Origin of the sequence: Amycolatopsis bullii (assembly GCF_014654205.1) — a bacterium.
Classification (GTDB): Bacteria; Actinomycetota; Actinomycetes; order Mycobacteriales; family Pseudonocardiaceae; genus Amycolatopsis; species Amycolatopsis plumensis.
Genome location: NZ_BNAW01000012.1, coordinates 1 through 53507 on the forward strand (window position 1 = coordinate 1; position 53507 = coordinate 53507).

Consider the following 53507-nt stretch of genomic DNA (forward strand, 5'->3'; position numbering starts at 1 on the left):
GATCTGCCGTCGCCGGCCAGGCCGGAGTGCGCCGCCGGGACTTCACCGGGACCGCTCAGGCCGCCGCCGACCGGGACGCCCCCGCCCCCGCCGCCGAGCGAAGGCGCGTCCCCGCCGCCGATCGGGATGCCGCCACCGGAGCCACCCGCGACGCCGGCCCCACCGCCGCCGAGCTTCGTGCCCGGCGGTTGTTCCTTGTCTTCCTTGGGATCCTTGCCGGTCGCCCACGACGGCACCTTCGGCATGATCGAGCCGAAGCGGCCGAACGCGGCGGCCGAAGCCGCGGCGAGCCCGGCGGTGAACATGTCGCCGAACAGCGGGTTCGACGTCGGCACGGTCGTCCCGGGCTGCGTCGTCGTCGTGCCGCCGCCGGGCAGCGGGTGCCCGTCGGCCGGGGTGACGACGACACCGCCACCACCGGTCAGGCCGTTGCCGACGAGCCCCGGCGAACCGGCGCTCCCGGCGCCCCCACCGGCGGGCGGGGTCGAAGGGGTCTGGACGGCGTTCGGCGACGCCGGGATCGACTCCTCCGCGGCGGTGTACTCCCCGGCGAGCTGGGTCATGACCACGATCGCCAGCTCGCGCGCCGACCCGGCGGCGTTCGCGGCGGCCTGCTGCGCTTCGACGTTCGCGATGGCCTGCTGACGCTGCTGCGCCGCGGCCTGCACGACGGCGGGCGAGGCGTCCGGCGGCAGCAGCGGCGGGTTCACCGCGAGCGCGACGTCGGCCGGGGCGACGTCCGGCACCGGGACCGGCGGCGGCATCTCCTTCTTGGCCTTCACCAGCGCGTCGGCGGCGTCGCCGAGCGTCACGTTCATCGCCTCCGCGGTCTGCGCCACCTTCGAGATGCCGTTCGCGAGGTCGGTGATCATCCGCTGGTACTGGTCGGCCGCGCCCCCGGTCCACTGGCCGGAGAACTCGGTCAGTTCGGCGTTCAGGTTGTGGGCCTGCTCGTGCAGGTGCAGCGCGGCGGACTTCCACTTGTCGGCGGCGTGCCGCGCGCTGTTCGGGTCGCCGGCCTGCAGCATCGCGTAGAGCTGCTGGTGGCTGTACGCGGCGAAGTTCGTGTGCGCGGTGTTCGTCATCCCTTGCCGCTCCCGTTCGTGTTCCCGCCGCCCAGCAGGCCCAGCACCGGGTCGAGCAGGCCGGTGACGGCGCCCGAAGCGTGCAGGTCCCCGGCCACCGACTGGTCGGCGTGCTGGTAACCGTCGGCCACCGTCGTGGTGACGTCCTGGGCGAACCCGATCGCGCTGCGGACCTGGTCGAGCAGGCCCTGCATCTCCGAGACGGCGGCGCGGTGGGCCTCGGCCAGCGACCCGGCCTCGCCGAACTCGCCGAACAGCAGCGGCTCCTCGCCGAGGGTGAGCAGGAAGTCGTTCGGTTTCGACATCGCGTGGATCTGGGTTTCCAGCTCCCGCACGAAGTCCTTCAGCGATTCCAGGTGGACGTAGTACGACTGGTCTGGCATCGGTCCCGGCTCTCTGGGCGCGACTTGCGGACAGGGGGAAAGCCGGTCGGCCGGTGCGAGCGGGGGGTTTCCCGCACCGGCCGACCGACGTCTGGGGCGCGGATCAGCCCGCGAACAGTCCCTGGTTGCGGTTCTCCAGCGACTGCTGGAGGTCGTGCGCCTCGCCGACCTTCCCGCCGAACTGCGCGATGATCGCGACGATGTCCGCGGTGGCCTGGCGCAGGCGCGTCTCCGCCTGGCGGGCGGCGTCACCGGCGGAGCTGCCGGAGGCGTACCAGGTCGCGGTGATCGGCTGCAGGTTCTGGTGCAGCTGCTCCAGCTGCGAGGTGAGTGCCTTGGCCTTGGCGGCCAGGGATGCCGAGCTGTGCTGCAGCGCGGCGAAGTTGATTTCGACGACGTCGGCCATGGTGGGCGTCCTCTCGGTCAGGGGTTGAGGCGGGGGAGCACGCCCGAGCCCTCGAGGGTGTTGCCGACCCCCTGGAAGCTCTGGTGGACGTCGGCGTCGCCGCGGCCGTAGTTCGCGTGGCTGGTGTGCACGAGCTGCGACATCGTGTCGAGCTCCTTCACCGCCGCGGACATCTTTTCCTGCAGCCGCCGCTGGAGGTCCCAGAAGGCCACGGCCTGGTCACCCTTGTAGTTGCGCAGCGCCTCGGTCAGCTCGGACTCCAAGCTGGCCATCGTGGACTTGGCGTTCGTCGCGGTTTCCTCGAAACCCTGGACGGCGCGCGTCATGGCAGCGGAATCTGCCTGGAATCCCGGACTGGACATCGACGGGCCACCTCCTTCCTGAAGCGAATTCCCCTGGCGCGGTGGTCCGCGCGGTGTGAAAGTCACGCTAGAAAAGAGGCCAGTGTGGTCAAACGGCACAACTGCCGGTCGCGGTGACGGCACTATTACCCACGTGGACCGGGGTAGGGCGTTCCCCACCCCGGGACGGTGGTGCGCTCCAGTGCCTCCGCGGTGTCCCCGAGCCAGGCTCGAGCCATGGCAGACAAGGGAAATCCGCTGGTCACGCTCCGCGCGTGGCACCGCCCGCTGGTGGTGCTCGCCGGGGCGATGGGGGTGCTGTGCGCGGCCTCGCTGCTCGGGCTCCTGGTCGATGATCGCACGCTGGTCAACGCGCCGATCTGGCTCAAGCCGTTCAAGTTCTCCGTGTCGATCGGACTGTACGCGCTGACGCTGGCGTGGCTGCTGACGCACGTGCGCCGCGGCCGCCGGGCCGGCTGGTGGTTCGGGACGCTGTTCGCCGCCGGCATCGGCCTGGACTTCGTGCTGCTGGTGTGGCAGATCGTCGTCCGCGGCCGCACGCTGCACTTCAACCAGTCGACGCCCATCGACGCCGCGATCAACAACGTCGTCGCCGGCGGCGCGTACACGGCGTGGCTGATGACCGCGGCCGTCGCCGTCCTGCTGCTGTTCCAGCGCATCCCGGACCGGGCCCTGAGGTCGGCCTTGCGCTGGGGCGCCGCTCTCGCCGTGGCGGGGATGTACGTCGCGACGCTGATGTTCTCGCCGACGCCGGCGCAGCAGGCGGTGCTCGAGGCGAACGGCAAGTACTCGACGTTCGGCGCGCACTCGGTCGGCGTCGACGACGGCGGCCCCGGCCTGCCGGTGCTCGGCTGGAGCACGACCGGCGGGGACCTGCGGATCCCGCACTTCATCGGCATCCACGCCCTGCAGGTGCTGCCGCTGGTCGCGTTCGGGCTGCTCCTGACGGCCCGCCGCCACCGGGTGCTCGAATCCGACGTCGTCCGCCGCCGGCTGGTCCGGACCACGGGCGCGGGCTACGCGGGCCTGCTCGCGCTGCTCACCTGGCAGGCCGAGCGCGGCCAGTCCGTCGTGCACCCGGACTTCTGGACGCTCGCGGCCGCCACCGGCCTGATCGCGGCGCTCGCCGTCGCGGTCAAGCTGTCCCTGCGGGTGCGGCCCCCGGTCGGCTCTGCCGAAATTCTGAGATCCGCCCGGTAGACCGGGATCCCCCGGGCGAGAGGTGAGTCGCGATGGTCCACCCGCAGGCACTGCTGGACGAGCTGGAGCGCGCTCCGGAGGTCCCCGCGTTCGAACACGGCGCGCGGGTGACCACCCGCGGTGAGCTGCGGGAGCTGATCGGCCGGTTCACCGCGGGCCTGCGGACGGCGGGGCTCGGCCCGGGTGACGGCGTCGGCCTCGCCACCGCCGTCACCCCGGAGGGGTTCGCCGCGCTGATCGCGGTGCACGTGCTCGGCGCCCGCGCGGTCGCGGTGCGGCCCGGGCTGCCGGAGGCGCAGCTGCGGCACGTCCTCGGCGACGTCGCGGCGGTGGTCGCCGACGAGCCGTGGGAAGCCGGGGTGCCGGTGCTGCCGGTGGACTCCCTGGTGGCCCGCTTCACCGAGCCGGTGCCGCAGGGACGCCTCGACGACATCGCGACGGTCGTGTTCACCAGCGGCAGCACGGGTGTCCCGAAGGGGGTGGCCTACAGCTATCGCGCGCTGACCGAGGGCCGGGTCTGGCGGCCGCCGGTGCCGGGCTCGGCGCACGAGCGGCTGGGGGCGGGGTTCGGGCGGTACCTGCTGTTCGGGTCACTGGCCAGCGCGGTGATGGTCGAGCAGCTGGGCGTGTGCCTGCTCGCGGGCGGCACGGCGGTGATCCCGCAAGCGCCGCCGGACTTCCCGGCGGTGCTGCCGCGGCTGGGCATCACGGCGGCGCTGACGACCGTGCCCCGGCTGCACCGGATCCTCGACGTGCTCCGCTCCGAAGACGTCGACCTGAGCGCCTTGCGGACGCTGATCGTGGCCGGGTCGCCGGTGCCGCCGCACACGCTCGCCGAGGCGACCGAGCGGATCGGGCCCGCGATGCACCACGCGTACGGCCAGACCGAGACCGGGATGCTGACCGTCTGCCGGGCCGACGAGGGCCTCGGCTCGGTCGGGAAGCCCTGCGACACAGTGGAAATCTCGGTGCGCGAAGGCGAGGTGTGGGTGCGGACGCCGTCGGCCTTCTCGGGCTACTGGCGCGACGCGGCGGCCACGGCCGAGGTGCTGCGCGACGGCTGGGTGCGCACGCAGGACCTCGGGTTCCTGGACGCCGAGGGCTACCTGCACCTGTCCGGCCGCGCGCGGGACGTGGTGATCGTGAACGCGATCATCCACTACACCGGCCCGATCGAGCGGGCGATCGCCGCGTGCCCGGACATCGACCAGGCGTACGTCGTGGCGGTGCCGGACTCCCTGACGGGCGAAGCGGCGCACGCGTTCGTGGTCCCGGTGCCGGGCCGGTCGCCGGACCTGGACGAGGTACGCAAGGCGGTGGCGGCCGAGCTGGGGGAGGCGGCGGTGCCGGCGCGGTTCAGCTTCGTGGGCGCGGTTCCGGTGGCGCCGTCCGGGAAACCGGACAAGGCCGCGCTGCGGGCGTCCATTGTGGACTGATCCGGTCGTGGGTGGTAAGGCTGGTTGGAACCCGCCTTACCACTCACGACAAGCCGCGGCAGGCTTCAGACGCCGGCGGTGGTGCGGATCCAGCTGCGGCTGAAGGCGATGCTGGCGTAGTTCTGCGTGCCCTGCGGGTTCGAACCGGAGTTGTTGCCCGTCGAGCACACCCCGACCTGGACGCCGTTGGAGAGCTGCGGGCCGCCCGAGTCGCCGTGCCAGGCCGAGCCGTTGATGCCCTGGCTGGCGATCGCCGTGCCGCCGTAGGCGTCCGAGCTCAGGCCCGTCACGCGAACGTTGGCCGTCTTGAGGGTGCTCGACGGCGGGCTGCTGCCCTGCGTGCGGCCCCAGCCGTAGATCTGGTTGGTCGACCCGGTCGGCGGGTTGCCGGTGCCGAGCTTCATGTACGTCGTATTGACCGCCGTCGACAGGTGCAGCAGGGCGATGTCCCCGTTCGGGGACGCCTTCTGCTGGTCGACGTTCGCGTTCGTGCCCTGCTGGAGGGTCACGCTGCCGACCTTGACGTGCATGCCCGGCGAGTTCAGGCAGTGCCGGGCGGTGAGCACCCACTGCGGGGCGATGATCGTGCCCGAGCACTCGAAGCCGCCGTAGGTCGTCACGTTGTTCCAGTAGATCTGGGCGCCCCAGGGCGCGGAGGAGACCGTGGTCCCGCCGATGATGTCCTGCTGGGCGTCCGCCACCCCCGCTGAGACCAGGCTCAGCGCCGCGGCGGCCGCGCCCACCGCGGCTACAGCCCTCGACATTCGCATGAAAATGCCCTTCGGCCAAGGTGATCCGGGTACCCGTCCCGAACGGGACGTCCAGCTCAACGTAAGAGCCGTGAAGGATTTTCGGAACCTACCGAAGTCGGTTACCCGTGGGGGTTCGATGTCCGGCGGTGCGGAAGTTCGCCGTCGAGCTCGAAAAGGTGGCGAAGTCCTGGGCCGGCCCCCGCTAGGCTCCCGGCGCGGGAGGGGAAGACATGACAGCACCACAGCACGATCCCGAGCTCTTCGACGAGCTCATGCGCACCGAGCTCCGCAACCAGCCGGTGAGCCGCTACGCGGTCGCCACGCTCGTGTCGGGGTTGCTGGGCGGCCTGCTCGCGCCGGTGTTCGGCGCCATCGCGATCGCCCGGATCAGGAAGCAGCGGCAGCGGGGGCTGGTGCTGGTGATCTGCGGGCTGGTGGCCTTCACGGCGTGGATGGGCGTGCTCGGGTACAAGATCGCCCACGGGACGGCGTGGTGGCAGCAGATCGGCCGGGACCGGCTGCCCGAGAGCGTGGTGCACGGGCTCGACCTGGCCGCGGGCGAATGTTTCTGGTCCCCGTCCACCTCGGGCGAGGCCGACGTGCTCCGGACGTCGTGCACCGAGCGGCACACCGGCGAGGCGTTCGGGGTCATCCCGCTGGGCGAGGGCCCGATGCCCGACATCCTGGAGCTCTACCGGACCACCCTGGCCCGGTGCGAGGCCGGCGCGGGCCCGGTGCCCGGCGTCCGCGTCCAGGTCGTGACGCCGACGTCGTCGAGCTGGGCGCAGGGCAAGCACCGGGTGGTCTGCTACTACCACTTCGACGCCGAGAAGACCGGGCCGGTGCGATGACCACGGCTTCCGTCGTGGCACTGTCCGATGTGGACGGCTCCGGAGATCTTGACGCCGGGCGGATGTCCTCGAACGGCTCGTGCCGCGCCGGAGACTAGGATTCCGCCGGTTTCGTCCACGCCACCTGCACGAGCCCCGTCCCGTGCCGCCGCGACACGAGCGTTCCGCGGCCCGGCGGCTGCGGTGACGGCTTCACGTCCGCCAGCAGCGCGCCTTCGTCCTTCGCCCCCGACATGATCAACCCCGGCGAGCCCAGCTCCCGCAGCCGCTGCAGCACCGGCTCGAACAACGCCCGCCCGGCACCACCGGCCCCGCGGACGATCACCAGGTGCAACCCGATGTCCCGGGCCTGCGGCAGGAACTCCAGCAGCGGCTGCAGCGGGTTGCGGCCCACCGTGGCCACCAGCTCGTAGTCGTCCACCAGCACGAACAGCTCCGGCCCGCGCCACCAGGACCGGTTCCGCAGCTGCTCGGGCGTCACCGACGGGCCGGGCAGGCGGTTGCGCATCGCCTGCGCGCACTCCGCGATCAGGTCGGTCAGCTTGCCCTCCGCACCCGCGTACCCCAGCAGGTGCGGCTCGGACACCGCACCCAGCAGACCCCGCCGGTAGTCCGCGACGATGATCGCCGCTTCCTCCGGCGGGTACGCCGAAGTGATCCCGGACGCGATCGCGCGCAGCAGCGACGACTTGCCGGACTCCACGTCGCCGAACGCGACGAAGTGCGGGTCCGCCGCGAAGTCCAGGTACACCGGGCGCAACGTCGACTCCGCGATACCCAAGGTGATCTGCCGCGAAGGCGCGGGCGGCAAGGTGTCCAGCGGCACTTCCGGCGGCAGCAGCCGGACCTGCGGGGCGCGCGGCCCCTGCCACGCCTCGGAAATCCGCCGCACCAGGTCGACGCCGCCCGCGCCGATCGTCTCCGGGCGCTGGTCGGAGTCGATGCGGGGCAACGCCGCCAGGAAGTGGAGCTTCTCCGCCGTGATGCCGCGGCCCGGGCGGTCGGCGGGGACGTTGGCCGCCACCTTGCGGTCGATCGAGGAGTCCATCGGGTCGCCCAGGCGCAGCTCGAAGCGCGTCCCGATGGCGTCGCGCAGCTGGGCGCGGACGCCGATCCACTGGTTGAGCGAGACGATGACGTGGATGCCGAAGCCGAGCCCGCGCGCGGCCAGGCCGGTGATCTGCTCCTCCAGCTGCTCGTACTCCTGGCGGATCGTGGTCCAGTTGTCCACGAACAGGAACACGTCGCCGAACTCGCGCTCGTCCGTGCTCTCCACGTACTCCGCACGGCGGGCGCGGAACGCGGCCATCGACTCGATGCCCTGCGCGGCGAAGAACTCCTCGCGCTGCTCCAGCAACGTCGTCAGCTCGGCGACGACCCGGCGGCAGCGCTGCGCGTCCCGGCGCGTGGCGTACCCGGACACGTGCGGCAGCCCGGCGATCGGGGCCAGCGCGCCACCGCCCATGTCGAGCACGAAGATCTGCACCTCGGCCGGCGTGTGCGTCAGCGCGAGCACGCCCGCGATGTCCTTCATCAGCGTCGACTTCCCGCTCTGCGGCGCGCCGACGATCAACGCGTGCCCGGCCGCGCCGGAGAAGTCGGCCCACAGCAGGTCGCGGCGCTGCTCGAACGGCTTGTCCACCAGCGCCACCGGGATCGTCAGCTTCCCGTTGCCGCCCCAGCCGAGCGGGCAGAGGCCGCGCGCGGCGTCCTCGCCGAGCGGGGGCAGCAGCTGGTCCAGCGTCGGTGGTTCGGCCAGCGGCGGCAGCCAGATCTGGTGCGCGGCCGGGCCGCGGCCCTCCAGGCGGGACAGCATCGCGCCGATGATCGTCTCGCCGGTGCCCTCGGCTTCCGAAACGGAAGACACCTCGGTCGTCACCGGGATCTCCACCGGCGCCAGGGAAAACGGCAGCACGCCCAGTTCCCGCCCGTCCTCGCGCACGACCGTGCTGCGCGGCGGCAGCTCTCCGGAGACGTAGGCCGCCTTGAGCCGGATCAGCGTCTCGGTGTCGGACTTGAGGTACGCCGAGCCCGGCACCGGCGGCAGGTGGTAGGCGTCCGCGACCCCCAGCACCGCCCGGCTTTCCGCGGCGGAGAACGTCCGGAGCCCGATCCGGTACGACAGGTGGGAGTCGAGCCCGCGCAGCCGGCCCTCTTCCAGCCGTTGCGAGGCCAGCAGCAGGTGGATCCCGAGCGACCGCCCGAGCCTGCCGATCGCGACGAACAGGTCGATGAACTCCGGGCGCGAGGACAGCAGCTCGCTGAACTCGTCGATGATGACCAGCAGCGACGGCAGCGGGTCCAGCGGCGCGCCGTCCGCGCGGGCCTTCTCGTAGTCGCGCACCGACGCGTAGTTCCCGGCCGCGTGCAGCAGTTCCTGCCGCCGCAGCAGCTCGCCGTTGAGTGCGTCCGCCATGCGGTCGACCAGCGCGAGGTCGTCGGAGAGATTGGTGATGACGGCGCACGTGTGCGGCAGCCCGGTCATCCCGGCGAAGGTCGCGCCGCCCTTGAAGTCGATGAGCGCCAGGTTGAGCGTCTCCGAGCTGTGCATCACGGCCAGCGCCGTCACCAGCGTCCGCAGCAGCTCGCTCTTGCCCGACCCGGTCGCGCCGATGACCAGGCCGTGCGGGCCCATCCCGCCCTCGGCCGACTCCTTGAGGTCCAGCTCGACCGGCCGCCCTTCCGGGTTGACGCCCAGCGGGATCCGCAGCCGGTCGCGGGCCGGCCGGGGCGCCCAGGTGACGGCGGTGTCGGTGTCGCGCGGGTCGCCGATGCCGAGCAGCCCGGCCAGCCCGAACGTCGACGACATCGGCTTCTCGCCGACGACCGCGGCCGGGGTGTGCAACGGCGTCAGCATCCTGGCCAGTGCTTCCGCGGCCCCGCGGTCGAGGACGTCCGGGCGGCCGAGGAAGCCGAGCCGCTGCTCGCCGCCTTCGCCGACGACCATGCCGAGGGACTCCGGTGCGGTGTGCAGGCTCAGCAGCTTTTCGGACGACGACGCCCGCGGGTGCTCCTGCCCGACTTCGAGGACCGTGACGCCGAGCCTGCCGTCCGGGCCGACCAGCCGGGGCTCGCCGTGGGCGTTGCCGCCATCGACCAGGACCACCAGGTGGGGCAGGTCGAGTTCGGCGGCCGCGCGCCGGCTGAACGCCGGGCGTTCGCCGAGGTCGGCACCCAGGAGCTCGGCCAGCCCGGCCGCGGTCTCGGCGGCCAGCCGCCGCGAGCCGACGGCGTCGGCCGCGCCGGCCGCGGTCGCGTGCGGCAGCCACTTCGCCCATTCCCAGTCGTGCTGCCGGTCCGGCGACACGCAGAGCGCGATCCGCAGGTCCGCGGGGGAGTGGAAGGTGACGAGCTGGCACAGCAGCGCCCGCACCAGGCCGAGCACGGCCGGCCGCCGCCCGGCCACGGTGACCGCGGCGAACGACCGCAGCGACAGCGCGACCGGCAGGCCGTCCACCGTCGAGTAGGTGCGGATGAAGTGCTTGAGGCTGGTGGAGGACACCGGGTCCAGGTCCTCCAGCGGTACGGTCTGCGGTGCCTTCAGCGGGGTCGCGAGCCGCTGCGGCCCGGTGCCCGCGCGCACCTGCGCGAACTGCGGCTCGCCGCGGCGGCGGTCCCACAGCTTCCCGGTCTCGACGTAGGCCCACAGGTCGGCCGGGTCGGGCTGGACGGCGACCATGGCCGCGCGCTGGCCGTCGGCGATGTCGCGGACCTGGGTGCGCAGCCCGGAGAGGTAGCGCTGGTAGTCCCGGCGTTCGTCGTTGATCTGCGCCTTCTTCGCCATCCCGCCGCGGCCCAGCGACATCACCACCATGCCGCCCATGGCGCAGAGGAACAGGGCGCCGAAGATCCACGTCATCACGCCGCCGTCGCGTCCGATGTAGACGAACGACATCGCGCCCATGCCGAGCATCATCGGCAGGAACATCATCAGCTGCACCATGCCGCCGGAGGAGCTCTTCGGGAGCATCGGCGGCGACTGCAGCACGATCTCGGACGGGCGCTCGGGGATGAGGCTCATGCGGCAATGCTCCAGCGGATCGGGGCGGCTCTGACCGGTATTTTGGCCACTTGCCGCCCGGGCACGGTGGGTACTTTTGCCGTCCGCCCGCTTCCGGGGCCGAACTTACGCTCGGGCCGTGCAAGCCACCCGGAAGGAGAGCCATGGCCGGCGAGTACCGGGCTGAGCCCGAGGCGATGCGCTCCGCCGTGGGCAACGTCGGGGGCATCATCGCGCACGGCATCAACGCCGTGGCCGACCTCGAACGGCTCGTCGTGCCGCCGATGTCGTTCGCGACGTTCGGCAGCGCGGTCGCCGCCGCGAACGCGGCCCTGCACTCCGGCCAGATCACCGCCGTCCGGACGCTGCTGCAGCTGCTGCAGCAGATCAACGGGCTGGTCAAGGCCAGCGCCGATGCCTACCAGGCGGCCGACCGGGACGTGGCCTCCGGCTACGGCGGCGGGCACGCGCCGAGCGGCACCGCGTCGTCGATCTGGGGCAGCTCGCACGCGTCCGAGCTGGCCACCCTGGCCATCAACGACAGCGCGGGCGCCCACGGCGAGCCGTCGTCGGTCGGGAACGTGCTGCGCTACCTGGGGGACGCGCGGCTGGGCCGGCTCGGCGACCACCCGATCACCGACACGCGCTTCCACGGCGTCGCCGACTTCAACGACTGGCTCGCCGGTGACGCCGACAACCAGGCGCGGGTCGGGCTGATCGAGGTCTACGCGGGCACCGCGCGGACGTTCTCCGACGTGCCCGGCGGCGTGCACAGCGGCGACGTCGTGGTCGTGGAGCCGCTGCTGTTCTCCGACCGCCAGCCGGTCATCGGCGTCGCCGGCGACGGCGGCCGCCTCTACAACCACGGGCTGCTCGACGCCCGCACCGGCGGGCTGGCGAAGGTCAGCGTCTACCGGCCCGCCTCCGTCGTCTGATCGTCCGCCCCTCGAACTTCATGTGAGGACCGATGCTGACTTTCCCGAACTCCAGCGCGATGGACGCGACCGCGTCCTCGGGCGGGCCGATCACCATCCTCCCGCAGATCGTCACGGGCCAGCCGGAGCAGATCGCGAAGCACGTGGCGGACCTGGTCCGCAAGGCCGAGCAGTTCCTCTCGATGTACCAAGAGCTGACCAAGGCGGCCGACCAGCTGGGCAAGATCTGGTCCGGGGCGGCGAGCGAGTCGGCGCTGAAGAAGATCAGCGACTCGCTCGACCAGCTGACGAAGATCATCACCGTCGTCCAGAAGGGCGCCGAGCTGCTCGGTGTCTCCGGGACGCTGATCAAGACCGCGCAGGAGGCCTACCGCGCGGTCGTCTCCGCGGTGAACCCCACGGTCGCCGCGCTGATGTCGAACTGGTGGACCTACGGCGCCGCGGTCGCTTTGTCGACCGCGACGAGTGCGTCGCTGCGGGCGTTCATCACCGCGATCGGCGCGTTGCTCAAGGCGCTCGGTGCGGTCGACCTCGCCCAGCAGGTGACCACGCTCGCGCAGGTCATCGGCGAGATCGAGAAGCTCTTCCACCACGGCTCCGGCAGTTCGGGTGCGACATCGCAGTCGTCGATCGGGACCACCCCGGTCACCGCGCCGCAGACCCCGCCGCCGGTGGCGAGCCCGTCGGGGCAGCAGGCGGTGGCAGGCGGGAGCGGCGGGGGGATCCCGCAGCAACCCTCGTTCACCGACTACACCCCGCCCGCGCTCGCCGCCGGCGGCGGTTCCAGCGGCGGCGCCGCGGTGACCGGCAACGGCTCCCCGCTGAACCCGGCCGACAGCTGGATCGCCGTCGACCACCCAGGGACGACGCCGTCGATCCCCGCACCCGCACCCGCGCCGGTGCCCGCGGCCGGGCACGCCGACGAGGTCGTCATCCACACCAACCTCACCACCGGTGAGTCCACTGTGGAGGCTCCGGGCGGGCAGGACTTCGACCTCGACATCGACCTGGACTACAACGGCAAGCACTTCAGCCAGCACGTCGGCTACGACGCGGCCGGGAACTGACCGGTGGCGGGCTCGGGGGTGGTCGACGCGTCCGGGGTGGTCAGCTCCGTGCTGTCCGGGTACCGGCGGGTGCTCGTCGAGTGCCGCCGCCGCGTCACCGGCGATCCCGGGGCGCTGAGCGCCGCTTCGCACCGCGTCGCCACCCGGGCGTCGGCGGTTTCGGGGCGGGCGCGGGAAATCGACGAGTCCGCGAAGACGCTGCACGCGGACTGGGACGGTGACGCCTACACCGCGTTCGCGACGGCCGCGGGCGAACTCGGCAAGGACCTCGCCGAAACGGCCGCGAAACTCGGCGACCAGGCGAACCGGCTCGCCACCGCGGCCCGGCTCGTGCAGTCCGCGGAAGCAGCCGTCGACTCGGTGCTCGCGCAGTTCGACTCCTACGCCGCCCAGCTGACCGCCCAGGCCCGCGCGGTGAACTCCGCTTCGGTCGGCGCGTTCATCCAGGCCGCGCGGCAGCTCGGGGAACAGAGCGTCGCCGCGGCCCGCCAGGTCGTCGACGAGTTCGCCGACGCGCTCGCCGAGCTGTTCCCGCCCGAAGGCGTCGGCCGCCTGGAACACGAGCTCGGCAAGTGGGCCCGCGGGCCGCTGCACTGGCTCAACGGCGAGCCACTGGACGGCCGGAAGCGGCCGCGGACCGTGCCGTCGTGGTTCGGCAACTCCGGCTGGAAGAAACTCACCTGGGACGGCCTCGAAGGCACCCGCGCGCCGAAGAAGGCCGACACGCCGTTCGGGCAGCCGGAAGCCGAAGGCCTGAAGAACAAGATCGGCCGCAACACCGAGATCACCTACTACAAGTTCCAGCACGAGCAGGACGGCTGGTCCCCGGAGTACGACGGGAAGATCACCTCGAAGGGCTGGGACGCGTCGGCCTCCGGGCACGCGGAACTCGCGGCACTGCACGGCGAAGCCGAAGCCAAGAAGGCGTGGGGCGTGGCCGAAGCCCACGCCAAGGGCACGGTGTTGGCCGGCGGCGAGGCGAGCGCGTCCGGCACGATCGGCGCCCACGGCGTCGGCGCGCACGCGAACGCCTTCGTGGGCGGGAAGGTCGAGGGCGAGGTCGCCGCGGACGTCGCGGGCATCGGCGTCGGCGCGAACGGCACGCTGCAGTACGGCCTCGGCGCGCAGCTCGACGCCCAAGCCGTCTACGACGCCGGGCACCTCAAGGTCAACTTCAAGGCGGGCGCGGCGCTCGGCCTCGGCCTGGGCGTCGGCGCGAAGATCGACATCGACCTGCCGAAACTCGGCCACACGATCGGCGAGTACGGCGGTGCGGCGGTCGACGCGGTCAGCCACGCGGCAACGGAGGCGGCCGACGCCGCCGGCGCCGCTTGGGACGACGCCGTGGCGTACGTGGGGCTGTGATGACCCTTCCCCTCGACTTCGTCATCCCGGATGGCTGGACCGCCGTCGACCCGGGCGACTCCGGCGCGGTGTTCGTCGCCGTGCACGACGCCGCACCGGGCGAGTTCGTCCCGAACATCACCGTGAGCGTCCAGCAGCGACCCGACGACACGACGATCGATGCGATCGCGGCGGAAGCGGTCGAACGTCTCTCGCGGACGCTGGCCGGGCTCGACGTGCTGAGCCGCCGCGACGTCGGCGACGCGGCCGCCCCCGCCGTGATGCAGCTGCTGCGCCTGCGCACCGGCGAAGGCACCGAGCTGATCCAGACCCAGGTGCACCTGACGGTCCCCGGCGCCACGCCGGCGGAGCGCCTGGTGCTCGAGCTCGCCTGCACGGCCGCACCCGCGACCGCCCGGCGGCTCTCGCCCGGTTTCCAGCGGTTCGTGGCCAGTGTCCACGTCCGGCAGCAAGAAGGGAAAGCACAGTGACCGATCCGTACGCGGTGCCCGACATGGACGAGCTGCTGGCGCAGGTGCGCAAGCAGACCGAAGAGGTCCAGCGGATCCAGCGCACGGTCGAGGCGATGGAGGTCAAGGCGCACTCGCGGCAGAACGAGGTCACCGTCACCCTCCGCGGCGACGGCCGCTTCACCTCGATCGACATCGACCCCCGCGCGATCCGCGAGTACGACGCCCGCAACCTCTCGGAGATCGTGCTGGAGGCGGTGAACGCCGGGCTGCAGAAGCTCGCCGAGGCGTCTTCCGCCAAGTTCGCCCCGATGATCGCGGCCGCGAAAGACGTGTGATGACGGCTTCTCTTACCGGCACCACCCGGCGGGTCACGGTGGTCACGCCGCGGGCCCGCGTCGACGTCGCTCTCCCGCAGCAGTCGACGTTCGCCGAACTGGTGCCCCAGCTGGTGCGGCTGGCCGGAGCGTCCGGGCAGGCGTCGGCGGAGCACCCGGGCTGGGTGCTGTCGAGGCTCGGCGGCGCGCCACTGGCACTGGGCCTGAGCGTCGCCGCGGCCCAGATCCGGGACGGCGAAGTGCTGCACCTGACCCCGCGGGAGCGCCCGCGGGGTCCGCTGCTGTTCGACGACGTCGTCGACTCGATCGCCAGCGTCGCCGACACGTCCGGCGGCTGGGGCCCCTCGGTGGCCCGGCGGTCCGGCCTGGTCGCCGCGGTGGTCCTGCTGCTGGCGGGCGGCCTGCTGGTCCAGGCGGCGGCCTCGGGCAGTGTCCTGGCCCCGATCGGGACCGGGCTGCTCGCCCTCGTACTCCTGCTCGGCGGCGGCGCGCTGAGCCGCGCGTACGGCGACGCAGAGGCGGGTGCGGCGGGCTCGCTGGCCGGCGTCGGCGTGGCGTTGCTGGCCGGGATGTCGGTGCTCCCACCGCATCCGCTGTTCTCGCTATCGGCGGGCCCGCTCGCCGCGGGCCTGGCGGCGGTGACGGTGTACGGCGTCCTGGCGGCGGTTTCGGTGGCCGACCGCCTGCCGTGGTTCGTGGCGATCACCGGCGCGGCGGGTTTCGGCGCGCTGACCTGCGGGGTCGTCCTGCTGGCGGGGGTGTCCCCGCTCTCGGCGGCGGCGGTGGCCGCGGTGCTGTGCACGGCACTGGCCGCGGTGGCGCCGATGCTGGCGTTGCGCCTCGCCCGCCTGCCGCTGCCGCGCGTCCCGGACGACATGGAGGCGTTCCGCGCGGACGAACAGCCGTCGCTGGGCACGGAGATGATCGGCCGGACGTCCCGGGCGCAGGCGGTGCTGACCGGGTTGCTGGTGGCACTGGGGTCGGTGGTGCTGGCCGGTTCCGTCGTGCTGGCCTCGGGCGGGCCGTGGGAAGCCGGGCTCGCGGGTTTGCTGGGGCTGGCGTGGACCCTGCGGTCGCGGTCGTACGCGGGCCGGGCGCAGCGGCTGGTGCTGATCGGCTTCGGCGTCGCCACGCTGGTGTCCGCCGGCGTGTGGCTGGTCGCGTCGGGCCAGCGCACGGCGGTGTTCGCGGTGGGCTGCGCGGTCGTGTGCGCGGCGGTGCTCTGCCTGGTGTACGCCACGCGGGTGGCGCGCGGGCTGCGGTCGCCGTACTGGTCGCGGCTGCTGGACGTGACGGAGTTTCTCGTGCTGCTGTCGCTGGTGCCGGTGGTGGCGATGATCGCCGGGGTGTACGAAGCCGTCCGCGGCTGAGTGGGATTGCCCGGTCATGTCCGGAAGCGCGGGGCAGGGCGCCGCAGCGGCAGGGCGATGAGCTTGTCCGTCGGGCGGATGTCGGCTTCGCGGAGAGGACGATCGTCGCCGTGCTGGACACGCCGATCGCGGTCGGCGACCTGGACCAGCTGCTGCACCGTGGTCGTGTCGTCGACGAGCAGCTCCGCGACCGCGTCGGTGTCCCGGACGATCTCGTCGAGCTTGACGTGGACGACGTTGTTCCGGATCGCGTTGGCGATGCAGTGACTCCAACGTCGATCGGATGCCCGATTCGGCAGCCTTCTTGCACCACAGCAGGATGAAGAAACGATCGCGGTCACGAGCGGGAATCCGGTGGCGAACACAGCGAGCAGACCCTGGATCCACCCCGGCGCCTGAAGCTGGACAACGGTGACGATCGTCTCCGAGAGGCCGAGGAAGAGCGAGCCCAGGAGTGCGCCGCGGTTTCCGGCGGTCGATATATTCGACTGAACGTTTCATTGACCGTGTCGCACGGGCACTGTTAGGACTGTTTCGGGAGCGCTCCCAGGCTGTTCGTCCAGACGACTCCAGGGAGATGCCATGACCGCACGTCCACAGCAGTCCGAAATCGAGGGTTCGCCGCTCCTGCGCCGGCGGACCGTGCTGGCGGCCGGTGCCGCCCTGCCGGTGGTGCTGGCGGCGACCGCGTCCCCGGCCGCGGCGGCCGCCGCGGTGGTCGTCGAGCCGTCGAACGTGCAGCAGACGATCCAGGGCTTCGGCGGGATGAACCACACCGTCTGGATCGGCGATCTCACCGCCGCCCAGCGCGAGACGGCGTTCGGCAACGGCACGAACCAGCTGGGGTTCAGCGTGCTGCGCATCCCAGTCCACGAGGACCGCAACAACTGGAGCCGCGAGGTCGCCACGGCCAAGCGGGCGAGTGACCTCGGGGCCAAGGTCTTCGCCTCGCCGTGGAACCCGCCCGCCTCGATGACCGAGAGCTTCTCCGGCGGCAAGCGGCTGAAGTACGGCTCCTACGGCGCCTATGCCCAGCACCTGAACGACTTCACCGCGTTCATGAAGAACAACGGCGTGAACCTGTACGGGATCTCGGTCCAGAACGAGCCGGACTACGCGCACGACTGGACGGCGTGGACCGCCGCCGAGATCGTCAAGTTCCTGCGCGAAAACGCCGGCTCGCTCACCACCCGGGTGATCGCTCCCGAGTCGTTCCAGTACCGCAAGAACATGTCCGACCCGATCCTCAACGATCCTGCCGCACTGGCCAATGTGGACATCATCGGCGCGCACCTCTACGGCACCTCGTTCGCGGACCTGCCCTACCCGCTCTTCCAGCAAAAGGGTGCCGGCAAGGAACTGTGGATGACCGAGGTCTACTACCCCAACAGCACCGATTCGGCCGACCTGTGGCCGCAGGCGCTCGACGTCGGTGAGCACATGCACCGCGCCTTGGTGGACGGCCGGTTCCAGACCTACGTGTGGTGGTACATCCGCCGCTCGTACGGCCCGATGCGCGAAGACGGCCAGATCAGCAAGCGCGGCGCCTGCATGGCGCACTTCGCGAAGTGGGTCCGCCCCGACTACCAGCGGATCACCGCGACCGCGAACCCGCAGGCGAACGTCTACATCTCGGCGTACAAGAGCGGGGCCAGGATCGTCATCGTCGCCATCAACAAGAACACCGCGGCGGCCGACCTCGCGTTCACCCTCCGGGACACCGGTTCCGCGACCGCGCAGACCTGGTTGACCAACCAGAGCGCGAACCTCGCGCCCTCCACCGGCATCACCATCTCGAACGGAGCTTTCAACGCCCAGCTGCCGGCCCGCAGCATCCGGACGTTCGTCGTGAACTGAGTCAGGAATCCAGGGCGAGGGGCAGCGTCCGGCGCACCCCGGCCCCGTGCCGCCCGTGCAGCGGGACCACCGCGGGCGGCACGGGGACGTCGGCGCCCGCCCGCGCGCCCACCCGGATCGTCACCACCGCTTTCTCCTGGCCGCCGGCCGTCCGCGTCAGCGTGTACGACGTCGCCGTGAACGCCGCCCCGGGCACCGCCACGTCCAGCACCCGGGCGGACCGCGGCGTGAAGCACATCTGCGTGGACTCACCCCACACCCACGACTTCCACCGGTCCGGCGGCCCGGCCGCCGTCCCCTGGACGCCCAACGCCACCCGGAGCTCCTTCGCCAGCTCGCCGGCCTCCAGCACCGTGCTCTGGTACCCGGCTTCCGCCACCGCGCCCATCAGGCTCAACGCCGCCGACGCCGTGCTCCGCAGCGCGCCGAGCTCACCCCCGCCGCGGGCCAGCGCCGCGACCGGCGCGAGGTCCGGGCGGTAGCGCACCGCCAGCCACCGCACCCGCAGCACCTGGTCGCCGTGCGGGATCGCCCAGGTCAGCAGCTGGGCCGAGGCCAGCGGGATGTCCGCCCGCATGTAGGCCGAGCGCAGGGCGTCGACCAGCGGCCCCGGCGCACCCGGGCCGGGTGTCAGGCGGATCAGCGCGCTCCACCCGCCGTCGATCTCCGCGACGCCGAAGCGGTTGCCCGCGCGGTCGACGTGCTGGCGGACCTTCACCGGCCCGGCCACGTGCAGCAGCGGGTCCGGGCCGTCGCGGCGGGTGTCGTGGCGGCGCAACCGGAACGCCGTCCACGTCAGCGCCCAGCCGGCCGGGTGCCGCCCGGCGAAGCGCACCGACGTCAGCAGCACCACCAGCCCCGCGACGGCGCTCACGGCGATCTTCACCGGCTGCGTGACGCCGTCGACCAGCCACGCGAGCAGCACGGCGATCGCGGCGAGCTCCCACACCGCGGCCTGCAGGGGGCGGATCGGCAGCAGCCACGGCAGCGGCGTGAGCGCCGGCCGGGACGGTGGCGGGTGGACGGCGGTATCGACGGACACGGGCTCCCCTTTCCCCGGCCTCCGACGCTACTGCCTGCCCGGATAGGGCGTGGGCGTAAAAATTACCCTCGCCGCACCCTCCTCCGGTGCCTAGCATCGGCTGCTCGGGAGGATGACGCACACATCCGGGGGCACAGCAGCGTGTGGACGCAGCGGGACCAGATCCAGGCGTACCAGTTCCTCCGCCGCAGGCTCGTCTCCGCGCTCGTCGCCGCCGACGCCAACCACCCCGTCTCGCCCAGCCGCCGTCTCGTGCTCGGCACGGTGCTCGGGGTCGTGGCCGCCCTCCTGGTCACCGCCGTCTTCGGCATCATCGGCCTGCTGAACCCCTCCGGCGGCAAGGACTGGCTGGCCGGCGGCAAGGTGATCGTCGAGGAGGGCACCGGCGCCCGGTTCGTGCTCGGCGCCGACGGCGTCCTGCACCCGGTGCTCAACTACGCCTCCGCGCGGCTGCTGGCCGGCGGCAACGGCAGCGCGACGGTGTCCGTGTCGCCGGAGAACCTCGGCAAGGCCGGCCGCGGCACCCAGATCGGCATCCCCGGCGCGCCCGACTCGCTGCCTTCGCCGAACGCGCTCGTGACCGTTCCCTGGACGAGCTGCAGCCGGACCACCCAGGACGCGCCCGCGTCGGCCGAGCCGCGCACCGCGGTCCTGCTGGCCGCGCCCGCGTCCGGCGTCGAACTGCCGCGCGACCAGGGCGTGATCGTGCGGCTGCCGCAGGGGGAGCGTTTCCTGCTCGCCGGCGGACGGCGGCACAAGCTGAGCGACGAAGCCGCGACCGCCCTGCAGTTCGACAGCTACCCGACGATCGCGGTGGCCTCGCGGTGGCTCGACACCGTCCCGGCCGGCCGCGACCTGACCGCACTGCCGGTCGCCGGTGCCGGGAACCCGGGACCGGCCGTGGGCGGCCGCGGCACCCGCGTCGGCGAAGTCCTCGCGGTCGTCGACGCGATGGCCGCGCCCGGCACCGCGACGTCGTACTACCTGGTCCGCCGCGAGGGTCTCGAACCGGTCGGGCAGACCGAGGCGAGCCTGCTGGTGACGACGGAGGCCAACGCCGCCGCCTACTCCGGGCCGCCCGCGCCGGTGGAGGTGCGCGCGGCCGACGTCGCCGCGGTCGCGAAGGTCGCCGCGCCGCGCGCGGGCGGTGCCGACCCGGCCGGCTACCCCGACCGCATCCCCGGCAAGGCCGCGATCACCGGCAGCTCCGTCGCGCTGTGCGTTCAGGGCAGCCGGCTGCTCGTTTCGGCCGAATTCCCGCTTCCCGTTGGCGCCAAAGCCATCCAGGTCGCCACCCGGACCGAAGCAAGGGTGGCGGACGAGGTGTTCGTGCCTCCCTCGGGGGGAGCCGTCGTCGTCGAAGCCGGTTCGGCCACCGCGTACCTGGTGACCGACACGGGCCGGAAGTACCCGGTGGTGAACGCGCAGGCCCTGGCCTCGCTCGGCTACGGAGGCGTTGCCGGACCGCCGGTCGCAGGTAGTTTGCTGGCATTGGTGCCGACGGGCCCCGCGCTGGACCCGGCCACGGCCGGGCGGCCGGCTCCGTCGGGTGGAACGGGGTGAAAGTCGTGCACATGACAGAAGAGCGTCCGACCGAGGGTGAGCTGGGCCAGGGGCGGGTCCGGGTCGCGGTCATCGAAGACCACCCGCTGTACCGCGTCTCCGTCGAACGCGTGCTGGCCGAAGCCGACTTCGTCGAGCTCGGCGCGGTCGTCGATTCGGTCGCCCGGTTCCACGTGCACCGGCAGCCGCCGGGCAGCGTGGTCCTGCTCGACCTGGGCCTGCCGGGCGTCGCGGGGGCGGCGGCCGTGCTGGAGGTGTGCGAGCTCGGGCACCATGTGCTCGTGGTGTCCGCGCAGGCGGAACCGGAGGTCGTGCTCGGCGCGATCGCGGCGGGGGCGCGGGGGTTCCTGTCGAAGGACGTCGACGCCGACGAGCTGCTGATCGCGATCAAGACGGTCGCCGGCGGCGGCGCGTACGTCTCGGCGGTGGTCGCCGGGATGATCATGAAGGACAACGCCGACCGGCCCGCCGTGTCGGCCGAAGCGGAGCTGTCCCCGCGCGAGGAGCAGGTGCTGCGGCTGGTGGCGGCGGGGGAGCGGGACGTCGACATCGCGCTGATCCTCGGCATCGGCGTCCGGACGGTCCGCGGTTACCTCGACCGCATCCGCGACAAGACGGGCGAGCGGCGGCGGCCGGGCCTGGTCAAGGAGGCCATCCGGCGCGGCCTGATCGGTGAGGCCGGCCCCCGGCGCGGCGGCCGCAAATGAGCGGGCGCATCGCGGTCGGGGTCATCGAGGACCACCCGCTCTACCGGTACGCCCTGACCCGCGTGCTCACCGAGGCCCCGGACATCGAGCTCGGCGCGGTGGCGGATTCGGTGGCCCGGTTCGCGGTCCAGGACCAGCCCGCGGGCAGTGTCGTCGTCCTCGACCTCAAGCTGCGCGGTGTCCAGGACGCGGCCGCGGTCCTGGAAGTGGGGCAGATGGGGCACAAGGTGCTGGTGGTGTCCGCGCACGCGGAACAGCCGGAGGTCCTGGGCGCGATGCAGGCGGGCGCGAAGGGCTTCCTGTCCAAGGACGTCGACGGCGACGAGCTCCTGCGCGCGATCCGCACGATCGCCGACGACAACGCGTACGTGTCGCCGACGCTGGCCGGGATGATCATCCAGGACAGCGAGGAGCGGCACGCGGGCCCGAAGATCGTGCTGTCGGAACGGGAGAAGCAGGTCCTCCGCCTGGTGGCGGCGGGGGAGCGGGACGTCGACGTCGCGGAGATCCTGAACATCAGCGTCCGCACGGTCCGGTCGTACCTGGACCGCATCCGCGACAAGACGGGCGAACGCCGTCGCGCGGGCTTCGTCCGCGTCGCCATCCGGGAAGGCCTCCTCCGCTGACCCGGCCCGGGGCACTTTCACGTGAAAGTGCCCCTTTGCGGTTCAGAGGCGGCGGTTGGCGAGGGCGCCCGTGGCCGTGCGGGCCTGGGCCGAGATAGCCGGGTCCACGTCCACCAGGAGGGTCTCGGGAGCGGCGCCCGCCTGAGCGACCACCCGGCCGAAGCCGTCCGCGACCAGCGAGTACCCGATTCCCGTCGGCGCCTTCGGGTTGACCGTGACCCCCGTCGCCGCGGGGTCGGCCTGGCCGCAGGCCAGCACCCAGCAGCCCGAATCGAGCGCCCGCGCCCGCGCCAGGACCTCCCACTGCTCGCGCTTTCCCTCGCCCGCGCCCCACGACGCCGGCAGCAGCACGACGTCGGCGCCGTCGTCGGCCAGCGCGCGGAACAGCTCCGGGAACCGCACGTCGTAGCAGGTCGCGACGCCGTAGACGACGCCGTCCAGCTCGAACGTCATCGGGGCGGTGCCCGGCGCGACCGTGTCGGACTCGGCGAACCCGAACGCGTCGTAGAGGTGGATCTTGTCGTAGCCGCGGTGGTGCCCGCCACCGGTGATCAGGAGCGTGTTGCGGACCCGCCCGGCGTCCGCCGGCGTGAACATCCCGGCGACGACGACCACGTCGTGCTCGGCGGCGACCGCGGCCACGGCCGACGCCCACGGGCCGTCGAGGGGCTCCGCGACCGGCTCCAGGGGCCGCCCGAACCGCGCCATGGCCGCTTCGGGGAACACGACGATCCGCGCGCCGTCGGCCACCGCGGCCTCGACGCCTTCGCGAACGAGCTTCAGGTTCGCCTCCGGATCGTCACCCGAGTTGACCTGGCACAACGCGATTCGCGCCACCGCTGCCTCCTGCATGCTGGGATCGGCCGTCACCGGGGAGTATCGCTGAAAAGGTGCTGGACGTGACCTCGTACCCTGGTGGTCATGTTGAACCGCACCGACCTGCGTGGGCAGGTCCCGACCGCCGCCGAACTGCGCGCCACGCTGCCCCGCGCCGAATACGACGTGGACGCGGCGCTGCATCACGTGCGCCCGGTGGTCGAGGCGGTCCGTGACCGCGGTGTCGAAGCCGTCCTCGAGTACACCGAAAAGTTCGACAAGGTGCGCCCGGCGTCCGTGCGGGTGCCGCGGGCTTCCTTGACGCAGGCACTGGCGGAGCTGGACCCCGCCGTGCGCGCCGCGCTCGAGGAATCGATCAGCCGCGCCCGGAAGGTGCACGCCGAGCAGCGCCGCACCGACGTCACGACGACCGTCGTCGAGGGCGGCACGGTCACCGAGAAGTGGGTGCCGGTCGAGCGCGTCGGGCTGTACGCGCCGGGCGGGCTGGCCGTGTACCCCTCCACCGTGGTGATGAACGTCGTGCCGGCGCAGATCGCCGGCGTCGGCTCGCTGGTCGTCTGCTCGCCGCCGCAGGCCGCGTTCGGCGGGCTGCCGCACCCGACCATCCTCGCCGCGGCCGAACTCCTCGGCGTCGACGAGGTGTGGGCGGCCGGCGGCGCGCAGGCCGTCGCGCTGCTGGCGTACGGCGGCACGGACACCGACGGCGCCGAGCTCGCGCCGGTCGACATCGTCACCGGGCCGGGCAACATCTACCTCACCGCGGCCAAGCGGCTCCTGCGCGGCCTGATCGGCATCGACGCCGAAGCCGGGCCCACCGAGATCGCCGTCCTCGCCGACGAAACGGCCGACCCGGTGCACGTGGCCGCCGACCTGATCAGCCAGGCCGAGCACGACCCGCTCGCCGCGAGCGTCCTGGTCACGACGTCGATCGAGCTGGCCGACGCGGTGGACAAGGAACTGGTGAACCGCGTTGCCGCGACGAAGCACAGTTCGCGGGTCGCCGAAGCCCTGTCCGGCAAGCAGTCCGGCGTGATCCTGGTGTCCACTGTGGACGACGGGCTGCGGGTGGTGGACGCCTACGCCGCCGAGCACCTGGAGATCCAGACGGCGGACGCGCGTTCGGTCGCGGCCCGGGTCCGCAACGCGGGCGCGATCTTCGTCGGCGCGTACGCCCCGGTGTCGCTCGGCGACTACTGCGCCGGGTCCAACCACGTGCTGCCCACCGGCGGGTTCGCCCGCCACTCCTCGGGCCTGTCGGTGCAGAGCTTCCTCAAGGGCATCCACGTCGTGGACTACTCCGAGAACGCGCTGCGCGAGGTCGCCGGCCGCGTCGTCGCGCTGGCCGACGCCGAGGACCTGCCCGCGCACGGCGAGGCCGTCGCCGCGCGCTTCGGAGGTTCGGTCCGATGACGATCGGCGAAGAGGTCACGCTGGACCGGCTGCCGCTGCGCGAGGACCTGCGCGGCAAGTCGCCCTACGGCGCGCCGCAGCTGGACGTCCCGGTCCGGCTGAACACGAACGAGAACCCGTACCCGCCGCCCCCCGAGCTGGTCGCGGACGTGGCGGAGGCCGTGCGGGCCGAGGCGGCCGAGCTGCACCGCTACCCGGACCGCGACGCCGTGGCGCTGCGGCAGGACCTGGCCGACTACCTGAGCGTGTCGACGCGGGTGGTGCTGTCGGAGGCGAACGTCTGGGCCGCCAACGGGTCCAACGAGGTGCTGCAGCAGATCCTGCAGGCGTTCGGCGGTCCCGGGCGCAGCGCGCTGGGCTTCGAGCCGTCGTACTCGATGCACCCGATCATCGCGTCCGGCACCCGCACCGAGTGGGTCCCGGCGCCGCGCCGCGACGACTTTTCGCTGGACACGGCGGCGGCGGCCGAGGTCATCGCTTCCCGGCGGCCGGACATCGTGTTCGTGACCAGCCCGAACAACCCGACGGGTGGGTCGATCCCGCTCGACGAGCTGCGTTCCGTTTTGGACGCGGCCACCGGGATCGTCGTGGTCGACGAGGCGTACGCGGAGTTCTCGTCCCAGCCGAGCGCGGTCTCGCTGCTGGCGGACTACCCGGCTTCGCTGATCGTGTCGCGGACGATGAGCAAGGCGTTCGCCTTCGCGGGCGGCCGGCTCGGTTACCTGGCGGCGGCGCCGGCGGTGGTCGACGCGCTGCAGCTGGTGCGCCTGCCGTACCACCTCTCGCGGCTCACGCAGGCGGCGGCCCGGGCGGCGCTGCGGCACGCGGACGCCACTTTGGACAGTGTGCACAAGCTGGCCGCGGAGCGCGACCGAGTGGTGGAGGCGTTGGCGGGACTGGGTTACGACCCGGTGCCGAGCGACTCGAACTTCGTCCTCTTCGGACGGTTCGCATCTCCGTCGGCGGCCTGGCAGTCCTACTTGGACGCCGGAGTGCTGATCCGCGACCCGGGCATCCCGGGTCACCTGCGCGTGAGCATCGGCACCCCGGAAGAGAACGACGCCTTCCTCGAGGCGAGTAAGGAAGTCTCGCGATGACCCGCATCGGCAAGGTCGAACGGACCACCAAGGAGTCCTCGATCTCCGTGCAGCTGGACCTCGACGGCACGGGCGAGGTCGACATCTCGACCGGCGTCCCGTTCTACGACCACATGCTCACGGCGTTCGGCGTCCACGGCTCACTCGACCTGAAGGTCGAGGCCGCCGGCGACGTCCACATCGACGCCCACCACACGGTTGAGGACACGGCGATCGTGCTGGGCCAGGCGATCCGCCAGGCCCTGGGCGACAAGAGCGGCATCCGCCGCTTCGGTGACGCGTGGATCCCGATGGACGAGACGCTGGCCCACGCGGCGATCGACGTCTCCGGTCGCCCGTACTGCGTCCACGTGGGCGAGCCGGAGCAGTTCAACACGTTCACGATCGGCGGCAACTACCCGTTCGTCCTGACCCGGCACGTGTTCGACTCGCTGGCGTTCCACGCCCAGATAGCGCTGCACGTCCGGGTGATCCACGGCCGCGACCCGCACCACATCGCGGAGGCGGAGTACAAGGCGGTGGCCCGAGCCCTGCGAGCGGCGACGGAGCCGGACCCGCGCGCCGGCGGCATCCCCTCGACGAAGGGCGTCCTGTGAACAGCGGAGTCGTCGGCGTGTTGTTGCTCGCGCTCGGGGGATTCCTGGTGGGCGGAGTCTGGTCGACTTGGAAGACGGCCAAGTTCATGGCGGTGGTCCTGGGGATCGCAGCCCTGCTCGCCATCGGCGGCGCGATCTTCTGGTTCTCGAGCTGAGCGTGGAAAAGGGCCCCTCGATACGCCGAGGGGCCCTTTTCCGTGCTTGTCAGCGGCTCGCGCCGACCAGTTCCCGCCCGTCGTCGCCAGGGGCGTCGTCAAGCTGCTTCGTCAGCTTCTCGCCCTCCACGTCCACGTCCGGCAGGATCCGGTCCAGCCACTTCGGCAGCCACCACGCGCTGCGGCCGAGCAGGGACATCACCGCCGGCACCAGCGTCATGCGGACCACGAACGCGTCCACCAGCACACCGAACGCCAGCGCGAAGCCGATCGACTGGATCAGCGACGACTCGGCCAGCACGAACCCGGCGAACACGCTGATCATGATCAGCGCCGCCGCGACCACCACGCGTGCTCCGTGCCGGAAGCCCGTGACCATCGCTTCCTGCGGCTCCGCGCCGTGGACGTGCTCTTCGCGCATCCGCGTCACCAGGAACACCTGGTAGTCCATCGCCAGCCCGAACAGCACGCCGATCAGCAGGATCGGCAGCATGCTCATGATCGGGCCGGTCGACTCGACGCCGAGCAGGTCCGTGAGCCAGCCCCACTGGAACACCGCGACCACCGCACCGAACGTCGCCGCGACCGAGCCGAGGAAGCCGATCGTCGCCTTCAGCGGCACCACCACCGAGCGGAACACCAGCATCAGCAGCACGAACGCCAGCCCGACGATCAGCGCCAGGTACGGCAGCATCGCGTCCGACAGCTTCTCGGAGACGTCGATGTTCGCCGCCGTCTGGCCGGTGACGGCCAGTTTCGCGTCCAGCGACCCCGATTCGGCGCGGATCGCGGCCACCAGGTCCTCGGTCTGCGTGCTGCTCGGGCCGCTCTTCGGGATCACCGTGAGCAACGCCGTGTCGCCGGCCTGGTTGAGCCGCGGCGGCGTGACGGCGGCGACGTCCGGCAGCTTCTGGATGCCGGCCGCGGCCTGGCCGAGCGCGGCCTGGCGGTTGGCGCTCCCGGAGACGTCGACGACGACCAGCAGCGGCCCGTTCGAGCCTTCGCCGAAGCTGCGGCTCGCGATCTCGTACGCCTTGCGCTGCGTCGACTCCGGCGCCGCGGTGCTGTCGTTGGGCAGGCCGAGCTGCATGCTCAGCGCGGGCAGCGCGACGACGGCCATCCCGGCCAGCGCGACCAGCAGCACGGCGATCCGGTGGCGGCCGACGAACCGCGCCCAGCGTTCGCCGTGCGTCGGTTCGACCGGCTTGCGGCGCAGCCGGATGCGGCCGCCGGCGACCCGGGCCCCGGCGAAACCGAGGATCGCGGGCAGCAGCGTCAGGGCGATGAGCACGGCGATCGCGACGGTGGCGGCCGCCGCGACGCCCATCTGGCCGAGGAACGGGATGCCGATCACGGTGAGGCCGGCCAGCGCGATGATGACGGTGAGCCCGGCGAAGACCACGGCGGACCCGGCGGTGCCTGCGGCCCGTCCGGCGGCTTCTTCCGGGTCGCGGCCGATGCTCAGTTCGTGGCGATAGCGCGACACGATGAACAGCGCGTAGTCGATGCCGACGGCCAGGCCGATCATCAGCGCCAGGACCGGCGTGTTCGAGTTCAGCTCGAGGAACCCGGACGCGAGGAAGATGCCCGCCATCCCGGTGCCGACGCCGATCAGCGCGGTGAGCAGCGGGATCCCGGCCGCGAGCAGCGAACCGAACGTGATGATCAGCACGACGGCGGCGACCGCGACGCCCAGGCCTTCGGTGGCGCCGGTCGCGGGCACACCCTGCACGGCGTCCCCGCCGAACTCGACGGTGAACCCGGCGGCGCGGGCGGTGTTCGCGGTGTCCAGCAGTGCCTGACGGTCTTCGTCGGTCAGTTCGTACGCTTTCGCTCCGTAACTGACCTGGGCGAGGGCGACGCGTCGATCGGGTGAGACCGCCTGCGCCTGGAACGGGTCGACCACGGCCGCGACCTTCGGCGCCGTCTTCAACTGCCCGACGAGGGCTTCGACGGCCGCCTTGCCCTTGGCGTCGGCCACCGTGGTCCCGGCGGGGGCCTCGATGACCACGCGCGCGGTCGCGCCACCGGCGTTGGCCTGCGGAAACTTCTCGGTGAGCTGGTCGGTCGCCCGCTGCGACTCGGTGCCGGGGATCGTCACCGAGTTCGACAGCTGGCTGGAGAGCGTCAACGCGCCCAGGCCCAGTGCCACCAGGACCGCCGCCCAGACGGCCGCGACCAGCGCTCTGCGCCGGAAGGAAAACCGGCCGAGCCGGTACAGGAAGGTCGCCACGAGTCAGCTCCGTTTCGCCCGAACGGGGTCAGTTCACTCCATAGGGTCCTTTCCAAGCTAGCCGATCGGCAAGGACGACTCCAAGCCGATCGGCAAGTATGTGACTTGCCGAACAGCAAGGTTTATTCCTTGCCGTTCGGCTAGTAAGGCGGTTTGCCGATCGACAGGGCGTGACGTAGGCTCCGACGGCTGCTGAGGAGGAAGAATGACCGCCGGCCCGGCCGAGGACACCCGGACCCGACTGCTGCAGACCGCGCTGCGCCTGTTCACCGAACACGGGGTCGAGGGCACGTCGCTGCAGATGATCGCCGACGCGCTGGGCATCACCAAGGCGGCTGTGTACTACCACTTCAAGACGAAGGCGGAGATCACCGAGGCTGTTGCCGAGCCCGGTGTCCGCGACCTGGACGAGCTCGTGCGCCGGGCCGCGGCGCAGAAGCGCCGGGGCGCGCAGGTGGACCTGCTGCTGGAGGGGTTCGTCGACCTGGTGATCCGCCACCGCGCGCTGGTGGCGCTGTTTTCGAGCGACCCGGGCATCGCCCGCGCGATCGAGAAGTCCGCCCACGGCGGTATGGAGGGCTTCGGCCGCGCGTTGCTGGGCATTCTGTCGGGCCCCGAACCGGACACGACGGCCCGCGTCAACGCCCTGGTGACGTTGACGGGCATCGCCATGGCGGGCGGCTCCCCGGACCTCGCCGGCCTGGGGGATGAAGAGTTGCGCGCGGAGCTCCTGGACGTGGGCCGCCGCCTCCTGGGCCGCCCCCGCCGCCGAGCCGCCACCCCGCTCGCCACCCTCTGACCCCGAGCCGACCCTCCAGGTACGCAAGCCGACCCGCCAGGTACGCGCGGGCGCCGGTCAGCTGGTGAAGGTCAAGTACTCCGGCGGTACCGCCGAGGTCAGCCAGACTTTGTTGGCGCTTACCTGGAAGGCGTGACCTTCCGCGGCCATCGCGGCGGCGTCGACCCGGAGAATCACCGGCTTGCCGCGGCGGGCGCCGACGATTCTCGCCGTCTCCATCGTCGCCGACAGGTGGACCGCGTGGCGGTTCATCGGGCGCAGGCCCTCGCGGAAGATCGCGTCGAGGTACTTCGCGGCCGTGCCGTGGTACAGCACGTCCGGCGGCGTCGCGTCCGGCAGGCCCAAGTCGACCGCGACGCTGTGACTCTGGCTCGCGCGGATGCGCGTGCCCGTTTCGTCGAAGGCGAAGCGGCGCTTGTTGTTCTTCTCGACCACCTCGTCCAACTCCGAGCGGGTGATCGCGAGCGCGCGCAGGAGCGCGTCGACCGGCGCCCAGCCACCGGGGGCGAGGGTGAGGCCGAGGGCGGCGGGGTCGTGGCGGAGGTGCCGGGACAGCCGCTTCGAGATGCGGATGATTTCCTTGTCGTTCATTGCCTTCCCAGCATCCTCGCCGAGCGCAAGCGGTTTAGATGCCGCCTTCGACCGCCGGCCGCAGCTTGCTCGCGCCCGGCCCGAAGCGGGCCAGCTCGTCGTCGTTGTTGTACAGCGCGCAGCTGCGCAGCGACAGGCAACCGCAGCCGACGCAGCCGGTGAGCCGGTCGCGCAGCCGTTGCAGGGCGTCGATCCGCGCGTCGAGTTCGTGCTGCCAGTCGCGGGAAAGGCGCGCCCAGTCCGCCTTCGTCGGGGCGTGGTCCGCCGGCAGCGTCGCCAGCGCCGAGCTGATGTCCTCGAGGGAGAGCCCGACCCGTTGCGCGGCGCGGATGAACGCGATCCGGCGCAGCACCGAGCGCGCGTAACGGCGCTGGTTGCCCGCCGACCGCTCCGAGCTGATCAGCCCCTTCTCCTCGTAGAACCGCAGTGCCGTGTGCGGAACCCCGCTGCGTTCCGCCACCTGTCCGATGCTGAGATGTTCAGCGAGCCTGGTCACCTGGTCAGGCTATCCTTGACTTCGAGTTTAGTCGAGGTTGCATCGTCGGGTCATGACCACTGTGACCGCACCGGGCCACGCCGATCTGCCCCGGCTGATTTCGCTGATGACCGGCGACGAAAAGCACAGCGCCGCCGCGGAGTCCACATTGGACGTCTTGTGGGTGCTCTACGACCGCGTGCTCGACGTCACGCCCGAGAACTTCCGTGATCCCGGCCGTGACCGGTTCCTGCTGTCCAAAGGGCACGGGCCGATGGCGTACTACGCCGTGCTCACCGCGAAAGGCTTCATCGACGAGGCGGAACTGGCGACGTGGTCCGACGCGGTGTCGCGGCTGGGCTACCACCCCGACCGGCGCCGCATCCCCGGCGTCGAAATCTCCAGCGGCTCCCTCGGCCACGGCCTGCCGATCGCGTTCGGCACCGCGCTCGGCCTGCGCGCCCGCGGCCTGACCGCGAAGGTCGTGACGCTGGTCGGCGACGCCGAGCTGGACGAAGGCTCGAACCACGAGGCGATCGTCGTCGCGGCGCGCGAAGGCCTCGAAAACCTGACCACCGTGGTGATCGACAACCAGTCGTCGACGCGCGGCTGGCCGGGCGGCATCGCGCGCCGCTTCGCCGTCGAAGGCTGGGAGACGCGCACGGTGTCCGGCCGCGACCACGCCGCGTTATACGACGCCTTCACCGCCGCCCACCCCGGCCGGCCGCTGGCCGTGGTCGCCGTCGTCGAACCGAAAGGCTGAACATGCTGCCGATGCGGGAAACCTTCCTCGCCACCACCGAACGGATCGTCGACGCCGACCCGGACGTCGCGGTGGTCCTCGCCGACATCTCGGCCGCGCAGCTCGCCGGCGCCGCGCGGCGGCACCCGGACCGGGTGATCAACGTCGGGATCCGCGAGCAGCTGCTGGTCAGCACGGGCGCCGGGCTGGCGCTGGCCGGACTGCGGCCGATCGTGCACACGTTCCCGCCATTCCTGGTCGAGCGCGCCTTCGAGCAGATCAAGCTGGATTTTTCGCACCAGGAGGTGGGCGGCGTCCTGGTGTCGTGGGGAGCGTCGTACGACATGCCGACGGCGGGCCGCACGCACCAGTCCCCGGGCGACGTCGCGCTGATCGATTCCCTGCCGGGCTGGACGGTCCACGTGCCGGGCCACCCGGCCGAGGCCGAACGCCTGCTGCTGGAGTCGATCCCCGGAGACGGCCGCGTCTACCTGCGGCTTTCGGCGCAGGAGAACGCTTCCCCGCACCTGGGGGTGGGGTTCACGCGGCTGCGGCAGGGAGCGCGCGGCGTGGTGGTGGCGGTGGGCCCGGTCCTGGACCGCGTCCTGCGCGCAACGGCGGGCCTGGACGTGACGGTGCTGTACGCCTCGACGATCCGCCCATTCGACGGCGCCGGCTTGCGGTCGGCGGCGCTGGCGGCCGCGGCCGACGTGGTGCTGGTGGAGCCGTACCTGGCGGGGACGTCGGCTCACTGGGTGGCGGAGGCGCTTTCCGGCGTGCCGCACCGGTTGCGGTCGCTGGGCGTGCGGCGGGACGCGGAGATCCGGACGTACGGGGGGATCGGGGATCACGATCTGGCGCACGGGCTGGACGCCGGGTCGCTGGGGCTGTCGATCAGGGAGTTTTTGGGGGAGTAGGCGGGGAGTCGCCGGCCGCGGGTGGTTTCCGGTACCGGAGGTGGACCTGCTCGCCGTCCAGCAGGTCCATCAGCTTGGCGTTGGTCCGGCGTTCTTCTCGCGTGTCGTGCGGGCGCTCGGCGTTGAGACCTTCGTAAAGGGCGAACCGGTTCAGGTCGATCACAGTCTTCACCGCCGTGGTGTATTCGTCGGCGGCCGCCACCGCGGCACGGTAGGCGAGATAGGCCAGCGTGTAGGGCGCGAGGCTGGCCAGCAACCACCAGCCATCGGTGAGCAGGCAGGCGACGGCTTCCAGGCAGCCGAGCAGGGAGACCACACACAGGCGGACCGACGTGTCCATCTGCTGCCGGGTGTCCCGGAGGTACTGCACGTGCTTGTCCGGCGCGACCAGCGTGAAATGCGGCGCGGTGAGCACCGCGTCGAGACCGTATTGCTTGCCGGCGCGGTCTTCTTCGCGTCGCAGTGCGTTTCCCAGCCGGGTCGGCATGATCCGATCGATGTCGGGATAGCGTTCGGTTGCGTGCGCCGCGGCGTCGGCGGCCGCGAGCAGCCCACCGAGGTGGTTGCCGTGCGCGGACCTGAGCACGACGGCTCGGCACTGCTCGTCCGTTTGCCCGGCCAGGAACGCCGGGTCCACGCGTCGGATATCGGCCACGGTCTCTTCGATCCCGGCCTCCAATCGAGCTTCGAGACGGGTGGCGACGTCGTTCGCCCGGAGCGCTCGGGCGCGGTGGTGGCGGATCCGCGCACCCAGGACGACCCGGGCCGCTCGGGAGTATCCCCAATAACCTTCGAGGACTTGCGTCATCGCGAACTGCAGCGGGTGCAGGAACAATCCGGTGGCCAGGCTGGCCAGCAGGATCCAGGCGACGCCGGTGAGCGACCAGCCGCCGATGCGGGGGCCGATCCACTCCGGGTGCGGTGGCCCGTACCAAGCTCCGCTCGCGGCCAGCGCCGCCGACCAGAGCACGAGGAACAGTGCGGGCAGCATGCTGACGAGCCCGAAGTAGCGGCCCACCCGGCTTCCGAGGTTCAGCGTGCTTTCGGCGAACGACGGTGCGCTCACCGGTTCGGCCTGCTGGTCTGGAAGCCGCACCGTGTGCAGCTGTACGTGCCGTCGCCGTTGCGGCGCAGGCTGCCGCCGCAGCCGTCACGCGGGCACGGCCCGCCTCCTCCCGGGCGGCGGCGACGGCCGGGCATGCGCGAGGGCGGGTCGTTGAAGCCGAGCGCGGCGATCGGGCGGATGAGGACCAGGACGAGCCGAAGCCTGCGCATGCGCCTCACCCCGCCCTCCAGGATCCGACCATGGTAGGTCAGCATTCAGGCCCAGTCGAGGAGTGTGGGACGAGGTCAGGATGGGGTTTTCACCCTGGGCGGTGCCTGCCGTGGGGATCGTCGTCGTGGCGGTGGCCGGGGTTTTCGGGGGTGGGTGGGCGTGGCTGACCGTCGGGGTGCTCGTCGTCGCCGGGGTCGGGTGGCTCGGGCGGGGCGTGCTTCGGGAGCCGCGGGTCGATAGCGTGATCGCCATGCCAGCGATCCGGCCGATCGTCCTTGCCGTCATCCGGCGGGGGAGTGCCCTCCTTGTCTTCGAAGCGCGCGATGACGTCAAAGGCGAGACCTTCTGCCGGCCGCTCGGGGGTGGGATCGAGTTCGGGGAGACCAGCCAGGACGCCCTCGTGCGGGAGTTCCGGGAAGAGCTCGACGCCGAGATCGAAGTCGAGCAGCTGCTCGGCGTGCTCGAGAACGTCTTCACCTGGCAGGACCGGCCCGGGCACGAAATCGTCTTCCTCTACGCCGCCGAGTTCGCCGACCGCAGCCGGTACGAGCGCGACGAAATGAAGATCCTCGACGATCCCGCCACCGCGCGCTGGGTCGACCTCGCCGAGTTCCGCGAGGGCCGCAAGGTCCTCTACCCCACCGGGCTCATCGAACTCCTCTCAGCGGATCAGTGACCGCGAAGTCGGCACGAGCTCGAACGACGACTCCGAAGCGACCCGGCTGAACGACACCGAGAACGGCCCGTCCGTGCGGACCGGCAGCTGCGGGAAGGTGTTCGGGGACGGCTCCGTCTCGAACGCCGCGAACGCCTGCTCCGGCGGCGGTGCCGGCGCAGCGGAAACCGTCACGTGCACCCCCGTGCCCGGCGGTGGTGAAGCCAGGCCGCGGCGCACCGGGCGCAGCAACAGCACGTTGTCGGAGTCGATCATCGTGGCGTTCGCCGCCGAGCGGTGTTCCTTCCAGACCGGGCCGAAGTAGAACTCCTCGAGCGCCTGCTTGCGGGCCTCCATCGAGCGGAACCCGCGCAGCCACACGAACTCGTCCGGCGACGCCCGCGCGCGGAACAGCCCGAACAAGTGCGCGCCCGCCGCCTCCTGCGGCTCGACGAACTCGCGCTCGAACAGCTCGATCAGCTCATCGCGCCGGCCTGGGTGCAGGGTGTATCGCCGCAGCTCCACCACGGTCTCGAACTCGGAAAACGTCATGCCGCAGAAGCTAGCGGGTACCACCGACAAAACCGATCAGCGGAACGCCGCCAGCCCCGTGACCGCCTGGCCGAGCGACAGCGCGTGCATCTCTTCGGTGCCCTCGTACGTCAGCACCGTCTCGAGGTTCGCCATGTGCCGCATCACCGGGTACTCCAGCGAAATCCCGTTCGCGCCCAGCATGGAACGGGCCTCGCGCGCCACCGAAAGCGCCGACCGGACGTTCGCCATCTTCCCGAAGCTGACGTGGTTGTGGTGCAGGGCGCCGGCGTCCTTCAGCCGCCCGATCTGCAGCGCCACCAGCCCGGCCCGGTTGACCTCGACGACCAAGTCGGCGAGCTTGCGCTGGGTCAGCTGGAACCCCGCGAGCGGCTTGCCGAACTGCGACCGCGAGAGCGTGTACTCCAACGCGGCCTCGTAACACGCCCGCGCCGCGCCGACGACCCCGAACAGGATCCCGTAGCGGGCCTCGTTCAGGCAGGACAGCGGCCCGCGCAGCCCGCGGACCTCGGGGAACGCCGCCGACGACGGCAGCCGGACGCCGTCGAGCACCAGTTCCGCCGTCAGGGACGCCCGCAGCGACAGCTTGTGCTTGACCTCGTTCGCGGTGAAACCCGGCGTCGACGTCGGGACGACGAAGCCGCGGATCCCGTCGTCGGTCTGGGCCCAGACGACTGCGACGTCGGCGACGGTTCCGTTGGTGATCCACATCTTCGTGCCGGACAGCACCCAGTCGCCGCCGTCGCGCACCGCGCGCGTCCGCATCGAGCCCGGGTCGCTGCCCGCGTCCGGTTCGGTCAGGCCGAAGCAGCCCAGCGCGTCCCCGGTGGCCATCCGCGGCAGCCACTCCTGGCGCTGCTCTTCGCTGCCCCACCGGTGGATCGCGTACATCGCCAGCGAGCCCTGCACCGAGACGAAGCTGCGCAGTCCCGAGTCGACGGCCTCGAGTTCGCGGCAGGCGATGCCGTACGCGACGGCGCTGGTGCCGGCGCAGCCGTAGCCCTCCAGGTGCATGCCGAGCAGGCCGAGCGAGCCGAAGCCCTTCGCCAGTTCCGCGGCGGGGAGTGCGCCCGTTTCGTACCACTCGGCGACGTGGTCGAGCAGCTGGTCCTTCGCGTACGCGCGAACGGCGTCGCGGATGGCGCGGTCCTCCTCGGCGAGCCCGGCGTCGAGGTCGAGGAAGTCGTGAGGGTCAGGGTTGCTGCTCATGAGGACTCCCGGGGGACGCGTCGATGCGGCCCCCGCAGGAAACCACAGTCAGGCTTCTGTTCTCCGCGTGGCGTTCGTCACGCGCGCAGCAGGTGCGCCCGGCGTGCACCGCGGGCGGGTCTGCTGGCGGGGGATCAGCAGCTCGCTGAACTGCGGAAACGGCACGCTTTCGATGTCTTCGCGCCAGGCGTGCAGCATCTGGGACAGCAGATCGTCCTCGGCCATCTTCGCCTCCCTGGCGTCCGGTCGCGCAGCATCAAGGCACACGATCGAGTGAAGTGATACCCGGCAAGCGGGACGGTCAAACGGGTGTCTTCAAGATTTTTTCGGGAAGTGCGTGCTCTGTGGCAGGATGACGTCGCCGCCGCCAAGGCCTCAACTCCCGAGGAGCGCACATGCGCGCACTGCGGACGGCAAGTCTGCTCGCCCTCACCACCGCCACCCTGCTCGCCGCCACCGGCGTGGCCGCTGCGCACGGCGCCCGCTGGCAGCAGGTCGGCCACACCACCGCCGAGAACCGGATCAGCGGGGAAGGCCTCGCGACCCTCCGGCTGCCCGGCCACGCCCCCGAGATCGTCTACCGCAACGGCGCCACCATCCCGCAGCCGCTCAAGGACAAGGGCTGGGGCCACGTCGGCGACCCCGACTCCCTGCGCGGCTACGTCTTCGACGTCTACCAGGACACCCGCACCGCGACGCCCACGACCAAGATGTACCTGGTCACCCAGCCCGACGGGACGACGACGGAGTTCGTCCACCCGCTGCAGCCCGACGAGCCCGCCGCCAACGCGAACGCCCAGGTCGCGGCCACCCCCGACGGGCAGTGGCTCGTCTCCGGCCCGCTGGGCGAGGTCGACCGTCTCTTCGTCTCGCCGACGCCCTTCCTGAACCCGCGCGGCCCGCGGCAGGCGGGCGATCTCCCGGTCGCCGCGCGCATCCACCTCGACCACCACATCCGCAGCGCCCAGGGGTGCGACTTCGTCGGCGCGACCCGCCTGATCTGCGCCACCAGCGACCCGTACAACGACCTGTACCCGACGAACCTGCAGCTCCTGCAGATCGACCTCGCGCGACCGCTGACCGGCCGCGACGTCACCGCGCGGGTGCACGAGCTCGGCCAGGTCCCGCTGGTCAGCACCTGCACGGGGACCTTCACGCCGGAAGGCGTCGACTACGACGACGGCGTGCTGCGCGTCGAGGTCGTGCCGCCGTCACCCTGCAACACGGTGACCGACGTCTATTCGTTCGAACGCCGCTGAGCGCGACGGCTACGCTGGGTGGCGTGTCTCGTGTGGTGATCCTCGACTACGGTTCCGGCAACCTCCGCTCCGCCGAACGCGCTGTGACGCGCGCCGGGGCCGACGTCGAGGTCACCGCCGACCCGCATGCCGCCGTCGAAGCCGATGGGCTGGTCGTGCCCGGCGTCGGCGCCTACTCCGCCTGCATGGCCGGGCTGCTCGACGTGCAGGGCCACCGGATCATCGGGAAGCGGCTGGCCGGCGGGCGTCCCGTGCTCGGCATCTGCGTCGGCATGCAGATCCTCTTCTCCCGCGGGGTCGAGCACGGCGAGGAGACCGAGGGCACCGGGGAATGGCCCGGCGTCGTCGACCGGCTGCACGCCGACGTCCTGCCGCACATGGGGTGGAACACCGTGCGCGCGCCCGCGGACTCGCAGCTGTTCGCCGGGCTCGACCCGGAGGAGCGGTTCTACTTCGTGCACTCCTACGCGGCGCGCAAGTGGGAGCTCGACGGCCTGGCGGGGCAGGAACCGAAGGTCACCTGGGCCCACCACGGCGAGGACTTCGTCGCCGCGGTCGAGAACGGGCCGCTGTGGGCCACCCAGTTCCACCCGGAGAAGTCCGGGGACGCCGGGGCGCAGCTGCTGCGCAACTGGCTGGCGACCCTCTGACCGGGTGATCCGGGGCGCCGCCCTAGAGTTACCCGCGTGACTTTCACGCTGCTTCCCGCCGTTGATGTGGCCGATGGCCAGGCCGTGCGACTCGTCCAGGGCGAGGCCGGCACCGAGACCTCCTATGGCAGCCCGCTCGAGGCCGCGCTCGCCTGGCAGCGCGACGGCGCCGAGTGGATCCACCTGGTCGACCTCGACGCCGCCTTCGGCAAGGGCAGCAACCGCGAGCTGCTCGCCGAGGTCGTCGGACGGCTCGACGTGCAGGTCGAGCTCTCCGGCGGCATCCGCGACGACGCGTCGCTGAAAGCCGCCCTGGACACCGGGGCCCGCCGGGTCAACCTCGGCACCGCCGCGCTCGAGGACCCGGAGTGGACGGCCCGGGTCATCGGCGAGTACGGCGACCGCGTCGCGATCGGCCTCGACGTGCGGATCACCGAGGCCGGCCACCGGCTCTCCGCCCGCGGCTGGACCTCCGACGGCGGCGACCTCTGGGACGTCCTGGAGCGCCTGGACCGCGACGGCGCGTCCCGGTACGTCGTCACCGACGTCAGCAAGGACGGCACGCTGCGCGGCCCGAACCTCGACCTCCTGCGCGACGTCGTCGCCCGCACCGACGCGCCGGTGATCGCCTCCGGCGGGGTGTCGAGCGTGGCGGACCTCGTCGCGCTCGCGGGCTTGGCCGCCGACGGTGTCGAAGGCTCGATCGTCGGGAAGGCGCTCTACGCCGGCGCGTTCACGCTGCCGGAAGCCCTTGCGGCGGTCGCGAAGGCCTAGGCGAGCAGGGACACCGCGGTCCGGCGGGGCAGCAGCCCCGCGGCCGCGGTGAACACGGCGTTCGCGCGCCCTGAAACGATCGTGGGGCCTTCACGGCGGCGGACCGCTCGCAGGGCCCGTGCTGCGACGTCTTCCGGGGTCTGCACCAGCCACGAGGGAACGCCGTCCGCGCCCTGGGACTCGGTCCTGGTCACTCCCGGGCACAGCGCCAGCACGTGCACGCCACGGGCTTTCTGTTCGTGCCACAGAGTTTCGGAGAACGACGTCACGAACGCCTTGGTGGCGCTGTAGACGCCGAGTCCCGGCTTGGGCGTGCGCCCCAGTGTCGACGAGACGTTCACCAGCGCGGCGCCCGGCTGCGCCGAGGCGAGGAACGCGTGGGCGAGCGTCACCACCGCGCGGCAGTTGAGGTCCAGCACGGTCAGCGAGTCCTCGAGTGAGGTCTCCGCGAAGCCGCCGTGCACCGCGACGCCCGCGTTGTTCACCAGCAGCGTGTACGGCTCGGTCAACCGCTCGACGGTGGCCTGCAGGCCTCCGCGGGTGGTCAGGTCCGCGGCCAGGTGGTCGTGGCCCGGCCCGAGTTCGGCCAGGAGACCGGCGAGGCGGTCTTCGCGGCGCGCCACGGCCGTCACCGCGTAGCCCGCCGCGGCCAGCGTTGTCGCGAACGCCCGGCCGATGCCCGCGCTCGCTCCCGTCACCAGCGCCTTCACCGCTTCGGCTTCGTTTCCGGCGCGAACGCGAACGAGACGCGCTCCATCAGCGGCTTGCGCCGGGTGTTGTGGAAGGCCGCGACGAGCCAGCGGCCGCCGTCGCGGACCAGCGTGTACGTCTGCACCTTGGACAGCTTCTTCGGCGCGTCGCCCTTGTATGTGTCGCCGTTGGTGCTCACTACCGCGACGTCCGCGCCGAGGAACCGCACGTCCAGGACCTCGTGCGCGAGCCGGGTGCCCTTGAGGAACTTCTCGAACAGGACGCGGTGGCTGCCCGCGATGTCGTCGCGGCCCGAGTACCGCGTACCGACGAAGGTCACGTACGTCGCGTCTTCGGTGAAGTGCGCGCCGTACGCGTCGGCGTCGCCACGGCCCCATGCGTCGGCGAGCGAGTCGAGCACGGCGGTGACGGCTGTCCGGTCGGTGGTCATCATGGTCGTCTCCTATACTTAGCTTCATGTGTGCAGTATCTGCACGCATGCAGATATTATCCAGGAGGAGGATCCGGTGGCAAGGGAACGGCACGTGGTGTTCCGGCGGTACCTGGACGCGGTGGGGCTGCACGGCCTGGCCGGCGCGGAGGCGGCCGGGCTGCACGCCACCGAGTGGTACGCGCTCAGCCTGCTCGATCTCGAAGGCGCACTGACCTCGGGCGAGCTGTCCGCGCGCACGGGGCTCACCACGGGCGCGACGACCCGGCTGATCGACCGGCTGGAGCGCGCCGGCTACGTCCGCCGCGCGGCCGACCCGGCCGACCGCCGCAAGGTGGTGGTGGAGCCGGTGCCGGACGCGCTCGCCGACATCGAAGCGATCGTCGGGCCGGCGCGCGGGCGGATCGCCGAGGTCATCGGCCGGTATTCACCGGCGGAGCAGGAGGTGCTGTTCGACTACTTCGCGCGGGCGGCGCCGGCTTACCGGGAAGCGTCGGAGGAGATCCGGGCGGCGACGCGGGGGCGGTAGGTGGTGATCGTGCCGCCGTGGCCGAACGTCAGGACCTCCACGGGCGTGAACGCGCGCGGCCCGAAGCCGTCGCGGAACATCGGCACGCCGCCGCCCGCGGCCACCGGGTAGGACTTGACCACCAGTTCGTCGATCTCCGGCAGCAGCTGCCCGGCCAGGTCCGCGCCGCCGCACAGCCAGATGTCCAAGCCGTCCTCGGCCTTGAGCTGCCGCGCGAGCGCCAGCGGGTCGCCGGGCACGAGGGTGACGGCCGGGTCGGCCTCGGTCAGCGACCGCGAGACGACGTACTGCCGCAGGTGCGGGTACGGGTCGGGCACGCCTTCGGCCAGCGGGATCGAGTAGGTGGTCCGGCCCATGATCACCGTGTCGTACCGCTTGTTCGGGGTGTCCACGGCCATTCCGATGAGTGGCCGGATGTGCGCCGGCATGGTCTCCGGGAATTCCGCGCGCACATGGGTCACCATGTCCGGGTCGAGCGGGTGGAAATCCGTCTCCCCGCCCGGTCCGGCGATCATGCCGTCGATGCTGACGCCGATGAAGTACACGAGCTTGCGCATGCTGCCCCCTGCCGGATGAACTCCGGATGTAGTACTTTGAACGAAGTGGTTGGAACCGTAGTACTACGTTTGGAGTGGTGTCAACGTCATGGTGCGACGCAATCCCGAGCGGCGGGCCGCCCTGCTCGACGCCGCGATCGAAGTCCTCGCCCACGAAGGCGCGCGGGGCCTGACCTTCCGCGCGGTCGACCAGCAGGCCGGGGTGCCGGTCGGCACGGCCTCCAACTACTTCTCCAGCCGCGGCGAAATCCTCAAGCACGCGGGGGAGCGGGTCTACGAACGGCTGGTGGACGACGCGGTGATCGCGGGCGGCCTCGAAGGGCCGCGCGACCGGGCTCGCGTCACGCAGCTGATGCACGAACTCGTCGACCGCGTCGCCGCGTTCCCCACGGGGTTCCTCGCGCTGCTGGAACTGCGGCTCGAAGCCGCGCGCCGTCCGGAGCTGCGGGAGGTGCTGACCCGCCGGATCCGCGCGGACGTCGACTTCAACGTCGAGTACCACGAGAAGTCCGGCCTGCCCGGCGACGGCACGATGGTGGTCCTGCTGTGGCTGGCGCTGAACTGGCTGATCATGGAACGGCTGACGCTGCCGGACCTGTTCACCGACGAGCAGCGCCGCGACCTCGTCACGGCGCTGGTCGAGCGGCTGCTGGCCGGGCAGCCGGCATTACCTCCGGCGTAATCGACGCCGAGCACGCGAGCGGCGAGGATTTCCTTACGCCAGACGAAAGGAACGCCATGACCGCCTACGGACTCGCCCACCTGCGCCCGCCCGCCGTACTGCCGGAGGAGGTCTTCGAGTACCTGGAGCGCATCCAGGCGACACTCGACCCGTACGGCGGCAGGTTCCTCGTGCACGGCGCGCCGGTGCAGGTCAAGGAGGGCGAGTGGGCTGGTGGGCTCGTGCTCATCGAGTTCCCGAGCCTCGCTGCGGCGCACGAGTGGTACGACTCGCCCGCCTACCGTGAGATTCTGCGGCTGCGCGCGGACCACATCCCCGGTGACCTGATCGTCGTCGAGGGCTGCGGACCCGACCACGACTCCGCCGCGATGGCCGCGGCCCTGCGCGCCGCCGCTTGAGGCCGAAAAGCGGCTGACAGCGGCCCGTGACCGTCGTAGGTTGCCGCGGGTGGAGGAGATCGTCACCCAGCTCGAAATGACCGCCGCGAGTCAGCTCAACCCCGCGCCGCTCGTCGACGGCGTTGCGCTGCGGACCACCGGGCCGGGGCCGCTGATCCGCGAGCTGCACGTCCGGATCGGGACGCCGTACCGGTGGCCGAGCGCCACGCGCGGGGACGGCGAATGGGCGCGCTGGCTCGCCGAGCCCCGCGAATACCGGCTGATCGAGTACCGCGGCGAAATCGCCGGCGTCGCGGATTTCGCGGCGCAGCCCGGCGGTGACGTCGAGATCACCACGTTCGGCCTGGTGCCGGAGTTCGTCGGCAAAGGACTCGGCGGGTTCGCGCTCACCCTCGTCGTCGCCGACGCCTGGGCGCTGCCGGGGACGCGGCGCGTCTGGCTGCACACCTCGACCCTCGACCACCCGAACGCGCTGCCGAACTACCTGCGGCGCGGTTTCCGCAGCTTCAGCCGTCCAGTTTGACCGCGATGCCGACGGTCCGGTCCGCCGGCCCGCGCAGCTTCGAGAAGAACATCGTGACGCGCCCGACGATGCCGTACTTGCGGGCGATCGCCCGGCGGACCCGCTCGGTTTCGGCGGCGTCCAGCAGCCGGGCCTGCCCGGACACCTTCGCGCCGTGCGTCTTCTGCCCGCGCAGGTCGCACGCCTGGACCTCGACCCGGCCGTCGTTGCGGATGCGCTTGACCTTGCCGGCCTTCCGCTCCGACCACAGCACGAGCTCGCCGTCCTGGCCGGCCACCCAGAGCGGGGTCGGCACGGCCCGCCCGTCGCGCCGGAACGTGGTCAGGACGACGTAGCGCTCGGCGGCGAGGCGGTCGGTCTCGGAGGTCATGCGCCCACCGTAGCCGGGTGGCGGACGGCGATGCCGGGGTAGCGGGTGATCAGGCCCGTGTCGTCGTATTCGAGGACGCAGGCGAAGCCGAACGCCGGCGCCGCGTAGCCGTACCGGCCCGGGCCCAGGCGCTCGTAGGTCTGCTCGAGCCGGTCGACGCCGAGATCGGCCGCCCGGACGTAGGCGGCCGGCGCCTCGGCCCGGCCGCCGTCCGCCAGGGCGAGCCGGTGCACCGGGAAGGTGTTCGTCATCGCGGACGCCTCCAGGTCGAGGTCGAGGCAGCCGTCCAGGTGCGGCGCGGGCCGCCCGTCGAGCCGCCAGTGCCCGCGGCCGTCCGCTTCGACCGTCAGATCCGGCCCGCCGAGACCACCGATCCGCGCCGCGCGCAGTGTCCACTGTGGACTTACCGTGAGGGAGTACCGCACCGCCCACGCGACGCCGTCCTCGACCGCGGTCGTGGCGCCTTCGACCAGCCAGCCGCCTTCGTGGCGGCGGAAGCGGGTCACTTCGAAGCCGGTGCGGGCGTCTTCGTGCCGCCAGGCGGCGCTGCCCGGAAAAGTCATGTTCCACCGTAACCCCGGCCCGGGACTGCTTACGCCTTTTGGCGCCGAAACCCCACTCGCCCGGCCGAAGCGTTTCAACACCTGTGCCTGCAACGCTTTACCTGCTGGATTTCCCGCACACTGGAGGGCGTAGATGGCGGTCGGACAGCAGGTACCGGTTCATCCTCGAGCAAGTTTCTTCGGCGCCGGGCCATACCCCGCGCGCCGGGCGGCCATCGCGGTCGCCGCGGTCGTGGCGGGCTTCGTGCTGACCGCGATCTGGTCGGCGCCGTTCGTCGACTCCGTGATCGGGGACAGCGTCGCCAACGGACTCCTCGGCCACGACGCCAAAGCCACCCCGATCAGCGGGGTTCTCGCTGGGACCCTCTTCGCGTTCGTCTCGGGCCTCGCAGGCTCCTTCACCGCCTGCAACATCGCCGCTTTCGGCGCCGTCGCGCCGCTGGTGGGCGAGCAAACGAACGAAAAGCGCAGCGCGCTCAAGCCGCTCGGCTGGATCGCGGCCGGCATGCTCACCGTGTCGATCGTCTACGGCGTCATCGTCGCGCTCGTCGGCACGCGGATGCCGCAGTTCGACACCTCCAAGACCACCGGGCTCCCCGCGCAGCATCCAGTCCATGATCGCCTTCGGCGTCGTCGGCCTGGTCTTCCTGCTGATGGGCCTGATCGCCCTCGGCATCCTCCGGAACCCGTTCGAAAGCTTCACCCGCCGCCACCCCGCCGCGCCGCTGGTGCTGATGGGCGCGCTCATCGGCGGGTTCCTCATCGGGCGGCCGTACCCGCTGTTCCGGATCATGTTCCGCGACGCCGCCGAGCAGCACAACGTGCTCTACGGCGCCGCCGCGTTCGCGCTGCAGTCGCTCGGCAACATCGTCGTCATGGCGGTGCTGTTCCTGGTCCTGACCTACGCCACGGGCGGCCGCGTACAGCGCTGGCTGGCCGCGAAACCGGCGCGGATCGCGACGGTGACCGGCGCGGCCCTGCTCGTCGGCGGCACGTTCACGCTGCTCTACTGGGACGTCCGCGTGCTGGGCAGGCTCGGGTACATCTGGTTTCCGATGATCAACTGGTAGTCCCGAGCCAGCGGTAGTCGGGCGCCGGGTCGAGCTGGACGCCGTTCGCGACGGCGATCAGCTCGGCCTCCGGCCGTGCCCCCGACACCCGCAGCCAGCGTCCCGACGGCAGCCGCACGAAGACCATCGCCTCCCGCCCGTTCGCCGGCGCGACGAAGAAGCCCTCACCACCGCGGACGGTCACCGACACCGCCTTGTCCGGACTGGGCGGGTTCGGGCCCGCCACCACCCGCACCACCGGGACCGACGGCCGGGCCGGGTCGGCCGCGGTCAGCTCGGTGCTCGCGGTGCCGGCCCCGGTGCCCTGCACCGCGGCCGAACGTTCGGCCAGCCCCGCCGGCAGCGGGCCGAACCGCACCTCACCGCGGACACCGACCGGCTCGGCGGTGACCGAGTCCGCGATCCGCTGGGCGACCGTGCGGGCGTCCCGGAGCCCGGCGACGGACACGACGAGCACGTGCCGGTCGTCGGCCAGCCAGGTCAGCTGCGCGGCCTCGCCGGAGCCGGTGAGCATGGCGACCCGGCCGTGCACCAGCGCCTGGTCCTTGATCGACGCGATCTTCAGCGCGGTCTGCGACCACTCCGGGTCGGCGGTGGAGTAGGCCTGCAGCGTGATCGACGCGGGGCCGTCGAGCCACCGCCGGACCTGCGGGGCGGTCCCGGGCCCGCCTTCGCGGTGCTGCTCGGTGAAGCCGTCCGGCAGCCACTCCGGGCCGTAGCCGAGCACCGGGCGGCCCGCGGCCGGCGTCAGGTCCGTGCTGGTCAGCAGCTGGATGCCGGAGAAGGCGCCGACCACCACCACGACCACCGCGGCGGCGACCAGGGCCAGCCGGGTCGCCGGACGGCGCTTGCGCCCGGCGCGGGCGAGCGCGTCGCGCACCGCGTGGCCCTCCGGGGCACGGGCGGCGAGGCGGTCCAGGCTGTCCCGGATCAGCGTCTCGGTCTCGGACTCGCTGCGGGTCATTCGGGGGCTCCGGTGGTGACGGCGGTGTGGTTCAACCCGGCTTCGCGCAGGGTGGCCAGTGCACGCGAGATCTGGCTGCGCACGGTGGACGCGCCGCACCGCAGGACCGCGGCGATCTCGGTGTCGGTGTAGTTCTCGTAGTACCGCAGCACGACGGCCGCGCGCTGCTTGCGGGGCAGCGTGGCGAGCAGGCCGAGCATGGCGTCCCGCTCGTCGTAGGCGGCCGACGGGTCGGGTTCGGGCGGGCCGAGCGCGTCGAGGACGTCGTGGCTGCTGGCCACCATCCGCCGCACCGCGCGCCGCCGCCACGAGAGGTACTCGTTGGTGATCATCCGCCGCACGTAGGTCGACGGTGCGGCGATGCCGTCCCACCGCAGCTGGGCGCGCAGGAGCACGTCCTGGACGACGTCCTGGGCCAGGTGCGGGTCGTTCGTCAGGACGGTGGCGTAGCGGAGCAGCCCGTCCAGCCGCTCCGCCACGAACTCTTCGAAGGTCACACGCGTCCTCTCGTCACCACTGTGGACGCGTGAGGGGGCCGTGCCGCTGCACGGCGGACGAGACTTTTTTCACCGCCCGAGGACGTCCTCCAGCCGGACGAAGGCGAACCCGGTGGTCGGGAGGTCGCCGGCCGCGGGACGGCGCTCGCCGTCGTGCACCACCAGGAGGCCGTGCGGGAAGCGGCGGCCCAGGGACGCGGTGCTGATCGCCGAGCCGTCGGAGTGTTCGACCGAGTCCGTCCCGCGGCCCGCGACGATCCGCAGGTCACGGACGTGCTTGCCGTACACGACGAACCGCGAGTCGCCCTGGCTGGAGGCGAACAGCGTGCCGTTCGCCACGGCGAGGCCCTCCGCGTCGGCCGTCAGCCACCGGCCGCCGAAGCCGGGGTCGGCGCCGTCCGGGACGCACTCTTCCGAAGCCGCGTCCCAGCGCGAGGGGACGCCGAAGGAGCGCACGCGGTCGATCAGCTCGGGCCGCCCGAAGCCGGTCGAAGTCAGCGGGATCCGCCAGATCCCGACGTCCTCCTGGGCGGTGTAGAGCACGCGCCCGTCGATCACCGAGCCTTCCAGCTGCGGCCGCTCGCCGGGCTCCTCGCACGGCGACCACGGCGTTCCGTCCGGCAGGCGGAACCGCGACGGCAGGTCCACGGTGGCGATCGGCGCGGTACCGACGGTCCCGCCCGGCCGGTCGACGAGCCGCAGCAGCGCCACCCGCGTCTCGTGCCGCCGGGTCACCGCCACCCACCGGACGCCGGTGCGCGGGTCCCGGCCCGCGGCCAGGCCGTAGGCGGTCCGCTGCTCGTCCACTTCGGACTCCGACGCCGAGAACACCGGCGCGGCGGCGGGGTCGGTGACGTCACGCAGCACGTGCGCCCCGGCCGCCGCGCCCGCGGGGTCGATCCGGTAGACGCGGACGCGGTCCCGGCCCCGGTCGCTGACCACGGCCAGGTCCCCGACGACGTCGACGTTGTTGAACCGCCCGCCCGGCCCGGCCGGCACCAGCTGCAGGGTCCGCGCGCCCAGGTCGAACGCGGCGAGGCCGCCCTCCTTGAGGGTGCCGAGGACGACGCTGCGTTCCGGGTCGCCCGGGTGCACCCAGACGGCGGGGTCGTCGGCGTCGGCGTTGGCGGGGGAGGCGCCGGCGTCGTCGACGAAGGCCCGGGTCTGGAGGACGGGCGCCGGGTCGCGGGGAGCGGCCGAAGCGGGGACGGCGGTCAGGAGGGAGACGGCGGCCACGGCCACCGGGAGGAGTCTGCGCACGGGCGGAAACTAGACGAATCGGGTGGCCGGGACGTGAACGGTGCGTGCCATCCGCGGAGGTCCGGACGCTCTTGACTACGCTGGTGGGCATGTCTGTCGCGGTGCGGGTGATCCCCTGTCTCGACGTCGACGCGGGCCGGGTCGTGAAGGGTGTCAACTTCGCCGGCCTCCGCGACGCCGGTGACCCCGTCGAGCTGGCCCGGCGCTACGACGCCGAGGGCGCCGACGAGCTCACCTTCCTCGACGTCACGGCCTCTTCCGGCGACCGCGAAACGACGTACGACGTCGTCCGCCGGACCGCCGAACAGGTCTTCATCCCGCTCACCGTCGGCGGGGGCGTCCGCAGCAACGACGACGTCAACCGGCTGCTGCGGACCGGCGCCGACAAGGTCAGCATCAACACCGCCGCCATCGCGCGGCCCGAGTTCCTCAGCGAGGCGTCGCGGCGGTTCGGCGCCCAGTGCATCGTGCTGTCCGTCGACGCCCGGCGCGTGCCCGAGGGCGGCGAGCCGACCGCCTCCGGCTTCGAGGTCACCACCCACGGCGGCCGCCGGGGGACCGGCATCGACGCCGTCGAGTGGGCCGCCCGCGGCGAGGAACTGGGGGTCGGCGAGATCCTGCTGAACTCCATGGACGCCGACGGCACGAAGAACGGCTTCGACCTCGAACTCCTCGAACTGGTGCGCAAGGCCGTGCGCGTCCCGGTGATCGCCAGCGGCGGGGCCGGCGCCGTCGAGCACTTCCTGCCCGCGGTGCGGACCGGGGCCGACGCCGTGCTCGCCGCCAGCGTGTTCCACTTCGGACAGCTGAAGATCGGCGACGTCAAGGACGCCCTGCGCGAAGGCGGGGTCGAAGTCCGGTGAAGTCCTGGCAGGCACCCGTAGAGGTGAAAGTGACGGCCGGCCTGCTGGTCGGGCTGCCCGTCGCGTGGGCGCTGCTCGACCTGGTCCCGGTGCTGAGCGCCGGGGCCGGTCTGGCCATCTACCGGATGCCCGCGCTCGCGCTGATCCTCGGCGGCGTGGTCACCACCGGGCTCGTGCTGAAGATGGGCAGCGCGCGGATCGGCGGCCTGGTCGTCGCCGTCCTCTTCGCGCTGTTGCACGCGTTCCTGCTGCTCGGCGCCGAGCTGTGGTTCAACAAGCTGTTCTCCGGCCTCTCGTTCGCCGGGTACGGCTACGCCTTCGTCCTGCTGAACTCGATGCCGCTCAAGCGGCACATCCTGGGAGCCAACGCATGACCCTGGACGCGGCCGTTTCGGCGCGCCTCAAGCGCAACGCCGACGGCCTGATCGCCGCGGTCGTCGTCGAGCACGCCACTTCGGACGTGCTGATGATGGCCTGGATGAACGACGACGCCCTCGCCGCGACCCTGGCCACCCGCCGCGGGACGTACTGGTCGCGCAGCCGGCAGAAGCTGTGGGTCAAGGGCGAGACGTCCGGCCACTACCAGCACGTTCGCGAAGTGCGGATCGACTGCGACGGCGATACGGTCCTGCTGCGCGTCGACCAGACCGGCCCGGCCTGTCACACCGGCACGCACACCTGCTTCGACACCGAGGAACGCCTCCTCCTGGCCGATGAGAAAGAGCTCGCGTGACCATCGTCGCCGACATCCTGGTCGGGCTCGTCGCCCTGATCCACCTCTACATCCTCGTTCTCGAGATGTTCCTCTGGACCTCGCCGCGCGCTCGCGCCGGCTTCGGCACGACGAAGGAGTTCGCGGAGCAGACCAAGACGCTCGCAGCGAACCAGGGGCTGTACAACGGCTTCCTGGCGCTAGCGCTGATCTGGGGACTCATCGCCGGCGAGTTCCAGCTCCAGCTGTACGGTCTGGTTTGCGTGATCATCGCGGGCCTCTACGGCGCGGCGACGGCCAGCAAGCGGATCCTGTTCGTGCAGGTGGTCCCGGGGGCGCTGGCGCTGATCGCGCTGCTGCTGGCGCGGTAGGTCAGCGCAGCCGGTCGAGGGCGGCGCGCCAGGCCCGGGCGGAGACGGTCAGGTGACCGGCCTGGCGGGCCTTGGTGTCCCGCACGCCCACGACCGGCCCCAGCGCCACCTCCACGCAGCTGTCATTGGCGCCGCTGTGCGACGACTTGCGCCAAACGGTCGAGCTCACCATTGCCTCCGCTCACCGGGTGGCCTCCCTAAGCAGAGCCTGGGAAGCCTCTTCGCTCAGAGCTACCTTGTGAAGCAGCTTAGCAAGTTGCTGGTGTCCGGAGATCTGCGTTTCCTCGTGGAGGAAGGCTGTCGAGTAGGCGTGTTCGACCAAAGCGATCGCTGGTGAGCCGGGGAACTCGTAGATCTCGAAGGGGCCGATCAGGCCGGGGTGGTAGCCGGCTCCGGAGGGGACTATGCGGAGGCTGATGTTCGGCCGCGCGGACATCGCCACCAGGTGATCGATCTGGTCGGACATGATCCCGGGGTCGCCGATATTCTCGTGGAGCGAATGTTCGCCCAGCAAAGCGATGAATCGAATCGGGTCGTGGCGGGTGAGAATCTTCTGCCGTGCAAGCCTCACTCGCAGCCGCTTGTCGGCCTGCTCGATGGTCACCCCCGCGGAATTATCCATGATGGACCGGATGTAGTCCGCGGTCTGCAGCAGCCCGGGGACGATCAAAGGCGACCACGCGGTGATGGCGGTCGCAGTCCTTTCCAGGTCCAGCCTGGTGGTGAGGGCGAAGGGAAGGTCGGTGTTGCTGGATGCCAGCCAGTTGGGCTCGCGGGCGTGCCGGGCGAGCGTCCGGATCCGGTCCCGCTTCTCCCCTTGGATGCCCAACAGTGCCAGAATCGCCGACACGTCCTCGACGCTTGGCAGGCGATGTCCCTTCTCCCACGCCGACAGCAGCTGGGGGAGGATCCCCAGTTCGTCGGCGAGAACGCGAAGACCGACATTGCGCCCTTCGCGTTCTTCGCGCAGTGAAGCGGCGAGAGTTCTCGCGGCGGGTCCCGAAGACGTTGGCTTCATGAGCCGATAATACGAATACCGTCGATTCCCCGAATGTGCGAATGGTGTCCACGAAATGCGAGAAATGGCCATTGCGTCCGGCATCCGGGTGACGAGCGCCTGCTCACTGGCACGCCGGGCGCGGGCGACCGGATTGTCACGGCCCTAAGCTCGGCTGATGGTGCTCGACGATCCCCTCCGCGGTCTCACCCGGCGCCGGGCGAGGTGGCTGGCCGTGACGGCCGCCGGGATGGTCGTTTTCGTCTTTTCGTGGTGGCCGTGGCGGTTTACCGGCTCTCCGTCGCGGATCCCGTTTTCGATCGGGGGGACGTCATCGGCCTGATCGTCGTTTTTGCGGTTTCCCTCGCCTGCCTGGGACTGGGCGGCCGGTGCCTGCGGAAGACCGCCCACCGGATCCGCGCCACCGCGAGCGAAAACGGCTTCGGGAGCTGGCTTCCCGCGGCGACCGCCGACGACCACGACCGCCGCGTCGACTTCGGTGCCGAGACCGGACGGCTGCGGCGGATCACCGGCCGCGCCGCCGCGCTGATCCTGGTCTGGATTGTGCTCTTCGCGAGCGGGCTCACCGGGATGAGCCTGCTCGACGCGGCCGCCGACGAGCTCCTCGCGACCGGTCGCCGGGTGCCCGGCGTGGTGGTGTCCGTGGACACCCCCGCCAAGGGCACGCCGTCGATGCAGGTGCGCTTCGGCGGCCGGACCGTGAAGATCGTCCGCGACTCCGGGCACCGCTACCAGGTCGGCGAGGCGGTCACCGTCGTCGTGGACCCGGCCGATCCGGCGCGCGTGCGGACCACCGAAGAGGAGAACGAGAACCAGTTCGTCTTCTTCCTCTGCCTCTTCGCCGTCCTGCTCGGCCTCGCCGGGGCACCGGTGGCGGCCGGGGCCGCGCTCGGCTGGCGGCGCCGGGCCCGGGCGGTCGCGGCCACCGGGTGGCGGGTCGCCACCGTCGACGTCGTGCCGGACCGGTCCGTCACCCGCCGGAAGCGGCTGCCGCCGACCCTGCACGTCCGCTACCGGGACGGCACCGGGATCGTGCTGCGCGCGGTGCCGTCGACGCACGGCGCCAACGCCCTCGCCGACTTCACCGACCGGCTCGCGTGGGTCGGCGGCTGGGGCCGGGAGATGGTCGTCCTGTTCCCGCAGGGGCCGCGCCGGCCCGGGCCGTACGCGGTGCCCGCGGCCGCGAAGACCCCTCGGGCGGCCAGCGGGTTCCGCCGGTCCCGCCGATGACGCGCCGCGGGGTGGTGACCGCGGCGCACAGACCGGACGACGGCCATCGGGATGTGCGGAGTGAACGTGATTTCGGCGACGCCCGGTCGCGCTCAGCCGATCTCGCCGGTCAGGTAGCGCTGCAGGTTCGGCGCGATCGCCCGCACCAGGACCTCGACCTCCTCGGTGGCGAGCGGCTCGAACTTCGCCACGTACCGGACCATGCCCAGGCCCACCATCTGGGTCGCGCACAGGTTCATCCGCAGCGCGGTGCGGTCCGCGCCGATCGAGGTGATCACCGCGCTGAAGAACCGCTGGAAGAAGTCGCGCAGCACGTGGCCGGCCTGCTCGTGGCCGGTGATGCTGCGGATGAGCGCCACGAACTGGCCGCCGCCCGCGGTGTCCCAGCGGGTGACGAAGGTGCGGACGATCCGCTCGGCCAGCTCGTCGTCGGGGCCCTGGCGCAGGGCTTTCTGCAGTTCCATCGGGTCGAACGGCAGCTCGAGGACCGCCTGGGCGAACAGGCCTTCCTTGCTGCCGAACCAGTGGTTGACCATCGCCGCGTCGACGCCGGCGCGGGTGGCGATCGCGCGCACGGTCGCGCCGTCGTAGCCCGTTTCGGCGAACACGGCCCGCGCGGCGTCGATCAGCGCCGTGCGGGTGTCCTGGCCGGCCGGCCGGCGCCCGCGGCGGCGGGCCGTAGGCTCGGTGTTCTCGGTGGTGCTCACGGCCCCATCATGACGCACCACGCCATCAAATTCAACAATCATTGAATTAAGGCCGGGTGAGCCGCAGACCGTCCATCAGCAGGTCCAGCAGGCGGCCGGCCTTGGCTTCGTGCCGCGGCCGGGGGGCCACGGTGAAGATGCCGATGAGCGCGGCGGCGATGTCCTCGGCGCCGACGTCGGCGCGGAGCTCACCTGCCGCGCGGCCGGCGTCGAGGATCGCGGTGATGGCCGCCAGGAGTTCGGTGCGGGTCCGGGCGTGGGCGATCTCGCCCGCCTCGATCATCGCGAGCAGCGTGTCGAGCATCCCGTTCTTGGTGGCGATCCAGTCCCCGAACAGGTCCATCCAGCGTCGCATCGCCGCGGCCGGGGGCAGCCGATCGAGCAGGTCGTGTGCGCCGGTGGTCAGCCGGGCGACCTGGTCGCGGTAGACGGCGTCGACCAGCGACTCGCGGGTCGGGAAGTGCCGGTACAGCGTGGCGATGCCGACCCCGGCCTCGCGGGCGATCGCGCGCAGGGACGGTTCGGTGTCCCCCGAGGCGAACAGCCGGGTCGCCACCGCGAGCAGCTGGTCGCGGTTGCGGGCCGCGTCCGCCCGCGCCGCGCGGCTGTCCGGCTCGGCCGAAACGGATCGCGCTCCGGTTGTGCTACGGTCGTCCATGGAAACGGAGCATAGTCCGTTTCGTTGCGGTCCTCGGGTGAAGGAGACAGGCATGGGCAAGGCGGTCCGGCTCGACGCGTTCGGCGGTCCCGAAGTCCTGGCCGTGCGGGAGGTGCCCGTTCCGCAGGCCGGCGCCGGACAGGTCCGGGTGCGGGTCACCGCGGCCGGGCTCAACCCGATGGACTGGATCATGACCGCCGACGCGGACACCGCCGCGCGGTTCGGCTTGAGCCTTCCCGCCGGGTTCGGCACCGACTACGCGGGGGTGGTCGACGAGGCCGGCGCGGGGGTGACCGGTTTCGCGCCCGGAGACCGGGTGTTCGGGAGTGCCCTCTCGCGGGCGGTGGCCGACTTCGTGGTGGTCGACGCGGCCGGGGAAGCCGCGGCGAACGAGGTCCACCACACCCCCGGCGGCGTCGACGACCGCACCGCCGCCACCCTGGCGATCGCCGGCCGCACGGCAGCCGCTGCCCTCGCCGTCGTCGATCCGGGGCCGGACGACACCGTGCTGATCGGCGGCGCGGCGGGCGGGGTCGGGGTGTTCGCCGTCCAGCTCGCCCGGATCGCGGGAGCGCGCGTGCTCGGCACGGGATCGGCGGGCTCGGCCGGCTTCCTGCGTGAGCTCGGAGCCGAGCCGGTCACCTACGGCGACGGCCTGGCCGGCCGGGTCCGTGCCCTCGCGCCCGGCGGGGTCACCGCCGCCCTCGACCTGCACGGGACCGACACCGTGCACGCCGCCCGCGAACTCGGCGTCCCGGACGGCCGGATCTGCACGATCGCCACGCAGGTCGACGGCGTGGCCGCGGCCAACGGCGCGAACGCGGCGCCCGGCGCACTGGACGAGATCGCCCGCTGGGTCGCGGCCGGCCGGGTGCGCGTGCCGATCGCGGCGAGTTTTCCGGTCGGGGAGATCCGCCGCGCGGTGGAGCTTCAGGCCCGTCGGCACGTGCACGGCAAGGTGGTCGTCGAGCTGTAGCCGCCCCGGCCGATCGCCCGCGCCACCGGGCGGTCGGCCGGAACGGCACAATGAGGTGCATGGTCAGCGCATCCGCCGGTTCGACCGGTCCCGGCACGGTCAGCCCGTCCCGCGAGGACTTCCGCGTCCTCGCCGAGAACCGCCGCGTGATCCCGGTCGTGCGCCGGGTCCTCGCCGACGGCGAGACGCCGATCGGGGTGTACCGCAAGCTCGCCGCCGACCGGCCCGGCACCTTCCTCTTCGAGTCCGCCGAAAACGGCGCGTCCTGGACCCGCTGGTCGTTCATCGGCGTCCGCAGCCCGGCCGCGCTCACCGTGCGCGACGGCGAAGCGGTCTGGACCGGCACCCCGCCGGTCGGGCTGCCGAGCGAGGGCAACCCGCTGACCGTGCTGCGCGA

64 protein-coding genes and 1 pseudogene (1 of these 65 running past the window's edge) are annotated in these 53507 nt (G+C 72.0%); 36 read left to right on the top strand and 29 right to left on the bottom strand.

Annotated elements, in window-relative coordinates; all coding sequences use genetic code 11:
• From IE317_RS16215 to IE317_RS16230, 4 genes are all read right to left on the bottom strand, one after another.
• Positions 1 to 1085: WXG100 family type VII secretion target (locus tag IE317_RS16215; protein WP_191310852.1), on the bottom strand; the 1085-nt coding region annotated here is incomplete at its 3' end.
• On the bottom strand, positions 1082 to 1468 hold the full coding sequence (locus tag IE317_RS16220) for a hypothetical protein (RefSeq protein WP_191310855.1): 387 nt from the start codon (positions 1466 to 1468) through the stop codon (positions 1082 to 1084). The genes IE317_RS16220 and IE317_RS16215, both read right to left, overlap by 4 nt.
• A 103-nt stretch (positions 1469 to 1571) precedes the next feature.
• Positions 1572 to 1874 (bottom strand): hypothetical protein, encoded by a 303-nt coding sequence (locus IE317_RS16225; RefSeq protein ID WP_003057455.1) that lies wholly within the window; start codon positions 1872 to 1874, stop codon positions 1572 to 1574.
• Positions 1875 to 1891: 17 nt separating this feature from the next.
• Positions 1892 to 2236: a WXG100 family type VII secretion target gene (locus IE317_RS16230; protein WP_152603733.1), complete on the bottom strand. Its 345-nt coding sequence runs from the start codon at positions 2234 to 2236 to the stop codon at positions 1892 to 1894.
• A 216-nt stretch (positions 2237 to 2452) separates the two neighbouring features.
• On the opposite strand from IE317_RS16230, the gene IE317_RS16235 reads away from it, so the two are divergent.
• Together IE317_RS16235 and IE317_RS16240 are read left to right on the top strand one after the other, a co-directional pair.
• Positions 2453 to 3436, top strand: a complete 984-nt coding sequence (locus IE317_RS16235) for a hypothetical protein (protein WP_191310856.1) — start codon at positions 2453 to 2455, stop codon at positions 3434 to 3436.
• A gap of 32 nt (positions 3437 to 3468) precedes the next feature.
• Positions 3469 to 4872 (top strand): class I adenylate-forming enzyme family protein, encoded by a 1404-nt coding sequence (locus IE317_RS16240; protein ID WP_191310858.1) that lies wholly within the window; start codon positions 3469 to 3471, stop codon positions 4870 to 4872.
• A gap of 65 nt (positions 4873 to 4937) precedes the next feature.
• Here the strand turns inward: IE317_RS16240 and IE317_RS16245 are convergent, their stop codons facing one another.
• Positions 4938 to 5642 carry a S1 family peptidase gene (locus tag IE317_RS16245; protein ID WP_444859542.1) on the bottom strand — a complete coding sequence of 235 codons (705 nt, stop codon included), beginning with the start codon at positions 5640 to 5642 and terminating at the stop codon, positions 4938 to 4940.
• Positions 5643 to 5854: 212 nt separating this feature from the next.
• Between IE317_RS16245 and IE317_RS16250 the strand changes: the two genes are divergently transcribed.
• Positions 5855 to 6475, top strand: a complete 621-nt coding sequence (locus IE317_RS16250; protein ID WP_229902733.1) for a septum formation family protein — start codon at positions 5855 to 5857, stop codon at positions 6473 to 6475.
• Positions 6476 to 6569: 94 nt separating this feature from the next.
• On the opposite strand, the gene eccCa is transcribed toward IE317_RS16250, so the two are convergent.
• On the bottom strand, positions 6570 to 10496 hold the full coding sequence (eccCa, locus tag IE317_RS16255) for a type VII secretion protein EccCa (RefSeq protein ID WP_191310860.1): 3927 nt from the start codon (positions 10494 to 10496) through the stop codon (positions 6570 to 6572).
• Between the two features lie 143 nt (positions 10497 to 10639).
• On the opposite strand from eccCa, the gene IE317_RS16260 reads away from it, so the two are divergent.
• Genes IE317_RS16260 through eccD form a run of 6 tightly spaced genes read left to right on the top strand, consistent with a single transcriptional unit; the run spans position 10640 to position 15999 of the window.
• Positions 10640 to 11410: a WXG100 family type VII secretion target gene (locus IE317_RS16260; protein WP_191310862.1), complete on the top strand. Its 771-nt coding sequence runs from the start codon at positions 10640 to 10642 to the stop codon at positions 11408 to 11410.
• A 32-nt stretch (positions 11411 to 11442) separates the two neighbouring features.
• Complete coding sequence (locus tag IE317_RS16265; protein WP_191310864.1) at positions 11443 to 12477, top strand: WXG100 family type VII secretion target; 1035 nt, start codon at positions 11443 to 11445, stop codon at positions 12475 to 12477.
• Between the two features lie 3 nt (positions 12478 to 12480).
• Entirely contained in the window at positions 12481 to 13842 is a 1362-nt protein-coding gene (locus IE317_RS16270) for a WXG100 family type VII secretion target (RefSeq protein WP_191310866.1), read from the top strand.
• Entirely contained in the window at positions 13842 to 14312 is a 471-nt protein-coding gene (locus tag IE317_RS16275; protein ID WP_191310868.1) for a hypothetical protein, read from the top strand. Before IE317_RS16270 ends, IE317_RS16275 begins: the two co-directional genes overlap by 1 nt.
• A complete protein-coding gene (locus tag IE317_RS16280) occupies positions 14309 to 14629 on the top strand; it encodes a YbaB/EbfC family nucleoid-associated protein (protein ID WP_191310870.1) in 321 nt (106 codons plus the stop codon). Before IE317_RS16275 ends, IE317_RS16280 begins: the two co-directional genes overlap by 4 nt.
• Positions 14629 to 15999, top strand: coding sequence for a type VII secretion integral membrane protein EccD (gene eccD, locus IE317_RS16285; protein ID WP_191310872.1), 1371 nt, complete (start codon positions 14629 to 14631; stop codon positions 15997 to 15999). The genes IE317_RS16280 and eccD overlap by 1 nt, the downstream gene beginning before the upstream one ends.
• 14 nt (positions 16000 to 16013) lie before the next feature.
• Here the strand turns inward: eccD and IE317_RS16290 are convergent, their stop codons facing one another.
• A complete protein-coding gene (locus tag IE317_RS16290; RefSeq protein ID WP_191310874.1) occupies positions 16014 to 16364 on the bottom strand; it encodes a hypothetical protein in 351 nt (116 codons plus the stop codon).
• A 217-nt stretch (positions 16365 to 16581) separates the two neighbouring features.
• On the opposite strand from IE317_RS16290, the gene IE317_RS16295 reads away from it, so the two are divergent.
• Entirely contained in the window at positions 16582 to 17856 is a 1275-nt protein-coding gene (locus IE317_RS16295) for a glycoside hydrolase family 30 beta sandwich domain-containing protein (protein WP_191310876.1), read from the top strand.
• A 1-nt stretch (position 17857) separates the two neighbouring features.
• On the opposite strand, the gene IE317_RS16300 is transcribed toward IE317_RS16295, so the two are convergent.
• A complete protein-coding gene (locus IE317_RS16300; protein WP_191310878.1) occupies positions 17858 to 18898 on the bottom strand; it encodes a type VII secretion protein EccE in 1041 nt (346 codons plus the stop codon).
• Between the two features lie 141 nt (positions 18899 to 19039).
• On the opposite strand from IE317_RS16300, the gene eccB reads away from it, so the two are divergent.
• Genes eccB through IE317_RS16315 form a run of 3 tightly spaced genes read left to right on the top strand, consistent with a single transcriptional unit; the run spans position 19040 to position 21794 of the window.
• Entirely contained in the window at positions 19040 to 20461 is a 1422-nt protein-coding gene (gene eccB / locus IE317_RS16305) for a type VII secretion protein EccB (protein WP_191310879.1), read from the top strand.
• Between the two features lie 11 nt (positions 20462 to 20472).
• On the top strand, positions 20473 to 21168 hold the full coding sequence (locus tag IE317_RS16310) for a response regulator transcription factor (RefSeq protein ID WP_229902734.1): 696 nt from the start codon (positions 20473 to 20475) through the stop codon (positions 21166 to 21168).
• Positions 21165 to 21794, top strand: a complete 630-nt coding sequence (locus IE317_RS16315; RefSeq protein ID WP_091307348.1) for a response regulator — start codon at positions 21165 to 21167, stop codon at positions 21792 to 21794. The genes IE317_RS16310 and IE317_RS16315 overlap by 4 nt, the downstream gene beginning before the upstream one ends.
• Positions 21795 to 21836: 42 nt before the next feature.
• Here IE317_RS16315 and IE317_RS16320 read toward each other — a convergent pair whose 3' ends face one another.
• Positions 21837 to 22631, bottom strand: coding sequence for a carbon-nitrogen hydrolase family protein (locus IE317_RS16320; RefSeq protein ID WP_191310883.1), 795 nt, complete (start codon positions 22629 to 22631; stop codon positions 21837 to 21839).
• Between the two features lie 84 nt (positions 22632 to 22715).
• Between IE317_RS16320 and hisD the strand changes: the two genes are divergently transcribed.
• From hisD to IE317_RS16340, 4 genes are read left to right on the top strand one after another with little or no spacing between them, the layout of a single operon-like run.
• Positions 22716 to 24041, top strand: a complete 1326-nt coding sequence (gene hisD / locus IE317_RS16325; RefSeq protein WP_191310885.1) for a histidinol dehydrogenase — start codon at positions 22716 to 22718, stop codon at positions 24039 to 24041.
• On the top strand, positions 24038 to 25138 hold the full coding sequence (locus IE317_RS16330) for a histidinol-phosphate transaminase (protein WP_191310887.1): 1101 nt from the start codon (positions 24038 to 24040) through the stop codon (positions 25136 to 25138). Before hisD ends, IE317_RS16330 begins: the two co-directional genes overlap by 4 nt.
• Entirely contained in the window at positions 25135 to 25734 is a 600-nt protein-coding gene (hisB, locus tag IE317_RS16335) for an imidazoleglycerol-phosphate dehydratase HisB (protein WP_191310889.1), read from the top strand. Before IE317_RS16330 ends, hisB begins: the two co-directional genes overlap by 4 nt.
• A complete protein-coding gene (locus tag IE317_RS16340; protein WP_191310891.1) occupies positions 25731 to 25889 on the top strand; it encodes a hypothetical protein in 159 nt (52 codons plus the stop codon). Before hisB ends, IE317_RS16340 begins: the two co-directional genes overlap by 4 nt.
• 49 nt (positions 25890 to 25938) lie before the next feature.
• Here the strand turns inward: IE317_RS16340 and IE317_RS16345 are convergent, their stop codons facing one another.
• On the bottom strand, positions 25939 to 28122 hold the full coding sequence (locus IE317_RS16345) for an MMPL family transporter (RefSeq protein WP_191310893.1): 2184 nt from the start codon (positions 28120 to 28122) through the stop codon (positions 25939 to 25941).
• 205 nt (positions 28123 to 28327) lie between these two features.
• On the opposite strand from IE317_RS16345, the gene IE317_RS16350 reads away from it, so the two are divergent.
• Entirely contained in the window at positions 28328 to 28921 is a 594-nt protein-coding gene (locus IE317_RS16350; RefSeq protein ID WP_191310895.1) for a TetR/AcrR family transcriptional regulator, read from the top strand.
• A 57-nt stretch (positions 28922 to 28978) separates the two neighbouring features.
• Here the strand turns inward: IE317_RS16350 and IE317_RS16355 are convergent, their stop codons facing one another.
• Together IE317_RS16355 and soxR are read right to left on the bottom strand one after the other, a co-directional pair.
• The gene (locus tag IE317_RS16355; protein WP_191310897.1) at positions 28979 to 29512 is read right to left on the bottom strand and encodes an RNA 2'-phosphotransferase; all 534 of its coding nucleotides are present in this window, start codon (positions 29510 to 29512) and stop codon (positions 28979 to 28981) included.
• 34 nt (positions 29513 to 29546) lie between these two features.
• Entirely contained in the window at positions 29547 to 30008 is a 462-nt protein-coding gene (gene soxR / locus IE317_RS16360; RefSeq protein WP_043783125.1) for a redox-sensitive transcriptional activator SoxR, read from the bottom strand.
• Positions 30009 to 30060: 52 nt separating this feature from the next.
• Here soxR and IE317_RS16365 point away from each other — a divergent pair, with 52 nt between their 5' ends.
• Both IE317_RS16365 and IE317_RS16370 read left to right on the top strand, forming a co-directional pair.
• Positions 30061 to 30750: a thiamine pyrophosphate-dependent enzyme gene (locus IE317_RS16365; RefSeq protein WP_191310899.1), complete on the top strand. Its 690-nt coding sequence runs from the start codon at positions 30061 to 30063 to the stop codon at positions 30748 to 30750.
• Between the two features lie 5 nt (positions 30751 to 30755).
• Positions 30756 to 31646: a transketolase family protein gene (locus IE317_RS16370; protein WP_373309061.1), complete on the top strand. Its 891-nt coding sequence runs from the start codon at positions 30756 to 30758 to the stop codon at positions 31644 to 31646.
• Here the strand turns inward: IE317_RS16370 and IE317_RS16375 are convergent.
• Positions 31624 to 32742, bottom strand: coding sequence for a hypothetical protein (locus tag IE317_RS16375; protein ID WP_191310902.1), 1119 nt, complete (start codon positions 32740 to 32742; stop codon positions 31624 to 31626). The two genes, IE317_RS16370 and IE317_RS16375, sit on opposite strands and share 23 nt — an antisense overlap.
• Positions 32709 to 32921, bottom strand: a complete 213-nt coding sequence (locus tag IE317_RS16380) for a hypothetical protein (protein ID WP_191310904.1) — start codon at positions 32919 to 32921, stop codon at positions 32709 to 32711. The genes IE317_RS16375 and IE317_RS16380 overlap by 34 nt, the downstream gene beginning before the upstream one ends.
• An 80-nt stretch (positions 32922 to 33001) precedes the next feature.
• Here IE317_RS16380 and IE317_RS16385 point away from each other — a divergent pair, with 80 nt between their 5' ends.
• Positions 33002 to 33598 (top strand): NUDIX hydrolase, encoded by a 597-nt coding sequence (locus IE317_RS16385; RefSeq protein ID WP_229902735.1) that lies wholly within the window; start codon positions 33002 to 33004, stop codon positions 33596 to 33598.
• On the opposite strand, the gene IE317_RS16390 is transcribed toward IE317_RS16385, so the two are convergent.
• Genes IE317_RS16390 through IE317_RS16400 form a run of 3 tightly spaced genes read right to left on the bottom strand, consistent with a single transcriptional unit; the run spans position 33584 to position 35563 of the window.
• Positions 33584 to 34129 (bottom strand): NIPSNAP family protein, encoded by a 546-nt coding sequence (locus IE317_RS16390; protein ID WP_191310906.1) that lies wholly within the window; start codon positions 34127 to 34129, stop codon positions 33584 to 33586. The genes IE317_RS16385 and IE317_RS16390 overlap by 15 nt on opposite strands.
• Positions 34130 to 34165: 36 nt before the next feature.
• Positions 34166 to 35338, bottom strand: coding sequence for an acyl-CoA dehydrogenase family protein (locus tag IE317_RS16395; protein ID WP_191310908.1), 1173 nt, complete (start codon positions 35336 to 35338; stop codon positions 34166 to 34168).
• A gap of 48 nt (positions 35339 to 35386) precedes the next feature.
• Positions 35387 to 35563 carry a hypothetical protein gene (locus IE317_RS16400; protein ID WP_191310910.1) on the bottom strand — a complete coding sequence of 59 codons (177 nt, stop codon included), beginning with the start codon at positions 35561 to 35563 and terminating at the stop codon, positions 35387 to 35389.
• Between the two features lie 170 nt (positions 35564 to 35733).
• Here IE317_RS16400 and IE317_RS16405 point away from each other — a divergent pair, with 170 nt between their 5' ends.
• Genes IE317_RS16405 through priA form a run of 3 tightly spaced genes read left to right on the top strand, consistent with a single transcriptional unit; the run spans position 35734 to position 38021 of the window.
• The gene (locus IE317_RS16405; protein WP_191310912.1) at positions 35734 to 36597 is read left to right on the top strand and encodes a hypothetical protein; all 864 of its coding nucleotides are present in this window, start codon (positions 35734 to 35736) and stop codon (positions 36595 to 36597) included.
• Positions 36598 to 36629: 32 nt separating this feature from the next.
• Positions 36630 to 37247, top strand: coding sequence for an imidazole glycerol phosphate synthase subunit HisH (gene hisH / locus IE317_RS16410; RefSeq protein WP_191311125.1), 618 nt, complete (start codon positions 36630 to 36632; stop codon positions 37245 to 37247).
• Between the two features lie 36 nt (positions 37248 to 37283).
• Complete coding sequence (gene priA / locus IE317_RS16415; protein ID WP_191310914.1) at positions 37284 to 38021, top strand: bifunctional 1-(5-phosphoribosyl)-5-((5-phosphoribosylamino)methylideneamino)imidazole-4-carboxamide isomerase/phosphoribosylanthranilate isomerase PriA; 738 nt, start codon at positions 37284 to 37286, stop codon at positions 38019 to 38021.
• Here priA and IE317_RS16420 read toward each other — a convergent pair.
• Positions 38018 to 38719: an SDR family NAD(P)-dependent oxidoreductase gene (locus IE317_RS16420; RefSeq protein WP_229902736.1), complete on the bottom strand. Its 702-nt coding sequence runs from the start codon at positions 38717 to 38719 to the stop codon at positions 38018 to 38020. The genes priA and IE317_RS16420 overlap by 4 nt on opposite strands.
• Positions 38720 to 38727: 8 nt before the next feature.
• Positions 38728 to 39165, bottom strand: a complete 438-nt coding sequence (locus IE317_RS16425; RefSeq protein WP_191310918.1) for an SgcJ/EcaC family oxidoreductase — start codon at positions 39163 to 39165, stop codon at positions 38728 to 38730.
• 73 nt (positions 39166 to 39238) lie between these two features.
• Between IE317_RS16425 and IE317_RS16430 the strand changes: the two genes are divergently transcribed.
• Positions 39239 to 39691: a MarR family winged helix-turn-helix transcriptional regulator gene (locus IE317_RS16430; protein ID WP_229902737.1), complete on the top strand. Its 453-nt coding sequence runs from the start codon at positions 39239 to 39241 to the stop codon at positions 39689 to 39691.
• On the opposite strand, the gene IE317_RS16435 is transcribed toward IE317_RS16430, so the two are convergent.
• Positions 39643 to 40248: a dihydrofolate reductase family protein gene (locus tag IE317_RS16435; RefSeq protein ID WP_191310920.1), complete on the bottom strand. Its 606-nt coding sequence runs from the start codon at positions 40246 to 40248 to the stop codon at positions 39643 to 39645. The genes IE317_RS16430 and IE317_RS16435 overlap by 49 nt on opposite strands.
• 88 nt (positions 40249 to 40336) lie before the next feature.
• Between IE317_RS16435 and IE317_RS16440 the strand changes: the two genes are divergently transcribed.
• From IE317_RS16440 to IE317_RS16450, 3 genes are read left to right on the top strand one after another with little or no spacing between them, the layout of a single operon-like run.
• On the top strand, positions 40337 to 40930 hold the full coding sequence (locus tag IE317_RS16440; RefSeq protein WP_191310922.1) for a TetR/AcrR family transcriptional regulator: 594 nt from the start codon (positions 40337 to 40339) through the stop codon (positions 40928 to 40930).
• A 56-nt stretch (positions 40931 to 40986) separates the two neighbouring features.
• Positions 40987 to 41328, top strand: a complete 342-nt coding sequence (locus IE317_RS16445; protein ID WP_191310924.1) for a DUF1330 domain-containing protein — start codon at positions 40987 to 40989, stop codon at positions 41326 to 41328.
• 49 nt (positions 41329 to 41377) lie between these two features.
• Complete coding sequence (locus IE317_RS16450; protein ID WP_191310926.1) at positions 41378 to 41851, top strand: GNAT family N-acetyltransferase; 474 nt, start codon at positions 41378 to 41380, stop codon at positions 41849 to 41851.
• Here the strand turns inward: IE317_RS16450 and IE317_RS16455 are convergent.
• Both IE317_RS16455 and IE317_RS16460 read right to left on the bottom strand, forming a co-directional pair.
• Complete coding sequence (locus IE317_RS16455; protein WP_191310928.1) at positions 41835 to 42221, bottom strand: PPOX class F420-dependent oxidoreductase; 387 nt, start codon at positions 42219 to 42221, stop codon at positions 41835 to 41837. The genes IE317_RS16450 and IE317_RS16455 overlap by 17 nt on opposite strands.
• The gene (locus IE317_RS16460; RefSeq protein WP_191310929.1) at positions 42218 to 42784 is read right to left on the bottom strand and encodes a putative glycolipid-binding domain-containing protein; all 567 of its coding nucleotides are present in this window, start codon (positions 42782 to 42784) and stop codon (positions 42218 to 42220) included. Before IE317_RS16460 ends, IE317_RS16455 begins: the two co-directional genes overlap by 4 nt.
• A gap of 133 nt (positions 42785 to 42917) precedes the next feature.
• On the opposite strand from IE317_RS16460, the pseudogene IE317_RS16465 reads away from it, so the two are divergent.
• A pseudogene (locus IE317_RS16465) lies at positions 42918 to 43854 on the top strand (hypothetical protein).
• Here the strand turns inward: IE317_RS16465 and IE317_RS16470 are convergent.
• The 3 genes from IE317_RS16470 to IE317_RS16480 all read right to left on the bottom strand — a co-directional run bounded on the left by IE317_RS16470 (position 43844) and on the right by IE317_RS16480 (position 46557).
• Entirely contained in the window at positions 43844 to 44818 is a 975-nt protein-coding gene (locus tag IE317_RS16470) for a hypothetical protein (RefSeq protein WP_191310931.1), read from the bottom strand. The pseudogene IE317_RS16465 and the gene IE317_RS16470 sit on opposite strands and share 11 nt — an antisense overlap.
• Positions 44815 to 45315 carry a SigE family RNA polymerase sigma factor gene (locus tag IE317_RS16475; protein ID WP_191310933.1) on the bottom strand — a complete coding sequence of 167 codons (501 nt, stop codon included), beginning with the start codon at positions 45313 to 45315 and terminating at the stop codon, positions 44815 to 44817. The genes IE317_RS16470 and IE317_RS16475 overlap by 4 nt, the downstream gene beginning before the upstream one ends.
• 69 nt (positions 45316 to 45384) lie before the next feature.
• Positions 45385 to 46557, bottom strand: coding sequence for a phytase (locus tag IE317_RS16480; protein ID WP_191311129.1), 1173 nt, complete (start codon positions 46555 to 46557; stop codon positions 45385 to 45387).
• A 107-nt stretch (positions 46558 to 46664) separates the two neighbouring features.
• Between IE317_RS16480 and hisF the strand changes: the two genes are divergently transcribed.
• The 4 genes from hisF to IE317_RS16500 are packed head-to-tail and all read left to right on the top strand — an operon-like array spanning position 46665 to position 48521.
• Positions 46665 to 47438: an imidazole glycerol phosphate synthase subunit HisF gene (gene hisF / locus IE317_RS16485; RefSeq protein ID WP_191310935.1), complete on the top strand. Its 774-nt coding sequence runs from the start codon at positions 46665 to 46667 to the stop codon at positions 47436 to 47438.
• A 29-nt stretch (positions 47439 to 47467) separates the two neighbouring features.
• Positions 47468 to 47812 carry a hypothetical protein gene (locus tag IE317_RS16490; RefSeq protein WP_373309055.1) on the top strand — a complete coding sequence of 115 codons (345 nt, stop codon included), beginning with the start codon at positions 47468 to 47470 and terminating at the stop codon, positions 47810 to 47812.
• On the top strand, positions 47809 to 48171 hold the full coding sequence (hisI, locus tag IE317_RS16495; protein WP_043783154.1) for a phosphoribosyl-AMP cyclohydrolase: 363 nt from the start codon (positions 47809 to 47811) through the stop codon (positions 48169 to 48171). The genes IE317_RS16490 and hisI overlap by 4 nt, the downstream gene beginning before the upstream one ends.
• On the top strand, positions 48168 to 48521 hold the full coding sequence (locus tag IE317_RS16500) for a DUF1304 domain-containing protein (RefSeq protein WP_191310939.1): 354 nt from the start codon (positions 48168 to 48170) through the stop codon (positions 48519 to 48521). Before hisI ends, IE317_RS16500 begins: the two co-directional genes overlap by 4 nt.
• A 1-nt stretch (position 48522) precedes the next feature.
• On the opposite strand, the gene IE317_RS16505 is transcribed toward IE317_RS16500, so the two are convergent.
• Together IE317_RS16505 and IE317_RS16510 are read right to left on the bottom strand one after the other, a co-directional pair.
• Positions 48523 to 48690 (bottom strand): DUF397 domain-containing protein, encoded by a 168-nt coding sequence (locus tag IE317_RS16505; protein ID WP_191310941.1) that lies wholly within the window; start codon positions 48688 to 48690, stop codon positions 48523 to 48525.
• Positions 48691 to 48702: 12 nt separating this feature from the next.
• Positions 48703 to 49539 carry a helix-turn-helix domain-containing protein gene (locus tag IE317_RS16510; RefSeq protein WP_191310943.1) on the bottom strand — a complete coding sequence of 279 codons (837 nt, stop codon included), beginning with the start codon at positions 49537 to 49539 and terminating at the stop codon, positions 48703 to 48705.
• A 258-nt stretch (positions 49540 to 49797) separates the two neighbouring features.
• Here IE317_RS16510 and IE317_RS16515 point away from each other — a divergent pair, with 258 nt between their 5' ends.
• Complete coding sequence (locus IE317_RS16515) at positions 49798 to 50769, top strand: DUF3592 domain-containing protein (RefSeq protein WP_229902738.1); 972 nt, start codon at positions 49798 to 49800, stop codon at positions 50767 to 50769.
• Between the two features lie 92 nt (positions 50770 to 50861).
• Here the strand turns inward: IE317_RS16515 and IE317_RS16520 are convergent, their stop codons facing one another.
• Positions 50862 to 51476 (bottom strand): TetR/AcrR family transcriptional regulator, encoded by a 615-nt coding sequence (locus IE317_RS16520; protein ID WP_191310945.1) that lies wholly within the window; start codon positions 51474 to 51476, stop codon positions 50862 to 50864.
• 46 nt (positions 51477 to 51522) lie between these two features.
• A complete protein-coding gene (locus tag IE317_RS16525) occupies positions 51523 to 52134 on the bottom strand; it encodes a TetR/AcrR family transcriptional regulator (RefSeq protein WP_191310946.1) in 612 nt (203 codons plus the stop codon).
• A 52-nt stretch (positions 52135 to 52186) separates the two neighbouring features.
• On the opposite strand from IE317_RS16525, the gene IE317_RS16530 reads away from it, so the two are divergent.
• Together IE317_RS16530 and IE317_RS16535 are read left to right on the top strand one after the other, a co-directional pair.
• Positions 52187 to 53110, top strand: coding sequence for an NADP-dependent oxidoreductase (locus IE317_RS16530; protein ID WP_191310948.1), 924 nt, complete (start codon positions 52187 to 52189; stop codon positions 53108 to 53110).
• A 59-nt stretch (positions 53111 to 53169) separates the two neighbouring features.
• Positions 53170 to 53507: the 5' end (the start) of an anthranilate synthase component I gene (locus IE317_RS16535; protein WP_191310950.1), read on the top strand. 1222 nt of this gene lie beyond the right edge of the window; 338 of the gene's 1560 nt are visible here — the first part of the coding sequence; its start codon is at positions 53170 to 53172; its stop codon lies off the right edge, out of view.

Bases quoted from the DNA above. Each gene is read 5' to 3' on its own strand.
- IE317_RS16220 (WP_191310855.1), bottom strand. From the start codon at position 1,468: ATGCCAGACCAGTCGTACTACGTCCACCTGGAATCGCTGAAGGACTTC.
- IE317_RS16225 (WP_003057455.1), bottom strand. From the start codon at position 1,874: ATGGCCGACGTCGTCGAAATCAACTTCGCCGCGCTGCAGCACAGCTCG.
- IE317_RS16230 (WP_152603733.1), bottom strand. From the start codon at position 2,236: ATGTCCAGTCCGGGATTCCAGGCAGATTCCGCTGCCATGACGCGCGCC.
- IE317_RS16235 (WP_191310856.1), top strand. From the start codon at position 2,453: ATGGCAGACAAGGGAAATCCGCTGGTCACGCTCCGCGCGTGGCACCGC.
- IE317_RS16240 (WP_191310858.1), top strand. From the start codon at position 3,469: ATGGTCCACCCGCAGGCACTGCTGGACGAGCTGGAGCGCGCTCCGGAG.
- IE317_RS16245 (WP_444859542.1), bottom strand. From the start codon at position 5,642: ATGCGAATGTCGAGGGCTGTAGCCGCGGTGGGCGCGGCCGCCGCGGCG.
- IE317_RS16250 (WP_229902733.1), top strand. From the start codon at position 5,855: ATGACAGCACCACAGCACGATCCCGAGCTCTTCGACGAGCTCATGCGC.
- eccCa (WP_191310860.1), bottom strand. From the start codon at position 10,496: ATGAGCCTCATCCCCGAGCGCCCGTCCGAGATCGTGCTGCAGTCGCCG.
- IE317_RS16260 (WP_191310862.1), top strand. From the start codon at position 10,640: ATGGCCGGCGAGTACCGGGCTGAGCCCGAGGCGATGCGCTCCGCCGTG.
- IE317_RS16265 (WP_191310864.1), top strand. From the start codon at position 11,443: ATGCTGACTTTCCCGAACTCCAGCGCGATGGACGCGACCGCGTCCTCG.
- IE317_RS16275 (WP_191310868.1), top strand. From the start codon at position 13,842: ATGACCCTTCCCCTCGACTTCGTCATCCCGGATGGCTGGACCGCCGTC.
- eccD (WP_191310872.1), top strand. From the start codon at position 14,629: ATGACGGCTTCTCTTACCGGCACCACCCGGCGGGTCACGGTGGTCACG.
- IE317_RS16295 (WP_191310876.1), top strand. From the start codon at position 16,582: ATGACCGCACGTCCACAGCAGTCCGAAATCGAGGGTTCGCCGCTCCTG.
- IE317_RS16310 (WP_229902734.1), top strand. From the start codon at position 20,473: ATGACAGAAGAGCGTCCGACCGAGGGTGAGCTGGGCCAGGGGCGGGTC.
- IE317_RS16315 (WP_091307348.1), top strand. From the start codon at position 21,165: ATGAGCGGGCGCATCGCGGTCGGGGTCATCGAGGACCACCCGCTCTAC.
- hisD (WP_191310885.1), top strand. From the start codon at position 22,716: ATGTTGAACCGCACCGACCTGCGTGGGCAGGTCCCGACCGCCGCCGAA.
- IE317_RS16330 (WP_191310887.1), top strand. From the start codon at position 24,038: ATGACGATCGGCGAAGAGGTCACGCTGGACCGGCTGCCGCTGCGCGAG.
- hisB (WP_191310889.1), top strand. From the start codon at position 25,135: ATGACCCGCATCGGCAAGGTCGAACGGACCACCAAGGAGTCCTCGATC.
- IE317_RS16350 (WP_191310895.1), top strand. From the start codon at position 28,328: ATGACCGCCGGCCCGGCCGAGGACACCCGGACCCGACTGCTGCAGACC.
- IE317_RS16355 (WP_191310897.1), bottom strand. From the start codon at position 29,512: ATGAACGACAAGGAAATCATCCGCATCTCGAAGCGGCTGTCCCGGCAC.
- IE317_RS16365 (WP_191310899.1), top strand. From the start codon at position 30,061: ATGACCACTGTGACCGCACCGGGCCACGCCGATCTGCCCCGGCTGATT.
- IE317_RS16380 (WP_191310904.1), bottom strand. From the start codon at position 32,921: ATGCGCAGGCTTCGGCTCGTCCTGGTCCTCATCCGCCCGATCGCCGCG.
- IE317_RS16385 (WP_229902735.1), top strand. From the start codon at position 33,002: ATGGGGTTTTCACCCTGGGCGGTGCCTGCCGTGGGGATCGTCGTCGTG.
- IE317_RS16390 (WP_191310906.1), bottom strand. From the start codon at position 34,129: ATGACGTTTTCCGAGTTCGAGACCGTGGTGGAGCTGCGGCGATACACC.
- IE317_RS16395 (WP_191310908.1), bottom strand. From the start codon at position 35,338: ATGAGCAGCAACCCTGACCCTCACGACTTCCTCGACCTCGACGCCGGG.
- IE317_RS16400 (WP_191310910.1), bottom strand. From the start codon at position 35,563: ATGGCCGAGGACGATCTGCTGTCCCAGATGCTGCACGCCTGGCGCGAA.
- IE317_RS16405 (WP_191310912.1), top strand. From the start codon at position 35,734: ATGCGCGCACTGCGGACGGCAAGTCTGCTCGCCCTCACCACCGCCACC.
- IE317_RS16425 (WP_191310918.1), bottom strand. From the start codon at position 39,165: ATGATGACCACCGACCGGACAGCCGTCACCGCCGTGCTCGACTCGCTC.
- IE317_RS16435 (WP_191310920.1), bottom strand. From the start codon at position 40,248: ATGCGCAAGCTCGTGTACTTCATCGGCGTCAGCATCGACGGCATGATC.
- IE317_RS16440 (WP_191310922.1), top strand. From the start codon at position 40,337: ATGGTGCGACGCAATCCCGAGCGGCGGGCCGCCCTGCTCGACGCCGCG.
- IE317_RS16445 (WP_191310924.1), top strand. From the start codon at position 40,987: ATGACCGCCTACGGACTCGCCCACCTGCGCCCGCCCGCCGTACTGCCG.
- IE317_RS16455 (WP_191310928.1), bottom strand. From the start codon at position 42,221: ATGACCTCCGAGACCGACCGCCTCGCCGCCGAGCGCTACGTCGTCCTG.
- IE317_RS16460 (WP_191310929.1), bottom strand. From the start codon at position 42,784: ATGACTTTTCCGGGCAGCGCCGCCTGGCGGCACGAAGACGCCCGCACC.
- IE317_RS16470 (WP_191310931.1), bottom strand. From the start codon at position 44,818: ATGACCCGCAGCGAGTCCGAGACCGAGACGCTGATCCGGGACAGCCTG.
- hisF (WP_191310935.1), top strand. From the start codon at position 46,665: ATGTCTGTCGCGGTGCGGGTGATCCCCTGTCTCGACGTCGACGCGGGC.
- hisI (WP_043783154.1), top strand. From the start codon at position 47,809: ATGACCCTGGACGCGGCCGTTTCGGCGCGCCTCAAGCGCAACGCCGAC.
- IE317_RS16510 (WP_191310943.1), bottom strand. From the start codon at position 49,539: ATGAAGCCAACGTCTTCGGGACCCGCCGCGAGAACTCTCGCCGCTTCA.
- IE317_RS16525 (WP_191310946.1), bottom strand. From the start codon at position 52,134: ATGGACGACCGTAGCACAACCGGAGCGCGATCCGTTTCGGCCGAGCCG.
- IE317_RS16530 (WP_191310948.1), top strand. From the start codon at position 52,187: ATGGGCAAGGCGGTCCGGCTCGACGCGTTCGGCGGTCCCGAAGTCCTG.